The organism is Clostridium sp. TJA020, assembly GCF_058310295.1.
The window spans coordinates 115,343-172,132 of sequence record NZ_JBZEFC010000005.1 but is presented as its reverse complement, the minus strand read 5'-3'; the positions used below and the strand labels follow the sequence as shown (position 1 = coordinate 172,132).

48 protein-coding genes, 6 tRNA genes, 2 rRNA genes and 1 other annotated feature (1 of these 57 running past the window's edge) are annotated in these 56,790 nt (G+C 26.3%); of the genes, 44 read left to right on the top strand and 12 right to left on the bottom strand.

What is annotated here, in order from left to right; all coding sequences use genetic code 11:
* From AC4FQ1_RS09685 to serS, 9 genes are all read left to right on the top strand, one after another.
* Positions 1-119 (top strand): 23S ribosomal RNA (locus AC4FQ1_RS09685); the annotation flags it as partial.
* Between the two features lie 50 nt (positions 120-169).
* Positions 170-286: ribosomal RNA gene (gene rrf, locus AC4FQ1_RS09680) — 5S ribosomal RNA — on the top strand.
* Positions 287-289: 3 nt separating this feature from the next.
* Positions 290-366 (top strand) — tRNA-Ile (locus AC4FQ1_RS09675).
* 4 nt (positions 367-370) lie between these two features.
* Positions 371-446: transfer RNA gene (locus AC4FQ1_RS09670), tRNA-Ala, on the top strand.
* A gap of 121 nt (positions 447-567) precedes the next feature.
* Positions 568-1,071, top strand: a complete 504-nt coding sequence (locus AC4FQ1_RS09665) for an HDIG domain-containing metalloprotein (protein WP_303130670.1) — start codon at positions 568-570, stop codon at positions 1,069-1,071.
* 26 nt (positions 1,072-1,097) lie between these two features.
* Positions 1,098-1,610, top strand: coding sequence for a transcription repressor NadR (locus tag AC4FQ1_RS09660; protein WP_303130673.1), 513 nt, complete (start codon positions 1,098-1,100; stop codon positions 1,608-1,610).
* A 33-nt stretch (positions 1,611-1,643) separates the two neighbouring features.
* Positions 1,644-3,047 carry an NAD(P)/FAD-dependent oxidoreductase gene (locus tag AC4FQ1_RS09655; RefSeq protein ID WP_491169560.1) on the top strand — a complete coding sequence of 468 codons (1,404 nt, stop codon included), beginning with the start codon at positions 1,644-1,646 and terminating at the stop codon, positions 3,045-3,047.
* Between the two features lie 19 nt (positions 3,048-3,066).
* The gene (locus AC4FQ1_RS09650) at positions 3,067-3,294 is read left to right on the top strand and encodes a DUF1667 domain-containing protein (protein ID WP_303130676.1); all 228 of its coding nucleotides are present in this window, start codon (positions 3,067-3,069) and stop codon (positions 3,292-3,294) included.
* Between the two features lie 66 nt (positions 3,295-3,360).
* Positions 3,361-3,569, top strand: a binding site (T-box leader).
* Positions 3,570-3,640: 71 nt separating this feature from the next.
* The gene (serS, locus tag AC4FQ1_RS09645; protein ID WP_491169559.1) at positions 3,641-4,915 is read left to right on the top strand and encodes a serine--tRNA ligase; all 1,275 of its coding nucleotides are present in this window, start codon (positions 3,641-3,643) and stop codon (positions 4,913-4,915) included.
* A gap of 31 nt (positions 4,916-4,946) precedes the next feature.
* Here the strand turns inward: serS and AC4FQ1_RS09640 are convergent, their stop codons facing one another.
* Positions 4,947-5,762 carry a Cof-type HAD-IIB family hydrolase gene (locus tag AC4FQ1_RS09640; RefSeq protein WP_491169558.1) on the bottom strand — a complete coding sequence of 272 codons (816 nt, stop codon included), beginning with the start codon at positions 5,760-5,762 and terminating at the stop codon, positions 4,947-4,949.
* A 165-nt stretch (positions 5,763-5,927) separates the two neighbouring features.
* Between AC4FQ1_RS09640 and AC4FQ1_RS09635 the strand changes: the two genes are divergently transcribed.
* The 5 genes from AC4FQ1_RS09635 (at position 5,928) to addA (ending at position 13,996) form a co-directional block, all read left to right on the top strand.
* Positions 5,928-6,018 (top strand) — tRNA-Ser (locus tag AC4FQ1_RS09635).
* Between the two features lie 211 nt (positions 6,019-6,229).
* Positions 6,230-6,320: transfer RNA gene (locus tag AC4FQ1_RS09630), tRNA-Ser, on the top strand.
* A 27-nt stretch (positions 6,321-6,347) separates the two neighbouring features.
* Positions 6,348-6,438 (top strand) — tRNA-Ser (locus AC4FQ1_RS09625).
* 386 nt (positions 6,439-6,824) lie between these two features.
* Positions 6,825-10,283 carry a helicase-exonuclease AddAB subunit AddB gene (gene addB, locus AC4FQ1_RS09620; RefSeq protein ID WP_491169557.1) on the top strand — a complete coding sequence of 1,153 codons (3,459 nt, stop codon included), beginning with the start codon at positions 6,825-6,827 and terminating at the stop codon, positions 10,281-10,283.
* A complete protein-coding gene (gene addA, locus AC4FQ1_RS09615; RefSeq protein ID WP_491169556.1) occupies positions 10,283-13,996 on the top strand; it encodes a helicase-exonuclease AddAB subunit AddA in 3,714 nt (1,237 codons plus the stop codon). The genes addB and addA overlap by 1 nt, the downstream gene beginning before the upstream one ends.
* A 32-nt stretch (positions 13,997-14,028) precedes the next feature.
* Here the strand turns inward: addA and AC4FQ1_RS09610 are convergent, their stop codons facing one another.
* On the bottom strand, positions 14,029-15,366 hold the full coding sequence (locus tag AC4FQ1_RS09610) for a CCA tRNA nucleotidyltransferase (protein ID WP_491169555.1): 1,338 nt from the start codon (positions 15,364-15,366) through the stop codon (positions 14,029-14,031).
* An 85-nt stretch (positions 15,367-15,451) separates the two neighbouring features.
* Complete coding sequence (locus AC4FQ1_RS09605) at positions 15,452-16,663, bottom strand: L,D-transpeptidase (protein WP_491149316.1); 1,212 nt, start codon at positions 16,661-16,663, stop codon at positions 15,452-15,454.
* Between the two features lie 153 nt (positions 16,664-16,816).
* Here AC4FQ1_RS09605 and AC4FQ1_RS09600 point away from each other — a divergent pair, with 153 nt between their 5' ends.
* The 3 genes from AC4FQ1_RS09600 (at position 16,817) to AC4FQ1_RS09590 (ending at position 22,021) form a co-directional block, all read left to right on the top strand.
* Positions 16,817-17,602 (top strand): DUF1189 domain-containing protein, encoded by a 786-nt coding sequence (locus AC4FQ1_RS09600; protein WP_303127208.1) that lies wholly within the window; start codon positions 16,817-16,819, stop codon positions 17,600-17,602.
* Between the two features lie 87 nt (positions 17,603-17,689).
* Entirely contained in the window at positions 17,690-18,889 is a 1,200-nt protein-coding gene (locus AC4FQ1_RS09595) for an exonuclease SbcCD subunit D (protein WP_491169554.1), read from the top strand.
* Positions 18,890-18,892: 3 nt separating this feature from the next.
* Positions 18,893-22,021: an AAA family ATPase gene (locus tag AC4FQ1_RS09590; protein WP_491169553.1), complete on the top strand. Its 3,129-nt coding sequence runs from the start codon at positions 18,893-18,895 to the stop codon at positions 22,019-22,021.
* Positions 22,022-22,066: 45 nt separating this feature from the next.
* On the opposite strand, the gene rbr is transcribed toward AC4FQ1_RS09590, so the two are convergent.
* Both rbr and AC4FQ1_RS09580 read right to left on the bottom strand, forming a co-directional pair.
* A complete protein-coding gene (rbr, locus tag AC4FQ1_RS09585; RefSeq protein ID WP_491149293.1) occupies positions 22,067-22,681 on the bottom strand; it encodes a rubrerythrin in 615 nt (204 codons plus the stop codon).
* Positions 22,682-22,743: 62 nt separating this feature from the next.
* Entirely contained in the window at positions 22,744-23,619 is an 876-nt protein-coding gene (locus tag AC4FQ1_RS09580) for a DegV family protein (protein ID WP_491169561.1), read from the bottom strand.
* A gap of 210 nt (positions 23,620-23,829) precedes the next feature.
* On the opposite strand from AC4FQ1_RS09580, the gene AC4FQ1_RS09575 reads away from it, so the two are divergent.
* The 12 genes from AC4FQ1_RS09575 to AC4FQ1_RS09520 all read left to right on the top strand — a co-directional run bounded on the left by AC4FQ1_RS09575 (position 23,830) and on the right by AC4FQ1_RS09520 (position 35,673).
* A complete protein-coding gene (locus tag AC4FQ1_RS09575; protein WP_491169552.1) occupies positions 23,830-24,669 on the top strand; it encodes a sensor histidine kinase in 840 nt (279 codons plus the stop codon).
* Between the two features lie 115 nt (positions 24,670-24,784).
* A tRNA-Arg gene (locus tag AC4FQ1_RS09570) sits at positions 24,785-24,859 on the top strand.
* 160 nt (positions 24,860-25,019) lie between these two features.
* Positions 25,020-26,072 (top strand): glycosyltransferase family 2 protein, encoded by a 1,053-nt coding sequence (locus AC4FQ1_RS09565; RefSeq protein WP_491169551.1) that lies wholly within the window; start codon positions 25,020-25,022, stop codon positions 26,070-26,072.
* Between the two features lie 34 nt (positions 26,073-26,106).
* The gene (locus tag AC4FQ1_RS09560) at positions 26,107-28,392 is read left to right on the top strand and encodes a bifunctional glycosyltransferase/CDP-glycerol:glycerophosphate glycerophosphotransferase (RefSeq protein ID WP_491149288.1); all 2,286 of its coding nucleotides are present in this window, start codon (positions 26,107-26,109) and stop codon (positions 28,390-28,392) included.
* A gap of 20 nt (positions 28,393-28,412) precedes the next feature.
* Positions 28,413-29,207, top strand: coding sequence for an ABC transporter permease (locus AC4FQ1_RS09555; RefSeq protein WP_491149286.1), 795 nt, complete (start codon positions 28,413-28,415; stop codon positions 29,205-29,207).
* Between the two features lie 11 nt (positions 29,208-29,218).
* Positions 29,219-30,364 carry an ABC transporter ATP-binding protein gene (locus tag AC4FQ1_RS09550; protein WP_491149284.1) on the top strand — a complete coding sequence of 382 codons (1,146 nt, stop codon included), beginning with the start codon at positions 29,219-29,221 and terminating at the stop codon, positions 30,362-30,364.
* 136 nt (positions 30,365-30,500) lie between these two features.
* Complete coding sequence (locus tag AC4FQ1_RS09545) at positions 30,501-31,223, top strand: IspD/TarI family cytidylyltransferase (protein ID WP_303127224.1); 723 nt, start codon at positions 30,501-30,503, stop codon at positions 31,221-31,223.
* Entirely contained in the window at positions 31,213-32,232 is a 1,020-nt protein-coding gene (locus AC4FQ1_RS09540) for a ribitol-5-phosphate dehydrogenase (protein WP_491149281.1), read from the top strand. The genes AC4FQ1_RS09545 and AC4FQ1_RS09540 overlap by 11 nt, the downstream gene beginning before the upstream one ends.
* A gap of 57 nt (positions 32,233-32,289) precedes the next feature.
* Entirely contained in the window at positions 32,290-33,441 is a 1,152-nt protein-coding gene (locus AC4FQ1_RS09535) for a CDP-glycerol glycerophosphotransferase family protein (protein WP_491169550.1), read from the top strand.
* 9 nt (positions 33,442-33,450) lie between these two features.
* Positions 33,451-33,921, top strand: a complete 471-nt coding sequence (pssD, locus tag AC4FQ1_RS09530) for a PssD/Cps14F family polysaccharide biosynthesis glycosyltransferase (protein WP_303127231.1) — start codon at positions 33,451-33,453, stop codon at positions 33,919-33,921.
* Position 33,922: 1 nt separating this feature from the next.
* Positions 33,923-34,390, top strand: a complete 468-nt coding sequence (gene pssE / locus AC4FQ1_RS09525) for a PssE/Cps14G family polysaccharide biosynthesis glycosyltransferase (protein WP_491169549.1) — start codon at positions 33,923-33,925, stop codon at positions 34,388-34,390.
* A 161-nt stretch (positions 34,391-34,551) separates the two neighbouring features.
* Positions 34,552-35,673 (top strand): Card1-like endonuclease domain-containing protein, encoded by a 1,122-nt coding sequence (locus AC4FQ1_RS09520; RefSeq protein ID WP_303127235.1) that lies wholly within the window; start codon positions 34,552-34,554, stop codon positions 35,671-35,673.
* Positions 35,674-35,693: 20 nt separating this feature from the next.
* On the opposite strand, the gene AC4FQ1_RS09515 is transcribed toward AC4FQ1_RS09520, so the two are convergent.
* Positions 35,694-36,584 (bottom strand): phosphatidylserine decarboxylase, encoded by an 891-nt coding sequence (locus AC4FQ1_RS09515; protein ID WP_491149276.1) that lies wholly within the window; start codon positions 36,582-36,584, stop codon positions 35,694-35,696.
* Positions 36,585-36,860: 276 nt separating this feature from the next.
* On the opposite strand from AC4FQ1_RS09515, the gene AC4FQ1_RS09510 reads away from it, so the two are divergent.
* Positions 36,861-38,615 (top strand): ferredoxin hydrogenase, encoded by a 1,755-nt coding sequence (locus AC4FQ1_RS09510; RefSeq protein ID WP_491169548.1) that lies wholly within the window; start codon positions 36,861-36,863, stop codon positions 38,613-38,615.
* A gap of 71 nt (positions 38,616-38,686) precedes the next feature.
* Positions 38,687-39,472: an HAD-IIB family hydrolase gene (locus tag AC4FQ1_RS09505; RefSeq protein ID WP_303127241.1), complete on the top strand. Its 786-nt coding sequence runs from the start codon at positions 38,687-38,689 to the stop codon at positions 39,470-39,472.
* Between the two features lie 58 nt (positions 39,473-39,530).
* On the opposite strand, the gene AC4FQ1_RS09500 is transcribed toward AC4FQ1_RS09505, so the two are convergent.
* On the bottom strand, positions 39,531-41,120 hold the full coding sequence (locus AC4FQ1_RS09500; protein WP_303127243.1) for an ABC-F family ATP-binding cassette domain-containing protein: 1,590 nt from the start codon (positions 41,118-41,120) through the stop codon (positions 39,531-39,533).
* A 426-nt stretch (positions 41,121-41,546) separates the two neighbouring features.
* Here AC4FQ1_RS09500 and ybaK point away from each other — a divergent pair, with 426 nt between their 5' ends.
* Complete coding sequence (ybaK, locus tag AC4FQ1_RS09495; protein WP_368410140.1) at positions 41,547-42,026, top strand: Cys-tRNA(Pro) deacylase; 480 nt, start codon at positions 41,547-41,549, stop codon at positions 42,024-42,026.
* Positions 42,027-42,048: 22 nt separating this feature from the next.
* Here the strand turns inward: ybaK and trhA are convergent, their stop codons facing one another.
* The gene (gene trhA, locus AC4FQ1_RS09490; RefSeq protein ID WP_303127245.1) at positions 42,049-42,696 is read right to left on the bottom strand and encodes a PAQR family membrane homeostasis protein TrhA; all 648 of its coding nucleotides are present in this window, start codon (positions 42,694-42,696) and stop codon (positions 42,049-42,051) included.
* A 214-nt stretch (positions 42,697-42,910) separates the two neighbouring features.
* Between trhA and AC4FQ1_RS09485 the strand changes: the two genes are divergently transcribed.
* From AC4FQ1_RS09485 to AC4FQ1_RS09445, 9 genes are all read left to right on the top strand, one after another.
* Complete coding sequence (locus AC4FQ1_RS09485) at positions 42,911-43,492, top strand: DUF1836 domain-containing protein (RefSeq protein ID WP_303127247.1); 582 nt, start codon at positions 42,911-42,913, stop codon at positions 43,490-43,492.
* Complete coding sequence (locus tag AC4FQ1_RS09480) at positions 43,492-45,195, top strand: ABC-ATPase domain-containing protein (protein WP_491169547.1); 1,704 nt, start codon at positions 43,492-43,494, stop codon at positions 45,193-45,195. The genes AC4FQ1_RS09485 and AC4FQ1_RS09480 overlap by 1 nt, the downstream gene beginning before the upstream one ends.
* Before the next feature lie 73 nt (positions 45,196-45,268).
* Positions 45,269-45,436, top strand: a complete 168-nt coding sequence (locus tag AC4FQ1_RS09475) for a (2Fe-2S)-binding protein (RefSeq protein ID WP_303127251.1) — start codon at positions 45,269-45,271, stop codon at positions 45,434-45,436.
* A gap of 155 nt (positions 45,437-45,591) precedes the next feature.
* Entirely contained in the window at positions 45,592-46,551 is a 960-nt protein-coding gene (locus AC4FQ1_RS09470) for an alpha/beta hydrolase (protein WP_303127253.1), read from the top strand.
* Between the two features lie 38 nt (positions 46,552-46,589).
* Positions 46,590-46,799, top strand: coding sequence for a hypothetical protein (locus AC4FQ1_RS09465; RefSeq protein WP_491169546.1), 210 nt, complete (start codon positions 46,590-46,592; stop codon positions 46,797-46,799).
* Positions 46,800-46,828: 29 nt separating this feature from the next.
* Positions 46,829-48,826, top strand: a complete 1,998-nt coding sequence (locus AC4FQ1_RS09460) for a molybdopterin-dependent oxidoreductase (protein WP_491169545.1) — start codon at positions 46,829-46,831, stop codon at positions 48,824-48,826.
* Between the two features lie 89 nt (positions 48,827-48,915).
* On the top strand, positions 48,916-49,236 hold the full coding sequence (locus AC4FQ1_RS09455) for a DUF5661 family protein (protein ID WP_491149263.1): 321 nt from the start codon (positions 48,916-48,918) through the stop codon (positions 49,234-49,236).
* 142 nt (positions 49,237-49,378) lie between these two features.
* A complete protein-coding gene (locus AC4FQ1_RS09450; protein WP_303127261.1) occupies positions 49,379-49,564 on the top strand; it encodes a hypothetical protein in 186 nt (61 codons plus the stop codon).
* A 13-nt stretch (positions 49,565-49,577) separates the two neighbouring features.
* Positions 49,578-49,826 carry a spore coat protein gene (locus tag AC4FQ1_RS09445; RefSeq protein WP_303127263.1) on the top strand — a complete coding sequence of 83 codons (249 nt, stop codon included), beginning with the start codon at positions 49,578-49,580 and terminating at the stop codon, positions 49,824-49,826.
* 194 nt (positions 49,827-50,020) lie between these two features.
* On the opposite strand, the gene AC4FQ1_RS09440 is transcribed toward AC4FQ1_RS09445, so the two are convergent.
* A complete protein-coding gene (locus AC4FQ1_RS09440) occupies positions 50,021-50,290 on the bottom strand; it encodes an ATP cone domain-containing protein (protein WP_303127267.1) in 270 nt (89 codons plus the stop codon).
* 40 nt (positions 50,291-50,330) lie between these two features.
* Positions 50,331-51,686 carry a YjiH family protein gene (locus AC4FQ1_RS09435; protein ID WP_491169544.1) on the bottom strand — a complete coding sequence of 452 codons (1,356 nt, stop codon included), beginning with the start codon at positions 51,684-51,686 and terminating at the stop codon, positions 50,331-50,333.
* A gap of 217 nt (positions 51,687-51,903) precedes the next feature.
* Between AC4FQ1_RS09435 and AC4FQ1_RS09430 the strand changes: the two genes are divergently transcribed.
* Positions 51,904-52,092, top strand: a complete 189-nt coding sequence (locus tag AC4FQ1_RS09430) for a hypothetical protein (RefSeq protein ID WP_303127271.1) — start codon at positions 51,904-51,906, stop codon at positions 52,090-52,092.
* An 80-nt stretch (positions 52,093-52,172) separates the two neighbouring features.
* On the opposite strand, the gene glpK is transcribed toward AC4FQ1_RS09430, so the two are convergent.
* Both glpK and AC4FQ1_RS09420 read right to left on the bottom strand, forming a co-directional pair.
* Positions 52,173-53,672: a glycerol kinase GlpK gene (gene glpK / locus AC4FQ1_RS09425; RefSeq protein ID WP_491169543.1), complete on the bottom strand. Its 1,500-nt coding sequence runs from the start codon at positions 53,670-53,672 to the stop codon at positions 52,173-52,175.
* 33 nt (positions 53,673-53,705) lie between these two features.
* Positions 53,706-54,413 carry an MIP/aquaporin family protein gene (locus tag AC4FQ1_RS09420; RefSeq protein WP_303127274.1) on the bottom strand — a complete coding sequence of 236 codons (708 nt, stop codon included), beginning with the start codon at positions 54,411-54,413 and terminating at the stop codon, positions 53,706-53,708.
* Positions 54,414-54,788: 375 nt separating this feature from the next.
* Here AC4FQ1_RS09420 and proB point away from each other — a divergent pair, with 375 nt between their 5' ends.
* Positions 54,789-55,607 (top strand): glutamate 5-kinase, encoded by an 819-nt coding sequence (proB, locus tag AC4FQ1_RS09415; protein WP_491169542.1) that lies wholly within the window; start codon positions 54,789-54,791, stop codon positions 55,605-55,607.
* Positions 55,608-56,790: the 5' portion of a glutamate-5-semialdehyde dehydrogenase gene (locus AC4FQ1_RS09410; protein WP_491169541.1), read on the top strand. The gene runs 62 nt beyond the window's last position; only the first 1,183 of its 1,245 coding nucleotides appear in the window; the start codon lies at positions 55,608-55,610; its stop codon lies beyond the right edge, outside the window.

Below are 56,790 nucleotides of genomic sequence, written 5' to 3'. Positions count from 1 at the left end.
AGATTTCCCATAGCGTAAGCTAGTAAGACCCCTTGAAGAACACAAGGTTGATAGGTCAGGGGTGTAAGCATGGTAACATGTTCAGCTGACTGATACTAATAGGTCGAGGGCTTGACCAATAAAAATGATCAACAAAAGTCATGTGCAATTTTCAGAGAACATCTGAATATCTGGTGATGATGGCATAGAGGAAACACTCCTTCCCATTCCGAACAGGAAAGTTAAGCTCTATAGCGCCAATGGTACTGCATGGGTGACCGTGTGGGAGAGTAGGACGTTGCCAGGTAATGGATCTTTAGCTCAGTTGGTTAGAGCAACCGGCTCATAACCGGTAGGTCCGGGGTTCGAGTCCCTGAAGGTCCACCATTTTGGGGGTATAGCTCAGCTGGGAGAGCACCTGCCTTGCACGCAGGGGGTCAGGAGTTCGAATCTCCTTACCTCCACCAAATAGGTGGAAAGCCATGAACATTAGTTCATGGCTTTTTTGTTATATAAATAAAATTGATAAGCTATTTTGTAAGTGTTATGATAATATAAGAAATAAAACTTTTGAGGAAGTAATTTAATATGTATAGAGTTAAACAATTTTATTGGCATATCATATCTAGATGGAAAAAAATAGACTATAAATTAATAAATATGTATTTAAATAAAAATGAAAAGGAATTATTTAATAAACTAAATAATTCTGAAAAACAACATTGTATACGTGTTTGTTATGATGCTATAGATAAAATAGAGTCTGAGAATATAAATATTAATAAAGAAAAGCTAGCAAGAGTAGCTTTATTGCATGATGTAGGAAAGATAAAAAAATCGTTAAATGTTATTGATAAGTCTATATTAGTACTATTGGATAAAGCAACAAAGGGAAAAATAAAAAAGTACAATAATATAGAGAAAATAGATATTTATTATAATCATCCATTAAAAGGTGTGAAAATTTTACAAGAAATAAATAATTATGATAGTGAATTTTTAGATGTTATAATGAAGCATCATGAAGATTCTAAGAAAAAAGTTAATAACATTTATCTTGAAATAATAAAAGAATGCGATAATAAAAATTAAAATAAAATTGAGAGGAATATTAAGTTATGAATTCTAAAGATAGAAGAAATAATATTTTATCGAGATTGTTAGAGAACAATACTCCTATAAAAGGAGCAGATTTGGCAAGCATATATAATGTAACTAGACAAATAATAGTAAAAGATATAGCTATACTTAGAGCGCGAGGAAATAATATTATAGCTACACCAGAAGGTTATACAATATATGGTAGTGAGACAAATAAGGTTAAGTTTATTATTGCTGTTGAGCATGATGAATTAAATTTGAAGAATGAACTAGAAATTATAATAAAGTATGGCGGAACTATAGAGGATGTTATTGTTGAGCATCCTATATATGGTGAAATTAAAGCTAATCTTATGATAAGAAATTTAAATGATATGAATAAGTTTATAGATAAATATAATAATAACAATGCTAAACCTCTATCTATTCTTACTAATGGAGTTCATTTACATACAATTTCCGTTGATGATAAAGATAGTGAAGTATTGATAAAAGAAGATTTAAGAAAAAATAATTTTATTGTTTGTTAAATGATTTTGATTTAGGAGGCATATTGAGAATATATGGATTATGATGTATTAATATTAGGTGGTGGAATTGTTGGATGTGCCGTTGCATATGAACTTTCCAAATATAATTTAAATATAGCGCTTATAGAAAAAGGATATGATATAGCAGATGATATAGCTGTAGTTAATACTGCTATAGTATATGATGGATCTGAAACATCAAACATAGTTATGGCTGAACTTGAAAACATAGGTAGTAAGCTTATAAAAGCTGATTGCGAAAAGTTTAATATACCATATAAAAAGATTGGTTCTCTTAAAATTGCTAGAAATGATGAGCAAAATATAAGAATTGAAAACATGTATATAAATGCTAAGAAAAGAGGTATATCTGATATATATTTATTAGATACTAATGAAGTTAAAGATATAGAACCTAATATATACGGTGATATTAAGCGAGCATTATATTCAGAAAATACATCTATAATAGCTCCCTATGAGCTTGCTATTGCATATGCAGAAGTAGCTGTTGATAATGGAGCTAATTTTAGATTAGAAGAAGAAGTTATAAGTATAAAAAAAATAACCAAGGGATTTGATGTAATAACAAATAAAAATAAGTTTAAATGTAAGATGGTAGTAAATACTATACCAGATGAGATATACATAGATAATATTAAAACTAAAAGTTTAATTGTAGAAGAAAATAAAAAAAAGAAAATGAATTATTTTTTAACTGATGATAAAGTTGAAAAAAATCTTAGTAAAATAATAGTTGATGTAATAGATGAACAAACATTTGTCATGAATTCACCAATGATTAATGGTGGAACTATGTTTGGTGTTAAAAATACAGATATTCTTGATGTTAATAAAGGGTTGGAATTTATAAAGTCTATAGTTCCGAGTGTAGATAAAGAAAATATAAGTGAAATGATACGAGAAGTTTATATGAGAGATGAAATGGATATTGATGATAGTGAAATGAATGATGGATATATAAGAGTAACAGGAAAGCATTATGGAAAAATAACTATAGCACCAGCGATAGCACAAAGTATAAAAGATGCAATAGTAAATAATATGAATGCATCAGTTAATAAAAACTTTATAGATAAGAGAAGAGAGTTTTATAGATTTAGAGATTTAAATAGAGATGAGATAAATGAAATTATAAAACTTGATAAGAGATATGGAAATATTATATGTGCTTGTAATAGAGTTAGTGAAGGGGAAATTGTAGATTGTATTAGGAGACCTTTAGGTGCTAGAACTATTGAAGGAGTTAAAAAAAGGACAGGGGCAGGATATGGAAATTGTCATGGTTCATATTGTATTAGAAAAATAATAAATATTCTTGCAAGAGAGATGGATAAAAGTCCAGTTGATATAGTTAGAAATTCAAAAGATTCCAAGATAGTATCAGGTAGAATAAAAGAGTTTGATGAAGTTTAAGTAGAGGTGAATATTTTTTATGAAAGAGGATATATTTACAAGTATAGTAAGAGTAAGAGGAAATATAAAACATAAGGTTGTACCAGTTAAAAGTAGTGACATAGTTAATGTAAAACTTTGGAGAGAATTTTCTAAAGTTATAGGTAGAATTTATGTTAGTACTCCAATAAATACAGGAGATATAATATGTAAAAATATATTGAATACTGGTATAGATATAGTTTGCACTAAAAGAATTGATAATTAATAAATTTAATGGGCAAATTATTGACAAGAAGCCTTAAAATATAATATATTAAGATTAATTAATAATATTAAACCTGTGAAGAGGCCAAGTAGTTTTAATAAAGCTTTAAGAGAGTCGGTGTTTGGTGTGAACTGATAGCTTTTATTAATATGAATCCACCTTGGAGGGACTGTGATTTAAGCAGTACGGTGAAGAGTCGTTATATCTGTAAAGAGGGTAAAGAATTAAGGTCTTTATCAATTAGGGTGGCAACGCGGAGTCTATTCGTCCCTTTTTAGGGATATAGGCTCTTTTTTTATTATTATAAGAAATTTATTAAAATTAATATATATTGGGAGGAATAATAATGTTAGATTTAAAGAGAATAAGAAATAATCCAGAAGAAATCAAAAAAGCTTTAACTAATAGAGGAGAAGATTTTGACTTATCAGTTATTGATGAAGTTATTAAACTAGATGAAAAAAGAAGAACAATACTTAGTGAAGTTGAAGTTTTAAAGAGTAAAAGGAACCAAGTTTCAGCTGAAATTCCTAAGTTAAAGAAAGCTGGCGAGGATATTGCGCCAATAATGGCTGAAATGAAAGAGCTTGGAAATGAAATTAAAGAACATGATACAAATCTTTCAGAAGTAAATGAAAAATTAGAATATTTAATGCTTAGAATACCAAATATACCAAATCCTCAAGTTCCAGATGGAGATTCAGATGAAGATAATGTAGAAATAAAAAGATGGGGAGAGCCAAGAAAATTTGATGGTGAGCCAAAGGCACATTGGGATTTAGGAGCAGATCTTAATATATTAGATGCTGAAAGAGGAGGAAAGGTTGCAGGATCAAGATTTACATTTTATAAGGGATTAGGAGCAAGACTTGAAAGAGCTGTACTTAACTATTTTATGGATAAACACTCAGATGAGCATGGATATACTGAAGTATTGCCACCATATATGGTTAATAGAAATAGTATGACAGGAACAGGTCAGTTACCTAAATTTGAGGAAGATGCATTTAAGGTAGAAAATAATGGATTTTTCTTAATACCTACAGCAGAAGTTCCAGTAACTAATATGTATAGAGATGAAGTCCTAAATGGGAAAGAATTACCAATAAAGCATGTTGCTTATTCAGCTTGTTTTAGAGCAGAAGCGGGATCAGCTGGTAGAGATACTAGAGGTTTAATTAGACAACATCAATTTAATAAAGTAGAGTTAGTTAAGTTTACAAGACCTGAAAATTCATATGATGAGTTAGAAAAATTAGTTAGAGATGCTGAAGAAGTATTAGAAGAATTAGGATTACCATATAGAAAAGTTAGAATATGTAAAGGTGATTTAGGATTTACTGCAGCATTAAAATTTGATTTAGAAGTTTGGATGCCAAGTTATAATAGATATGTTGAAATTTCAAGTTGTTCAAACTTTGAAGAATTCCAAGCAAGAAGAGCAAATATTAAGTTTAGAGATGGAAAAGGTAAACCTCAATTTGTTCACACATTAAATGGATCAGGATTAGCAGTTGGAAGAACAGTTGCTGCTATACTTGAGAATTATCAAAACGAAGATGGTACTGTAACAGTTCCTGATGCGTTAAAGAGATATATGGGTGTAGATATAATTAAATAATAAAGTTTATTTTAAATTAAAAAGCTGAAATCTAAAAAGATTTCAGCTTTTCTAAATATTTTACAACTCCATCATTATTATTGGAATTTATAATATTAGTAGAAATAGATTTTAGTTGAGTATTTGCATTATTAACAGCGTAACATTCATCTGAAATTTTGAACATAGGTAAATCATTTAAATTATCTCCGAAAGAAATTAATCTATCAAAATTATATTGAGCCATTATTTCTTTAATTGCATTTGCTTTTGATGATTTATCGCTATAAATCTCTAGATTATAAAAGTCTTTATTATAAACATCCTCATATGCAACTGAATATATTCCAGATATATTTTGAATTTTATCATATATATTCATAACTAAGTCTTTTTTTTCTAATAATAAAAAATAAAGAACATTTGAGTTATTTGGTAATTTTGATTTTATAAATGTTTTATAAGGGCTACCAATTCTATCATTCATAAAATTTTTTTGAACATCATTATTTAAATTATTATAGTAAGCATTTATATGATTATTAGATATAGTGTAAGCAAATACAGAAGCATAATTATCTTCCAAAATTTTATTTATTTGACTAACAGAATCTTCGTTAATAGGATTGTAAGTAATATATGTTTCTTTTTTTAAGTCATATATTGCAGCTCCATTCATAACAATTACTGGTAGGTGTAAATTTAATTTAGAAAGAAGAGGAACAACAGTAGCTGGTGTTCTAGCTGTAGCTGCTGAAAAATTTAATCCTTTGCTTATTAGTTTATTTAGTGATGATATTGTATAAGGTGAAAGTTTGGCATTATTATCTAATAAAGTTCCATCCAAGTCTGAAATGTATAAGTTCATTATGTCCTCCTTAAAATAAAAAATAAATTTCCAATAATTATAATATAAAAAAATATATAATGCTACCTAAATGATATTATTATATAATATAAAGAAATTTATAAAAAATTTTATGAAAATAGTTGACATAAAAAATATATGTTGATATAATTCTATTTGTCGCATGGAGAGATGGTCGAGTTGGTTTAAGGCACCGGTCTTGAAAACCGGCGTACCTTCACGGGTACCCAGGGTTCGAATCCCTGTCTCTCCGCCATACAAACCTGTTCATATGAACAGGTTTTTTGTTATTTTTTAAATTTATTTTCATATTTTTACTATATTTGAATATTACATAATATAGGTTATTAATATAATATATTTAGAGTTGATGTTAATAATATAAAAATATATAAATTAAGTAAAATAAAAATAAAAAAGGTGTTGACATAAAAATATATCATTGCTATAATAATAAATGTCTTTACGGAGAGATGGTCGAGTTGGTTTAAGGCACCGGTCTTGAAAACCGGCGTACCTTCACGGGTACCCAGGGTTCGAATCCCTGTCTCTCCGCCATTATATATTTTAATATAGAGGGCACATGGAGAATTACTCAAGTGGCTGAAGAGGCGCCCCTGCTAAGGGCGTAGGTCGGGCAACCGGCGCCCGGGTTCAAATCCCGGATTCTCCGCCAAAAACATCTAACATTAGTTAGATGTTTTTTTTATATAGTTTATTTCTATAAATTTTTAACTTATGAGTTATATATATTAAAAAAATAATATTTATATATTTTTTATGTACTATAATAAAGATTTTTTAATACTTTCTTTTAAAAATTCTTTATTATAGTACATTTTTATTTCTTTAAATATAAAACTTTAAGTTTAAATTATTAAAATTAAAAATTGCTATATAGACTTAGTATTAATATTATAAAAGCAAGTATTTATATTAAATATAAATATTATAATAATTAAATCAAATTGTTTATTAAATTTTTTAGAAATATAGTAAATAGGATATAATTAATATAAGAAATAAACTTAATATAAAATGAATATTTAGGAGTAATTATATATGGGAATAAGATTTATTTATGGGAGAGCTGGTAGTGGAAAGAGTAGATTTTGCTTAACACAAATTAAAAAGAAATTAGAAGATAAAAAAAACAATAAATTAATATTAATAGTTCCAGAGCAATATACATTTCAAACTGAGAAAAAGCTTTTAGATATAATTGGAGAAAAAGCTCTTTTAAAAACACAGGTTTTAAGTTTTAAGAGAATGGCAGAGATTGTTTTTGAAGAATGTGGTGGAAGAGTTCATAAAATAATGGATGATGAAGGGAAGAATATGCTTATTTATAAGTTGCTTCAAGAAAAAGGAGATGAACTAAAATATTTTAATAAAATATCAAGACAACAAGGTTTTATTGATATAATTTCTAAAACATTTACCGAGTTTAAAAAATATAATATTTCCAAGGAAATGTTATTAGAGGGTGAAAAAAATACTGATGATGAAGAATTAAAGGAAAAGTTAAATGACTTAATAAATCTTTATAGTGATTACAATGAAAGAATAGAATCAAATGTAATTGACAGTGATGATGAACTTACTATATTAGCAAAAAAATTAAAATGCTGTCATATATATGATGATTCAGAAATTTGGATTGATGAATTTACAACTTTTACTCCACAACAACTTGAAGTTATTAAGGAATTAGCATTTAAAGCTAATAAAATAAATATAACCCTTTGTATAGATGAAAGCGGAAGTAATAAGAATTCAGATGTAACTGATATATTTAATTCCCTAAAAAATACTGAAAAAAGAATTCTTAATATTATGGAGGAAAATAACATTTCTTATTTAAATCCGATAGATTTAAATAAAGAATATCCATATAGGTTTAAAGATAGTGAAGAACTTAAACACATAGAAAGACATTTCTTTACTTATCCATTTAGAATATATAGCGGTAAAAATAAGGATGTAAGATTATATAAAGCAAATAACACTTATGATGAAGTTGATATTATAGCAAAAGATATAGTAAGACTTGTTAGAGATAAAGGATATAGATATAAAGATATAGCTGTTGTTTGTAGAAATATAGATTCTTATGAAAAGATAACATCTGTTGTTTTTAATCAATATAATATACCATATTTTTTAGATAAAAAAATTGAAGTTCTTAGCAACCCATTAGTGATACTTATACTTTCAGCTTTTGAAATATTAATTCAAAATTGGTCTTATGAAAGTGTATTTAAATATTTGAAAAGTGGCCTTATAAATATAGAAAGAGAATATATAGATATTTTAGAAAATTATATTTTAGCTCATGGGATAAAAGGTTTTAGATGGACTACAGAAGAAGTTAATGATGGATATTTTGAAAGTGAAGATATATATGAAAATAAAGATGAACTGCTTATAAAGGAAATAATGGAGGAAGTTCGTGAGCCTATAATCAAATTTCATAATAAAATAAAAGGAAAGAATAATAAAACGGTTAGAGAAATTTGCATTGCTATATATGAATTGTTAATTGAGCTTGATGTATTTAATAAAATTGATGATTGGATTGAAGTTTTTAGTCAAGAAGGATTAGAAGGAAAGATAAGAGAGTATGAGCAAATACCTTCTATGGTAATAGAAATATTAGATCAAGCTGTTGATGTAATTGGAGAAGAAGAAATATCTCCTAAAGATTTTTATAAGGTTTTAAATGCAGGATTTCAAAGTAAAGAAATTGGAGTTATACCAGTTGCTTTAGATCAGGTGAATATTGGTGATATAGCTAGAGTTAAAGGAAGAGATGTAAAAGCACTATATATAATTGGTGTTAACGATGGGGTACTTCCATCAACTAATAAAGAAGAAGGAATATTATCAGATAGAGATAGAGAGATATTAAAAGAAATTGGAATAGAACTTGCAGCAACAACTAAGGCTAGGGCTTTTGAGGAACAATTTATGGTTTATACAGCACTTACTATTGCTAGTAACTATATGATGATTACTTATCCAATGGCAGATTTTGAAGGGAAATCATTAAGACCTTCAATAATTATACCAAGGTTAAAGAGAATACTTTTGAATTTAAAAGAAGAGAGTGATATCTTTAATTATAATGATAAATATGATGAGTTTAATAAAGTAACAACACCTATTTCTACTTTTAATGAACTTATATTAGCACTTAGAATGCAAGCTGATAAAGAAGAAATAGATGAGTATTGGAAAGAAGTATTTAGCTGGTACATGAACAATGAAAGTTTTAAGAAGAAAACAGAGATAATATTTAAGGGAATTGATTATTCAAATATGGGTGAAACAATTCAAAGAGAGAAAATAAGAAGGCTTTATGAAAATGATAATGGTAATTTAAGATTTAATGTATCAAGGCTTGAAAAGTATGCAGAATGTCCTTTTTCTTATTTTATTCAATATGGGCTTAAGGCTAAGGATAGAAAAATATATGAGTTTTCAGCACCAGATATTGGGTCATTCATGCATGAAATATTAGATAAATTTACTAACAAAGTTAAAAATGAAAATCTTTCATGGTCTGAGTTAAGTAAAGATAAGTGTAGAAATATAGTAAATGAGCTTATTGATATAAAGCTTAAAGAAGATAAAAATTCTATTTTAAATAGTACAAAAAGATATAAATATTTTACTGATAGATTTAAGAGAATAGTTGCAAAGTCAGTTTCTATCATTTCAGAACAAATGAAAAGAGGAAAATTTGAAGTTTTTAAAAATGAATTTGAATTTGGTTCTTCAGAAGGTGGTGAGCCTATAAAGCTTGATTTACCTACTGGTGAGAGAGTTTATTTAACTGGAAGAATTGATAGAATTGATACTTTAGATATGGATGGAAATACATATCTTAGAGTAATAGATTATAAATCAGGATCTAAAAAGTTTGATTTAACAGAACTTTATTATGGACTTCAAATTCAACTGTTAGTTTATTTAGATGCACTTATTAAAAATGCTGATTATATTTTAAATAAAGGTGTAATACCTGGAGCGATTCTTTATTTTAAAATTGATGATCCAATAATAAAAGGAAATAAAAATCTTGAAGAAGAAGAAATTCAAAAACAAGTTTTAGATAAGCTTAAAATGAATGGATTACTTTTAAAAGATGCTAAACTTATAAGGGCAATGGATAGTACTATGGACACTTATTCATTAATAATACCAGCTGGATTTAAAAAAGATGGAGAGTTTTCAGCAAGAAGTTCTGTTGCAACAGAAGAACAGTTTAATATATTGAGAGAATATGTTAATAACAAGATGGTTGAGCTTTGTACAGATATGTTAAGTGGAAAAATAAAAATAGAACCTACTAAAATTAATAAAAGGGGTTATTGTGAGTTTTGTGATTATTCATCTATATGTCAATTTGATACGAGTATAAAAGATAATAAATATAGAATTGTATTAAAGAAGAAAAATGATGAAATATGGAAAAAGATAGAGGAAAAGGTTAAGGGAAAGGAGGTTATAGAATAATGGGAGAAACTAAATGGACTGATGAACAACTTCAAGCTATTAATACTAGGGGATGTAACCTTTTAGTTGCAGCAGCAGCAGGGTCAGGTAAAACAGCTGTCTTAGTAGAAAGGATAATAAAGATTGTTACAGATAAAAATAATCCAGTAGATATAGATAGACTTTTAGTAGTTACATTTACAAATGCAGCAGCTGCTGAGATGAGAGAAAGAATAGCAGCTGCAATAACAAAAGAGCTTGAGAGAAACCCAAGTTCTACTAATCTTCAAAAACAATTAACATTATTAAGTAGAGCAAATATAACTACAATGCATTCATTTTGTTTAGATATTATAAAAAATAATTTTCATACAATAGATTTAGATCCTTCGTTTAGAATTGGAGATGAGACTGAAGGAACTTTGTTGAAAAGTGAAATAATAGATGATATGTTTGAAGACTTATATGATAAAGAAGATAAAGAATTTTTAAATTTAGTTGAGGCTTATGGCGGTAGTAAGGATGATAGAAAGCTTAAAGATATTATTTTAGATTTGTATAGATTCTCTATGAGTGGACCTTGGCCTGAAAAGTGGCTTAAGGATAAGGCTGAAGATTTTAATATAAATACTATTTCTGATTTGGATAATACAGAATGGGTTCAAGTATTAAAAGGTGATATAAATATGGAAATTGATAGTTTTATTAACATGTATCATAATGCAATAGACATAATATCAAGCACAGAAGGAATAGAATCATATTTAGATGTATTTAATGATGAATTGTCTTTACTTATAAATTTAAAAGATTCTTTAAGTAATGGACTTACTGAAATATATAATTCAGTTTCTAAAATATCATTTGGAAGACTTAAATCTATAAGAAAAAATAATGTTAGCAATCCAGAAGCACAAGATTTTGTTAAGGGAATAAGAGATCAAGTTAAGAAAAAAATAAATGGATTAAAAGAAGATATTTTTTCAATGAGTCCAGAAGAAATGTTATATGGAATAAAATCATCATATCCTTTTATAAAGAAGTTGTCAGATATAACATTAGAGTTTACTAAAAGATTTAGTGATAAAAAAAGGGATAAGAATATGTTAGATTTTAATGATTTAGAACATTTAGCTCTTAAAATTCTTATTAATTATGAAATTGATAATATAGAGCCTTCAAAAGTAGCATTAAAATTTAGAGAATTTTTTGATGAAGTATTAGTTGATGAATATCAAGATTCAAACAATGTTCAAGAATCTATAATAAATTTAGTATCAAGAAAAAATACAGATAATCCAAACGTATTTATGGTTGGTGATGTAAAACAAAGCATATATAGATTCAGACAGGCAAAACCAGAATTATTTTTAGAAAAATATAATACTTATTCAAAACAAAAAGGTTCAGTAAATAGAGTAATACAATTATATAAGAACTTTAGAAGTAGAAGAGAAATTATAAATGGAGTTAATTTTATATTTAAACAAGTTATGTCAAATGCTGTTGGCGAACTTGAATATACTGATGATGAAGCTTTAAATCTAGGCACTGATTTTAAAGAAGTAAAAGAGTTAGATTCATATACAGGTGGTCCTATAGAACTTCATATATTAGATAAAAATGAAAAATTAGAAGATATAGATTTAGTGGATGAAGAGGATATAGATTCAATAAATCTTGAAGCAAGAATTGTTTCTAAAAGAATAAATGAACTTATGTCTGATTCTAATAAAGATAAATTTAAAGTATTAGATAAAGAAACTGGCGAATATAGACAACTTAAGTATAAAGATATAGTTATATTATTAAGGGCAACTAAAAATTGGGCAGAAATATTTTTAGATGAACTTGGGCTTGAAGGTATACCAGTTTATGCTGATACTGGATCTGGATATTTTGAATCAATTGAAATAAGAACTATAATGTCACTTTTAAAGGTCATAGATAATCCACTTCAGGACGTTCCTATGATAGCTGTTTTAAAATCTCCTTTTATGGGATTTACTGCAGAAGAACTTGGAGATATTAGAATGGTTAATAAAGAAAAATATTTTTATGAAAATATAATTCAAATTATCAATGAAGAAAATAATATTTCTTTAGAACTTAAAGAAAAGTGTGATAGGGTAGTAGATTTAATAAATAAGTGGAGAGATAAATCTTTATATATGCCAATTGATGAATTCATTTGGTATTTATATATGGATACATCCTATTATGGATATGTGGGAGCAATGCCAAATGGAGTATTAAGACAAGCAAATTTAAAGATATTATTTCAACGAGCTAAGCAATATGAACAAACTAGCTTTAAAGGTCTTTTTAATTTTATAAATTTTATAAATAAACTTAGAAAATCTTCAGGAGACATGGGAAGTGCTAAAATCCTTGGAGAAAATGAAGATGTTGTTAGAATTATGAGTATTCATAAAAGTAAGGGATTAGAGTTTCCAGTTGTATTTTTAGCTGGAAGCGGAAAACAATTTAATTTAATGGATTTAAATAATAGTATATTGCATCATGATGATTTGGGTTTTGGTCCTGAATATGTAGATTTAGAAAAACGAATAAGTTATAGTACGTTACCTAAAGATGCTATAAAGAAAAAAATAAGACTTGAAACCTTATCTGAGGAAATGAGAATATTATATGTTGCATTTACTAGAGCTAAAGAAAAACTTATTATAACTGGAACGGTAAATAATATAGATAAGACTGTGGAAAAGTGGGTAAATTCAGCTAGTATAGAAAAAGAAAATATAGCAGCTTCAGAAGTTTTAAAAGGAAAGTCTTATTTAGATTGGGTTGGAATGGCACTTTGTCAACATAAAGATGGTGAAGTATTAAGAGAAAAGTTTTCAGAATTTAATGATATAGTAAAAGACGATTTATCCACATGGAATATAAAAATATGGAGTAAATATGATTTTACTGTGGATAAAAAAATAGAGGTTGTGGATGAATTTCCTGTGGATAAAAATTTATTTATAGATTTTAAGGTAGAAACTGTGGATAAAGAAATAGAAAGAAGACTTAGCTATAAGTATAAGTTTAATGAATTGACAACCTTAAAAAGTAATTTTTCTGTTTCAGATTTAAAAAAGAACAATTATGAAGATATAGAACAAAATAATAGTGAAAACTTATTTTCTGAAAAGCTTGTAATAAAGCCAAGGTTTCTTCAAGAAGAAAGAGGACTATCAGGTGCTGAAAGAGGAACTGCTATGCATTTTGTTATGCAAAAAATAGATTATGATAGGGTTGATTCAATAAAACAAATAAAAAATCAATTAGAAGAAATGTTTGATGATGAATTATTAACAGAAGCGGAATTTAAATCAATAAATCCATTTAAAATATTGAATTTCTTTAAAAGTGATATAGGTGTTAGACTTTTAAATGTTTATAGAAAAGGTGGAGTTATTCATAGGGAATTACCTTTTTATATAAATGTAAAGGTAACTGAAGTTAAGGATAGTATACCAAAAGAATTAGAAAATGAAGAAGTTAGACTTCAAGGAATAATAGATCTTTTCTTTGAGGAAAACGATGAAATAATTTTAATTGATTATAAGACGGATTATATAGAAAAAAATGCTGAGGAAGAGATGAATAGAAAATATAAGGTACAATTAGATTATTATACTGATGCATTAGAGAGAATAACTGGTAAGAAAGTTGTAAGTAGGTATTTATATTTATTTTACTTAGAAAGAGAAATAGAAATATAAAAAAATAAAAAGGTTAAATATATTTAACCTTTTTATTTTTTTATATAAATTTTAGCTTTTTCTAATAGAAATTCTTTTTTATTTAATGATGGGTTCTTTAACACTAATTGGAGCAAATAATTAAGAAGTTCACCAATTATTTTTCCAGGTTTTAAATTTAATTCATCAATTAAAGTTTTACCATCTATATTTAAATCTTTAGTTGATAAAGGTTCCTTTGAATTTATAATAAGATTTGCTTTTTCTATCATAATATTTAGATTTTTTAGAGGTTCTTCATATAATTTAAGAGATTTTATATCAGCTTCTTGTAATTTAAATAATAGATTTATATTTTTAATAGAAACTCTATTTATAAACCTTTTAACAGCAACATCAGTTGGATTTTCTAAAATATTCATATGTTCTCTAATTAATATACAAACAGAATCAATTGTTTTATTATCAAACTTAAAACGTCTAAGTATTTTTTTAGTTATATATTCACTTTTTATATTATGACCAAAAAATCTTCCATTACCAGTTTCATCTACAAAGAAACATTCGGGCTTTCCTATGTCATGAAAAAGTGCCGCTAAACGAATTACTATATTTTTAGGAGATTTTTCTATTACTGAAATAGTATGATTAAAAATATCTTCGAAGTGATATTTATTTTTTTGTTCAAAATTTATACAAGGTAACAATTCAGGTAATATTATATTTAATATACAAGAGTCTTTTAAGTAATTAAGGCCTTTTCTTGGATTATCAGAAAGTAATAATTTACATAATTCATCTCGTATTCTTTCTATACTAACATTTTTAATTAGGTCTTTATTTGATTTAATTGATTCGAAAGTTTTCTTTTCTATTTTAAAATTAAGCTGAGCAGAAAATCTTATTCCTCTAAGCATACGAAGAGCATCTTCTTTAAATCTAGTATCACTATTTCCAACAGTTTTTATTATTTTATTATTTAAATCATTTATGCCGTTAAAATAATCTTTAAGTCCTTCTATATTATTATATGCAAATGCATTTATAGTAAAATCTCTTCTTGAAAGGTCTTCTTTTATATTAGTTACAAAAGAAACTTTTTCAGGTCTTCTGTTATCTTTATAAGTACCTTCAGTTCTATATGTTGTAACTTCAAAAGATTCATTATTTATAATTACAGTAACAGTACCATGTTTAATTCCAGTTGGTATAGTTTTAGAAAATAATATTTCTGTAGTTGTTGGAATTGCTGATGTTGCTATGTCAAAATCTTTAGGTTCTTTTTTTAGCAACATGTCTCTTATACATCCTCCAACCAAAAAGGCTTCATAATTATTTTTATAAAATGTATCTATTATATATTGTGCATTTTTAGGAATTTTAAATTTCATTATTTACCTCCTATATTAAAATACCTTACATATATTATAAATTAATATGTAAGGTATTAATATAAAAGCTTAGATAAATAAAGCTTTATTTTATTATAACTTTAGTTCCAGCGTTAATTGTTTCATAAAGCCACTTTGAATCTTCTAATGATAATCTTATACATCCATGAGAAGCAGCTGTACCTAGAGTTGTATCAAGTATTGTTTTTTTATCTTTTGCATAAGGGACTGAATGGAAAAGATAGTCTCCTTGAAATTGAACCCAATACTTTCCGCCCTGCTGATATCTTTCAGAGAAAAACCATTCGTCTTTTTCTCTTACATCAAATACACCAGTTGGAGTTTCACTACCTTTTTTGCCTGTTGAACAACTCATAGATTTTATTAAAGACCAATTGTTTAAGTTTCCTTTATAAACATTAGTAACTTGGGCATTAGTATCAACGTAAACTAAATAATCAGTTAAACTTTCTATATTTAATGAATTTATATTTGATGTATTTATTACATTTACAATTTGACTAGAACTAACAGTAGTAGATTGTTTTTGGTTAGTTAAATATTGATTTTTAGCCGTTTTAAGTTCATCTATCTTTTTTAATAATTCTTCGTCATCTTTAAATAAGTCTAGTTTATTTTGTATTAGATTTATAGCAGCAGTAAAATATTCCTTTTTCTTATATTCTTCTACTTGATTTAGTAAGGTTTTTTTTAGTTCAGCCTTACTTTTTTTTATATATTCTTTAGAGACAGAATATGATGAATCACTTTCGTTTATAGAATTAAATATATTTAATGCATTTTCAAAATTTCCATTATTAAATTCTCGTATTCCTTTAGATAAATCACTATTATTATTTATGTTATTTGAAAGTACAGATTGAGTTTTATCAGAAGATAAAATATTATAATGGTCTATTTCATTTAAGATAATATTTGCATCACCTGAAGTTATTTTATTTGAAGTTAAATTACTTTCTACAGTAGATAGTTTGTCTTCAAAATATTCTTTTAAATCATTTTTTAATAAAATAGATTTAAATATATTAAAATTTGATTTTGTTAAAATGTAGTTATTTGCATCATTATAATTAGATGAGTCAAATTTATTTTTAAAGTTAGATAATAAATTTTTATAACTAAATCCTTGATACGTTAGAAGTGTACTAATTATTAAAATAACTGCTATAGTAAAGGGTAAGAGTTTCTTTAAGTTTGATTTAAGTTTACTTAAATTAGAATTTTTATTATTGTTTTCTGGTATATTAATATCTTTAATGTTATCAAAATTATCCATATTAGACAAAAGCAATCTCCTCCTAAAATTTTCTTATTAGGAATTATTACCATTATATAGGATATTAAACATGCATTGTTTAATATTATAAATTAGTATGTTACTATATTTAAATAGAGGTTTATTAAATAAGAGTAAAAAGGAGTATTTATAGTGAAGAGCAATTTTTTTGTTAAGTTAAAGAATAACGTATATAATATAAAAACTTTTTCAGATTATATAAAAGAAGGATTAGGAAGAGCAATATTATATGCAATAATATTAAGTTTGATACTTGGAGGTATTCAAGGAATATATACAGGAGTTAAAACTAAAAATGCAATAAAGAGTAGTATAGAGGAATTAAATAATCCAAATTATGAGTTTTCTATAAAAGATGGAATACTTCATACTAAAAAGAATCCTATTAAAGTTGAAGATGGAAATACAGTAATATATTTAGATAGTAATAAAAAATTAAATGAAGCTGATAGTTTTAAAGATGAGTATATTCAATCAGATATGTATGTATTATTATTAAAAGATGGAATAGAAGTTGGATCAGGAAGCTTAAGTCAAACTATTTCATATAAAGATTCTGCTTTTAATGAATTAAATAATGAAATACTTAAAGAACAGTTACAAATTGTAGGTAAATTTATATTACCAGTAATAGTTATTGTTATGATAGTACAATATTTTATAAACTATATGCTTAACTGTTTAATTGTATCTGCATTTTCTATGATAATAGGAATGTTTATGGGGCTAAGAATGAGAGGAAGTGCAATGTATTCATTAGCTATATATGCTGGAACTCTTCCAAATTTATTATTATTACCATTTAGTTTAATAAGACCTGATATATATTTTGATGTTGCATTTTCTGTAGGAACAATTATATTTTCAGTTTTTGTATTAAGGAATATAAAGTATGAACTTTTAAACAATAAAAGATAGCATTATAAAAGTAATTTCTAAGGATTAGAAATTACTTTTTTTGTTATAATTAAGTTATTAGATTAAATGAAGTGGGGATGATTACTTATGAAAATAATTCATACTAGTGATTGGCATATTGGAAAGATTGTAAATGAATTTTCTATGATAGAAGATCAAAAATATATATTACAAAATTTAATTAAACTTATTGATGAAGAAAAACCGGAAGTTCTTATAATAGCTGGAGATATATATGATAGATCAATACCTCCAGTTGAAGCAGTTGAACTTTTAAATAATATATTAAATGAAATTGTAATCAACAAAGGAGTTAAAGTAGTTGCTATTTCAGGAAATCATGATAGTGGAGAAAGGGTAAGCTTTGGATCTGAAATATTAGAAAGGCAAGGGTTATATATAGCTGGAAAGGATAATGAATTATTTAAGAAAGTAACCATAGAAGAAAACAATGAAAAAGTTAATTTTTATTTAATTCCATATAAGGATCCAGCAGTTATAAGAAAACTTACAGAAAATAAAAATATAAAAAGCCATAATGATGCTATGATTGAGATTTTAAATAAAATAAAATTAGGTATAAATTTTAATGAAATAAATTTTATAGTAGCTCATGGATATGTAACTATGTATAGAGATAAGGCAAAAAATTTAAGTGATGAAGAAATGTATAAAGTAGCGAATCTTGAAGTTTCGGAATCTGAAAGACCTTTGTCTATTGGAGGGGCAGAGCTTATAGATTGTAATATATTTAATGAATTTGATTATGTAGCGCTTGGACATCTTCATGGAAGACAGAAAATTTCAAGAGATGAAGTTAGATATTCAGGTTCGCTTCTTAAGTATTCTTTTTCTGAAGTTAATCAAAAAAAGGGAGTTACTTTAGTGAATATAAATAAAAATAAAGAAATTACTATAGATTTAAAAGAGCTTAAATCAATTAGAGATTTAAGAATAATAAAAGGAGATATAGAAGAACTTATAGAGCTTGGAAGAAGTGATGAAAGAAAAGAAGATTATATACAAGCTATTCTTACAGATGAAGGTGAAATTATAAATCCAATAGAAAAATTAAGATCTATATACCCAAATATTATGTTAATAACTAGAGAAAAGAAAAGAAGCTATGATGCAAATAGTACATCTGCAAAGAAGGGATATAAAAATAAGTCTGAAAAAGAGCTTTTTAAAGAGTTTTATGAATCCTTAGGGAATGGAGAATTTACATTAGAAAAAGAAAAATTAATAGATGAAACTATAAATAGAGTTTTAAAAAAGGAGGTGTAGAGTATGCGACCTATAAATTTAGTAATATCAGCATTTGGACCTTATGCTAAGGAACAAAATTTAGATTTTGAAAAGTTAAACGGAAGGAATATCTTTGTTATAACAGGAGCTACTGGTGCAGGAAAGACAACTATATTTGATGCAATAAGTTATGCTTTATATGGTGAAGCAAGTGGAGAAAGTAGAGAAAATGACTCTTTAAGAAGTCATTTTGCAGATGAAAATACAGAAACTTTTGTTGAATTAGAATTTGAACTAAAAGGAGACATATACAAAATTAGAAGAAGTCCTAAACAACCTAAAAAGAAAATTAGGGGAAATGGATTTACAGAGAAAGATTCAGAAGCAATACTCGATTTACCAAATGGTAAAACAATAACTGGAATAAATAATGTAGATAAAAAAATAATAGAAATTCTTGGTATAAATAAAGCGCAATTTAAGCAGATAGTTATGTTACCACAAGGTGAGTTTAAGAAGTTACTTCTTGCAAATTCTGTTGAACGTGAAGATATATTTAGAAAAATATTTAATACTTATAATTTTGAAAGTATACAAGCTGATTTGAAAGAAAAAGCTATAAAAATAAGCAAAGAAAGAAATTTTTGCAAACAAAAAATGGAGGTTCATTTAGGAAATATTATAGGAGAAAATAATATAGAAGTTGGGGAATATATTGACTTTCCAAGGGTTATAGAGGAACTTACAGAACTTATAAAGAGTGAGCAAAATATATATAAGGATAAAGAAAAAAAGATTGAAGAACTAAATTTAGAAATAAATAAAAAAAGAGTTGAAAAATCCTTATTAGAACAGAATAATAATTTGATAATGGAGAAGCAAAATACTAAAAATAAGTTAAATGAATTAATTTTAATGGAAGATGAGTTTAAAAATAAAAAAGTTATAAGTGAAAAAGCTAAAAAAGCTAAAGAGGTAAGGTATATAGAAAAAAGTTATTTAGAAAAAAATGAAGAACTATTAAAAAAAGAAGAAGCTAAGGAAAAATCATTATCAAAAATAAAGTTGTTAGAAGATAAATTAATATTACTTGAAGAAGCTGTAAAAAAACAAGAGCTTAAAGAAGATTTTAGAAATAATCTTACAGAAGAAATTGGAAGATTAAGAAGCTTAGAGCCTAAAATTAGATTATATGAAGAAAATAAAATAAAAACTATAACTTTTTACAAAGATATAGAGTTAATAAAAGATAAAATAAAATTAAAAGAAGAAAGTATAAAAAATTATAAAGAACAAAAAGAGGTTAATGAGAAAAATATAAAAGAAATAAATCAAATAGAAATAAAAGCGGTTAATTTAAAAAATAAAATTGATAATAAAGAAAAAATTATAAAGGAATTAAGGGAGATATTTAAGGTTATAGAAGCGTATGAAAGTGAAGTAGAAAAACATAATCAATTAAAGAATAAGTATTTAAAGGTTGAGGGTATATATAATAATATTAAGTTGCAGTATGAATATATGATTGATATATATAGAAAAGAACAAGCTGGTATACTTGCAGATAGTTTAAAAAATGGAGAACCTTGTCCTGTGTGTGGTTCGAAAGAGCATCCAATGAAAGCAATAAAAAATAGTGAAAATGTACCTACTGATGAAGAATTAAAGAAAAAGAAATTAGAATACGAGAAGATTGAAAAAGAAAATAGTTCTGTTCTTTTAGAGTTAACATCTATTAATGCTAGAGTTAAAAGTCTTTTAGATAACGTAAATAATTCATTAAATAAGATTTCAGGAAAAGATAATTGCCTAAATAATGAATATAATAAAAAAGAATCTAAAAATGAAGTTACTAAATTTGGGAAAGAATTAAAATCAGAGATTTTATTATATAAGGAAGAACTTAAAGTATATAATGAAAAAATAAAATTTAAAGAAACTATAGAAAAAAAATTAATAGATATAAGTAAATATTTATCTGATTCGGAATCAGAATTAAACTCATTAAAAGAAAAAGATAAAAATATTTATGCAAGCATTCAAAGTTTAAATGCTACTTTAAATGAATTAAGGAATGATATACCAGAAAATATAGAATCTATTGAAAAGCTTAATGAACTTATAAAATGTAAATTACTTAAATTAGAGGAGAGCAAAAAATCATTGTTATTAGCTATAAAAAATAGAGATGAAAATATAATGCTACTTGAAGGTGAAAAAGCAAAGTTAAATGAAATAAAAAGCAATATAAAAATATTAAAAAAGGATACAATAGAAATAAAAAATAATTTTGAAAAATCTTTAAAAGAAAATAATTTTAATAGTTGCGAAGAATATATTATAGCAAAAAGTAATATTCCAATATATATTGAATTGGATAAAGAAATTGAAAAGTTTGATAAAGAATTAATTATAGTAAAAAGTGAATATAAAAAATTAGATAAGCAATGTGAAAAAATAGTATTTATAGATTTGAAAAATATAAATGAAAAGCTTGATGAATTAGAAGATATAAGAAAAATAAATGAAAAAGAAATTAAGGATTTATATACTATTATAGAAAATAATAAAAATGTATTATATAAAGTAAAAGATTTAAATAAAGAATTAGGCAAAAAGGAAGAAGAATATAAAATAATTGGTGAACTTTCAGATCTTGCTAATGGAAAAAGAAGTCCATATATATCTTTTGAAAGATATGTATTAGCATCATATTTTCAAGATATAATAGATGCAGCTAATTTAAGACTTGAAAAAATGACTGGAGATAGATTTTCACTTAAAAGAAAAACTACATTAAGTAAAGGAGCAGGTCAAAAGGGGCTAGAACTAGAAATATATGATAATTATACAGCAACCTCAAGAGATGTTAGCTCTTTATCAGGTGGTGAAAGTTTTAAAGCTTCATTATCTTTAGCGCTTGGTTTATCGGATGTTGTACAATCAAGTGCTGGAGGAGTATCATTAGAAACGATGTTTTTAGATGAAGGTTTTGGGACATTAGACCCTCAATCATTAGATAGTGCAATAGACAGTCTTTTAGAGTTACAAAAAGGTGGAAGATTAGTTGGAATAATATCTCATGTTCAAGAACTTAAGGATAGGGTAGATGCAAAAATAGAAGTAATATCAACTAAAAGAGGTAGCATGGCAGAATTTAATATTTTATAAAAAGTTAAAGGCGAGATAATACTCGCCTTTTTTATTTAAAATTTATTATTTAGCATATTCTTTACTAGGACCATTTGCCTTATGATCATATGCGATTTCGAAGAACCCTTGAGGATGTTTACAAGCGGGACAAACTTTAGGTGCCTCTAAGCCTTCATAAATAAATCCGCAATTTCTACATTTCCAATATTCTTTTTCATTACGTTTATATAAAAGATTATCTTTTAAATTAGCATATAAGTCTAAGTAGCGTTGTTCATGATGTTTTTCTACTTCTAAAATATGTGAAAATGCAGCTGCGACCTCTGGATAACCTTCTTCTTCTGCAATTTTTTTAAATTCAGGATATGCAGTACCCCATTCTTCTTTTTCTCCTTCAGCAGCATATTGTAAATTATCAAGAGTATTTCCAAATCCAACAGGATAATCAGTATCAACGTGAATTTGATATTTACCAAGTCCTTCAACTAATAAATCAAAAAAAACTTTAGCGTGTGCTCTTTCATTATCAGCAGTTTCAAGAAAAATAGACTCTATATGTTTATGTCCTTCTTTAGATGCAACACTAGCATAAAATGTATATCTATTTCTTGCTTGAGATTCACCTGCAAAGGCTTTTGCTAAATTATCAGCAGTTTTACTTCCTTTTAAACTTTTCATGAAAAAATCCCCTTTCGAATAGTATTCGTTTATAGTATTTACCATTTAAAAGAGGATTATGATTAATTAATATTTCTGTTTTTACCTTTAAAGAAAAGGGCTAGTGTATTAGGGCCTGAATGACTACCTATAGCCAAACCAATATAATTTATAATTACTTCGATATTATATTTTTCTGTAATCATACTTTTAAGTTTTTCTGCATCTTCAATGCAATCACCATGAGATATAAATATAACTTTATTTGAGTTTATATCTATTTTTTCTTCAAGTTTGTTAAATAAAGATTTTATTGATTTTTTTCTTCCCTTAACTTTTCCAAAATTACATAAAGTTCCATTATCAGGAACGTACAAAAGAGGTTTAACTTGTAATAGAGTTCCTATAGTTGCTGCAGTTGATGAGATTCTACCTCCTCTTTTAAGATGATTTAAATCATCAACAGTAAAAATATGATTTACCTTAAGCTTCATATTTTCAATATAGTTTACCACTTCTTCTTTAGACTTTCCTTCTTCTTTTAATCTACAGGCTTCATATACAATAAGTCCAACTCCTAATGAAGCTGATTTACTATCAATTATAGAAATATCAGCATTTGGATATTTTTCAATAATTTCAGATTTTGCAATTAAAGAACTATTATAAGTTCCACTTAATGCAGAAGAAAATGATATGTATATTATTGAATAGTTTTCTTTTATATATTTTTCAAATATTTCATAAAATCTATAACTGTTAACTTGAGATGTAGTTGGCATCTCTCTATTTCTTAAGCCATTATAAAAATTAGTATACCCAAGAGATTTACCACCATCTTCAATATATTCTTTATTCTTAAAACTACAAATAAGACCTATGTTTATAATAGAATATTTATCTATTATATATTGTGGTAAGTCACAACTGGAATCTGTTAAAATTATATAATTATTAATAATAAAACCTCCTTAATTAAAATAAAATTATAACTATAGTTATATTATAGACATTATACAATAAAAAATAGCAATTAAAAAATATTACATACCTTAAAATAGAATAATATACAAAAAATGGTTGATAATAGTGTTGGTAAATGTTAAAATTTATATTGGTATTAATATTATATGCAATAGGGCTTAGGATAAAATGAAGTAGGGGTAAAAATGGGAGAAGAGAAATATAATTTTAAAAATTTATCAAAAGAAGATATGATATTGATTATAGATGAACTAGAACACAAAAGAGAGATGCAAGAAAAATTTATACTTAATATATCTCATGACTTAAGATCTCCACTAAATGTAATTATGAGTGCTAATCAAATGTTAGAAAATATTAGCGGTTTGATAGATAAAGAAAAAGAATATTTAAAAATGTTAAAGAGAAACAGTTATAAAATGTTAAAACTTATAGAAAATTTAATTGATATAACTAGACTAGAAAAAAACTACTTTAATATAAATAAAAAAAATATAGAAATAGTTAGTTTTATTGAAAGTACAATAGAGTCTATTGATAGGTTCGCAAAACAAAAAGATTTAACATTAGTTTTTGATACAAACAAGGAAGAATGCATTGTAGCGGTTGATCCTCAGGCGCTAGATAGAATTTGTATAAATCTAATATCAAATGCAATAAAATTTTCAGATTGTGGATCTGATATATTTATATACTTAGTTATTGATAATAATTATATAAATATAAAAGTATCTGATAATGGAATTGGAATAATGGATGAAGAAAAATCTAAAATATTTAATAGATTCGTTCAAGCAAGTAGTAATAAAGAACAAAAAGGTAGTGGTATAGGACTGGATTTAGTTAAATCGTTAGTTGAGTTACATGATGGTAGTATTATTGTGGAAAGTAAAATTGGTGAAGGGTCTACTTTTACTGTTACTATACCAAATATTAAAATTGATAATGAAGAAGTTAAAGTAAGTAAAAATGCAGATAAAGTTCAATTGCTTGAAATTGAGTTTTCTGATATATACCTAAAATAAGCTATTATAATTAGAAAGATTAATTTAAATTTTAATCTTTCTAATTAATTTGCTTATTTTAAATTTGCACTACATAAATTTTTGTGTTAATATATTTTTGATAATAAAAAAATATGGGGCGTTAGTTAAATGGATATAACATACCGCTACGGACGGTACATTATGGGTTCGATTCCTATACGCCCTACCATATGTTATTAGAACTTCAAAAGTTTTAACTTTTGAAGTTTTTTTTGTTGCTAAATTTAGTAAACTGTACATACATAAAAGAATATATTATAATTAAAATTATTGGTTTAATTTAGTTTAGAAGATATTCCTAGATGTTTATAAGGCTTGGGAGGTATATTTTGATAAAAGGTTATAAAATTAGTGTTATAATACCTGTGTATAATGTAGAAGATTACATTAGTGAAACACTAGATTCATTAATGAATCAAACTATTAAGGATTTTGAAATAATAATAATTAATGATGGGTCTACAGATAAAAGTTTAGAGATTATTGAAGGTTATATGAATAAACATAAAAATATAGTTTTAATTAATCAAGAGAATGGTGGACCTAGCAAAGCTAGAAATAGAGGAATTGAAGAGGCAAATGGTGAATTTATAGTTTTTATGGATTCAGATGATTTGATGCCAGAAGATTCATTAGAAGTTAGATATAATTTAGCAAAAAAAAATGAAGCTGATATTGTTGTTTGTGGTACATATAAATATGATGGAAAAAAAAAGTGGCCAATGAAAAAGCACTTTTTAAAAGAAGGTATTAAAGATATAAAAAAAGATTATGATTTACTTTGGACTCTTGGTCCTTGTAATAAAATTTTTAAGTCAAGTCTTATCAAAGAAATACGATTTCCTGAAGATATAAGGTATTCCGAGGATCAGGTTTTTGTTATGACTGCATATATTAAAGCTTTAAGAATTTATGCAACAAAGTATGTTTGCTATTATTACAGAATGAGGAACAATCCTAAAGAATCATTAACTCAACAAATCCAAACAAATTCAGCTAATGTAATAAATCAAGTCCTTAAGTCTTGGCGTTTAACAGAACAAGAGATTAATTTTAATATAAAAGATAAAACAGTAGCTACTAATCTTAAAAACAAATATTTTTATAGATTAACTAATATTGATATATGGCCACCTTTTAGATTAGCTATGTTAAGTAGTGAAAGAAATATATCGATGACTGCATTAAAAAATTTAAATGAATTATTAAGTAATGTAGATATAGAACAAATTAATAGTATAGGGAAAATAAAAAGATTTGTTTTTAAGAATATTATAGGAAATAATAAAATTTTAGATGAAACTAATAAAATTAAGGTTATTAAATTTATTATAAAGGTTCATAATTTTATTATAAAGATTAAGAAAATAATAAACTATTAAATTTATTTAGGTGCATTGGGTTAGGAGTGATATCTTGGTAAATAAATATAAGATAAGTATAGTAATGCCTGTATATAATGTTGAAGAATATCTTAGAGAAACGCTAGATTCTGTTGTTAGTCAAACTATAAAAGATGTGGAAATATTATTGATAGATGATGGTTCTACAGATAATAGTAAATCAATAATTGAAGAATATTCATCAAAATATGAAAATATAAAGGGTGTTTTTCAAGATAATGGTGGTCCAAGTAAGGCAAGAAATAGAGGGATTGAACTAGCGAGTGGTGAATTTATTGCATTTATGGATTCGGACGATTTAATACCAAAGGATTCACTAGAGGTTAGATATAATTTGGCTAAAGATAATGATGCAGATATAGTTATATGTGGTACATATAAATATGATGGAGTTAAATATTGGCCTATGGTTAAGCATTTTTTAGGGGAAGGATTTAAGGATATAAGAAAAGATTATGAGTTACTGTGGACATTAGGTCCTTGTAATAAACTTTTCAAAACATCTCTTATAAAAGATTTAAGATTTCCTGAAAATATAAAATATGCAGAAGATCAATGTTTTGTAATGAGTGCATATTTAAGAGCAAAAAAAATATATTCATCAAAATATATTGCTTACTATTATAGAATGAGAAATAACCCTACAGAGTCATTAACTCAACAAATACATACAGCTTCAGCTAATGTTATAAAGCAAGTATGTGCTTCATGGAATAGAACTAAGGGTGAAATAGATAAATATATTGATAATAAGTTTATAGCTTATGGGTTAAAGAAAGAGTACTTTTCAAGACTTGTAAGCATTGATATATGGCCACCTTTTAAAAGAGCGATTATAAGCAAAGACGAAATATTACAAATTGAAGCTATCAATAATATGATTGATATTTTAAATTCATTAGATAATAAAATATTTAATAATTTAAGTATAATTAAGTGGGTAGTAATAAAAGGAGTAATAGAAAAGTTCTTATTTTTATCATCAAATTCACAAAGAAAGTATATTGAGTTGTTATCAGTTGCATATAAAAAATTAAATAGTAATAGTAAATATATATTAGCAAGAGATAATAAATATTTAATGAAATATGTTGAAAAAGCAGTAAACAAAAATAGTAAATTTTACATAATAAAATTCTTGATAAGAAGAAGAATGGACAATTTACCAAAGAATTTTGATAAGTTAGCTAAAAAATATGTAAGAGTAATTTTTAGAGTAAGTAAATTATTACCTGTTAATAATAATAAAGTAATATTAGCTAGCAATAAATCAAGTACATTATCTGGGAATTTGAAGTTTATAGAAAATAAACTTAAAGAAAAAAAACAATATAAAATAAAGTTATATTTATATAAAAAAAGTAGGACATTAGGCGAATTAATAAAAATGTATTATAATTTTGCAACAGCAAAGTATATAATTTTAGATGATTACTATATGCAACTATATGGACTTACATTTAAAAAGAATGTAGAAGTAGTTCAAGTATGGCATGCATGTGGTGCATTTAAGAAATTTGGATTTAGTTCAATAGGAAAGGCTGATGGGAATACGGAAGAATTTGAGAGAAGAGCCCATTCTCACTATACAAAGGTAATAACTAGTTCGAAAAATATAAATAAATATTATGCTGAAGCATTTAATATTGATGAGAGTAAGGTAATAGCTCTTGGTGTTCCAAGAACTGATATATTACTTGATAAGGATTATAAAGATTATATAAGACATAAGCTTGAAAATGATAACCCAAGTATTAAAGGTAAAAAAATAATAACTTATGCACCAACTTTTAGGGGTGGACCAAAAGAAAGACAAAATTTTAAGTTAGAATTAGATCCGGTTAAGATATTAGAGAATATAGGGGAAGATTACATAATAATACTTAAGCTTCATCCAAGTGTTAAAAATGGTATTGAAGATGTAATAAGTATTCCTAGTAATTTAAAAAATAAGATAATTAATTTAAATAGTGAAACTGATATAAATGATTTAATAATGGTTAGTGATATACTAATATCAGATTATTCATCAGTAATATTTGAAGGTGCTTTTTTAAATAAAAAAATGATTTTATTTGCATATGATAAAGATGAATATTTAAAGGAAAGAGATTTTTACTATGAATATGATAGTTTTGTGCCTGGACCAATTGCTTACACAAATGATGATATAATAAAATTGATAAATGAAAATAAGTTTGATTTAGAAAAAGTTAATAAGTTTAAGGAAGAATTTTTTGATTATACTGATGGTAAATCAAGTGAGAGGTTTGTTGAATATATATTCAATGAAAACTAATATTAAATAGGTGATAGAATATGTTAAAAAATATAATAATTGAAAATGTGAAAAATATTAAACAAACTATACTTATATCTAAAGCTGATTTAGTTAAATTTTATAAAGGTGCTGCTCTTGGTTATGCTTGGGCAGTTATAAGGCCTCTTGTAACTATTTTAGTTTATTTATTTGCGTTTCAAATGGGAATAAGAAAAAGTGGATATGTTGACGGTTTTCCATTTTTGTTATGGCTTATAGCTGGACTTGGACCTTGGTTCTTTATTAGTGATGCTATAGTTGGAGGCGCAATGTCTATAAGACAATATAGACATTTTGTTACTAAAATGAAGTTTCCTGTATCTACAATACCAACATTTGTATTATTATCAAAACTATATGTTCAAATAATGTTATTAGCTTGTATAGTAGTAATATTTATATTTTATGGATATTATCCTGATATATATTACTTACAATTCCTATATTATATACCAACAATGTATATATTCTTTTTAACATTATCATGGACATTATCATCATTATCAGTAATAAGTAGGGACTTTGAAAATTTAGTTAAGGCTGCAATTCAAGCGGTTTTATGGTTAACTCCAATACTTTGGAATATAAGAGGAATGTCTCCTACCATGCAATTCTTAATGAGATTAAATCCTGTAAATTATTTTATAGAAGGATTTAGAAATATATTATTATACAAGCAATGGTTCTTTATGGGGAAATATTCAATATATATTTGGATTGTAATTTTAATAACTGCACTTATTGGTAGCCATGTTTATAAGAAATTATATAAAGACTTTACTGATGTGTTATAAGGAGAAAAGTTATGGAATATGCAGTTGAATTTAAAAATGTAGTTAAAGAATATAAATTATATAAAAATGATAAGGACCGTTTTAAAGATTTATTTTGGGGTAAAAGATATACTCCGTTTAGAGCAATAGATAACCTTAGTATAGGATTACCAAAGGGAGAAGTTATAGGTATATTTGGTAAGAATGGTTCTGGTAAATCAACTATATTAAAGATGGTAACTGGTGTTGTATACCCAACTAGTGGTGAAATAATAGTTAATGGGACTGTTTCAGCTCTATTAGAGCTTACAGCAGGATTCGATGGAGAACTTACAGGAAGAGAGAATATTTTTTTAAAAGGATACTCAATGGGTCTTATAAGAAGTGAAATATCAAAGAAATTAGACGAGATAATAGATTTTTCAGAGCTTGGAGATTATATTGATCAACCGGTTAGAATGTATTCTAGTGGTATGAAAGCACGTTTAGGATTTGCTATTGCAGTAAATATTGATCCAGAAATATTAGTTGTAGACGAAGCTTTAGCTGTTGGTGATGAAATATTTAGACAAAAATGCATGAGAAGAATGGATAAGTTTAGAGATGAGGGAAAAACTATATTATTTGTATCTCACTCATTACCACAAATGAGAGCTTTTTGTACTAAGGGTATGTGGCTTAATAAAGGAAAGCTTTTAGCATATGGAGATATTGATGAAGTAGCTAATCTTTATAAGCATTATCTAAATGGTGTATCCGTTGAAGAAATTTTAGATCATATGGAAAAGTATAAAGATTTTGTTGAAATTAAACAAAGTTTAATAGATATAGATATGGCAGATGACAAGGTAGAATTTAAAGGCTATGTAGAAGTTAAGCCAGAAAATAAGAAATTTAAAATAAAAAGTATAACATTAAAACAAGATAATGAAGAATATGATTTTTCAGAAATTTCTTCTAAATATAATGAAAAAGACAATAGAGTTGAATATAATTGTTCAATTAAATTTAAAGAAATACCAAAGGGATATTTTACAACAGACTTACATTTAGATATTGATGGAGAAAAGTTTATAAGACAAATCTGGTGTATGAATAAATTTGGTCAATTTGTAGCTAAGGAAGATAATATATCTTTAATAATAAAGAATAACAGATTGAAAATAAAAAAAGATTAATATTAATAAGGATAACGTATTTTAGTGCGTTATCCTTATTATTTTAAATGATAAGGAATTATGATACAATTATAATAATTAAAAAGAAAAATATAAAGGAATTAATAATAGATTTAAATTTTATGGGAGTGATAAAATGATATATGCAGAGATATTAGCTGGTGGTAAGGGTACTCGTATGGGTAATACTGAAATGCCAAAACAATTTTTAAAGATAGGTAATAAGCCAATAATAATTCATACAATTGAAGCTTTCTTGTTAAATGAAAGATTTGACAAAATAATTATTACGACACCAAAACAATGGATACAACATACTAATGATTTATTAAATAAATTTGTTCCAGCGCAATTAAAAGAAAAAATTGCTGTATGTGCAGGTGGAACAGATAGAAATGAATCAATAATGAGTGGAATAAGATATATAAAAGAAAACTTTGGTATAAATGATGAAGACGTAATCGTTACTCACGATGCTGTAAGACCATTTTTAACTCATAGAATAATAAATGATAATATTGATTCTGCTTTAGAATTTGGTGCTTGTGACACAGTTGTTCCAGCATTTGATACTATTGTTGAATCAGTAGATGGTGACATAATAAGTGACATTCCAAGACGTGATTTTATGTATCAAGGGCAAACACCTCAAAGTTTTAGAATTAAAGAATTAGTTGAGTTATATGATTCTTTATCAGATGATGAAAAGAAAATCTTAACTGATGCTGCAAAGATATTTGTTGTAAAAGGTAAAAATGTTAAGTTAGTACAAGGAGAAGTTTTTAATATGAAAATAACAACTCCTTATGATTTAAAATTAGCTAATGCTTTAGTGAGGGATGATATAAATGATAAATAAGGTATATAGATTAATTGCTCCTAAGCAAATTACAGTTGAATTTGAAGAAAGAAGCTTAGATGGCGAAGGAATTATTGTAAGACCAACTAGATTATCAATATGTGCAGCAGATCAAAGATATTATACAGGAACTAGAGGGAAGGAAGCTATGAGAAAAAAACTTCCTATGGCTCTTATTCATGAAGGTGTTGGAGAAGTTATATATGATCCAAAGGGAGAATTTAAAGCAGGTGATACTGTTGTTATGATTCCAAATACCCCAACTCAAGTTGATAATGTAATAGCTGAAAATTACTTAAGAACAAGTAAGTTTAGAGCTAGTGGATATGATGGATTTATGCAACAATATGTATTTATGGGAAGAGATCGTATAATAAAATATGATAAGATAAACCATGATGTTGCTTCATTCTTAGAGCTTATAAGTGTATCAGCTCATTCCATAGATAGATTTGATAAAAAAGCTCATAAGAGAAGAAATAAAATTGGTATTTGGGGAGATGGAAATGTAGGATTTATAACTGCATTAATACTTAAAAAGAAGTTCCCAGAATCAGAAATAATAGTTTTTGGAAAAAATGAAGAAAAGCTAAACTTCTTCTCATTTGTAGATGAAACTTATCAAATAGATAATATACCAGATGACCTAAGAGTAGATCACGCATTTGAAGCTGTAGGTGGAAAAGGTAGTGAATATGCGATAGATCAAATAATTGATTACATAAATCCAGAGGGAGTAATTGCAATACTTGGAGTTTCAGAAAATCCAGTACCAATAAATACTAGAATGGTTTTAGAAAAGGGATTAACTATAGTTGGAAGTAGTAGAAGTGGAAGAGTTGATTTTCAAGAAGCTGTTAACTTTTTAGAGGCTCATGAAGATGCTCAAAATCAATTACAAAAGCTTATATCAGCAGTTATTGATGTAAGAGGAATTGAAGATATTGTAAAAGGATTTGAACATGACTTAACAACACCGTTTAAGACTGTTTTAAACTGGAGAGTTTAATATAAAAAGACCCTTTAAAAGGGTCTTTAAATATATATTAAAGTGAGGATTTTATAAATGAAAACATTAGAAAGAATTATACTAAAGTATCTTTTAAGAGTAGTATATTATATTTCTTATATAGTTCCTGTAAAAAAAAGAGTAATATTTGCAACGTATAGAAATGATACTATGAATGGTAATTTCAAATATATATATGATGAAATAAAAAGTAGAGATACAGATTATAAATGTGTATTTCTTTATGAAAAATTTAATAAAGGAATAAAAGGAATAATAACATATTTTTTTCATATGATGAAAGCAACATATTATATGGCAACTTCAGAATATTTTTTGATAGATGATTTTTATTTTCCAGTATATACAGTTAAAAAACTTAGGAAAAATACTGAAGTTATTCAAGTTTGGCATGCATGTGGTGCATTTAAGAAGTTTGGATTTAGTATATTAGATAAAAACTTTGGTGCAGATAATAATTATGTGAAATACATTCCTATTCATAGTAATTATTCACATGTATTAGTTAGTTCAAAGGAAGTAGCTAAATATTATGCAGAGGCATTTAATATGAGTGAAAATAACATAGATCCATTAGGAATACCAAGAACTGATATATTCTTTAATGAAGAGATGAAAAAGGATGCTAAAGAAAGAGTTTATAGCAAGTATCCTAACCTTAAGGGAAAAAATATAGTTTTGTATGCACCAACATTTAGGGGAAATAGTCAATCTGATGCTAAGATGGATATAAATTTTGATGTTGAAAGAGTAGTAAATGATTTGCCTGAAGGATATGTATTAGCATTAAAAATGCATCCATTTGTAAAAGATTCAATTAATATAGATAATGACAGAATAATTGATTTATCAGATTATGGAGCAATAAATGATATACTTATAATTACAGATTTACTTATAACTGATTATTCATCAATAGTTTTTGAATATTCATTATTAGAAAGACCTATGATATTTTTTGCAGATGATTTAGACTCATATGAACATGAAAGAGATTTTTATTATCCATATGAAAGTTTTGTGCCGGGTCCTATAGTTAAAAATACTGATGAATTAATAGAAGTATTAAATAATGATACTTGTGATTACGAAAAAATTAGAGCTTTTAAAAATAAGTTTTTTGATTATGTTGATGGGTTATCATCAAAAAGGTTCGTTGATAAGATAATTTTGAAAAAGGAAAATTAGGTGATTAAAGTGAAAAAAGTATTGTTTATATCATCAACTGGTGGACATTTATCGGAACTTATGCAATTAAAAAAAATATTTAATAGATATGATTATCACATAATTACAGAAAAGAATGATACTACATTAAAGTTAAAAAATGAATATGGAGATAGAATAGATTATTTAGTTTATGGAGCTAGAAACTATATGTTAAGTTATATGTTTAAGTTTCCATACAATATATTAAAATCATTATTTTTGTATTTTAAAATAAAACCAGATGTAGTAGTTACAACAGGTGCACATACAGCAGTTCCTATGTGCTACATTGCAAAGCTATTTAAAAAGAAAATAATATTTATTGAAACATTTGCTAGGGTAGAATCAAAAAGTATGTCAGGAAATATGATAAATAAAATTGCTGATGTATTTTTAGTTCAGCATGAAGAAATGACTAAAGTTTATGATAATTCTATATATAGAGGAGATTTGTATTAATATGATATTTGTTATTTTAGGAACTCATGAATTAGAGTTTAAAAGATTACTTCAATATTTAGAAGATATGGATATAAAAGAAGAAGTAATAATACAATCAGGAAATACTAATTTTACATCTAACAAATACAAGGTAATTCCTTTTCTAGATCAAAATGATTTTAATAAATATATTAAGGAAAGTACATTAGTAATAACTCATGGCGGGGTTGGATCTATACTTACTGCATTAAGGCATAAAAAGAAGGTTATAACAATGCCAAGACTTTCTAAATATAATGAGCATAATGATGATCATCAATTAGAAATATGCAATAAGCTTTCAAAAGAAGGTTATACAATGAATTGTACAGATTATGATTCTTTAAAAGAATTTATAGAAAACTATAATAAAATTGAATTAAGACCATATATATTTGATAATAGTAGACTTATAAATTTTTTAACAGAAACAATAGATAATATTTAATATAAAAGATACACGTAACAATTTTAAAGTTACGTGTATTTTTCATTTCGTATAAAATTTTTTATATAAGTAAAACTAATATATAAATGAATTATTTATTTGTATTAAATAATTTGATAATTATAAGTTGAGGAACTATTAATTATATAAGGAGAAACACTATGGCAAAAAACACTTTAATCACTATATTTGGTGAACATAATGAAAGTAGTTTAATATTGTTTAAAAAATATAAATTTAATAATATAAAAATAATAATAGATTCTAACTATGAAAATGAAAAGATAGATAAATTAATAAACATTTATAAACAATATAATAAAGATATGCATATAGAAATAATAAATAAAAAGGATATCAACTTAATAGATAATACAGGTAAGGAAGTTTTAAATTTAACTATAGATAATACTCTCGATGCTCTAAAATATTTAATTAAATGTATTGAATACAATATAGAATCTGTATATGTTGATATATCAAATAAAAGAGAGTATTGGTTTAAGAATGGAGTAGAGTTAATAGAGGAAGAATTAGCAGATTTAGATGTAGATGATATAATTGAGGCTAATGGAAATAATATAATATCTTATGAGTGTAAAATAAATAAAGATAATAATATAATAGATTTTACAAAAATAATACATAAAAATATTGATTTGTGGCATAAGTATAAGCAAAAATTATATGATACATCTTTATTTGAACATGATTATAATAATCCTCAATTAGTAAAAGTTAATTTATATAAATTAGATAGTAACGAAAAAAAGCTTTTATTAAATATAATTGATAAATTTAAAAAATTAAATTTAATAAAAGTAAGAGAAAATAATGATAATAGTATAGATGTAATTTTTTTAAATGATAAATTAAAAGCATTTATATTTAAAAGTGGCACTTGGCTTGAAATATTAACAGAAAGTGTAGTAAAAGAAATAAGTACAATTGATGATGTAAAAAGTGGCGTAGTTTTTTTGTGGAATGAGCCAAAAGGAAATATAAAAAATGAATTAGATGTCGTTGCGGTAAAAGACTCTATAATGGTTGTAATATCATGTAAGGATAGTTCAAAATACGATGAAAATACACTAAATGAATTAAAAGTATATAGCGATAAATTAGGTGGAGAAAACACCAAGAAAATACTTGTTGCAACAAAAAGACCAATAAAAACATCTATATTTGATAGAGCTAAAGAAATGGATATAAATATTGTAATACTAGACAAAGATTTAAATAAATTTAAAAAAGATTTAGAATTTATAATAAATAAAAAATAAAGTAACTAGATATTATCTAGTTACTTTATTTTTTTACCGATTGACTCACCCATATAAACTTTAGTTTCATAACCTAATTGTGTTTGTTTTAGTATATCACTATCAATTTTAACTGTATCTTTTTTTAGAAATAAAATTACTGTTGAACCACCAAATTTAAAGTAGCCTTTTTCATCACCTTTATTTACTTTTTTGTTTTCTTTATAAGATTGAATTATGCTACCAACACATGTTGCACCTACTTCTACATAAAGTATATTATCAAAATGATCAGATTTAAAAATTGACCATTCACGTTTATTTTGGCAGAAAAGTTTAGGTATTTTATCAACTGCTATAGGATTTACAGAATAGTAATTCCCTTTTATCTTATGATTTTTAAGTGGTATGCCTGAATCAACAAAATGATATCTATGATAATCGGTAGGACATAACCTAAAAATTAAACAAATTCCATTATCATAATTTTTTGCTATTTCAGAATCTCCTATTAGTTCTTTAAGGCTATAAGTTATTCCTTTTACTTGAACTAATTTATTCATGTTTATATTATCATAAGCAAGTAATCTTCCATCAACAGGAGACATTAACAAATTATCATTTGATGGGATAGGTCTTGCAGTAGGGATAACTTCCCTAGCAAAAAAGTCATTAAAGTTTTTAAATTCTTTAGGTGCTTTAGAATACATGCTCATATTTATATTAAAATTATCTATAAATTGAGGTATTTTCTTTTTACTTAATTTTGAATCGCAAAAAAAACCATATAATTTTGAACAAATTTTCTTTTTGACAATAAGTTCTGTAATACGTCTTCCAGAAGGGGATTGATAGCACCATTCTAAATATTTTATTCCGGCAACTTTTTCTTCTTCGTATGATTTTGTAGTTCTATTGTATACAAGTATCATATTTTACTCCTCTGTGAAATTTTATAAAAATTTTCTTAACAAATATAATAAAAGTATAGAGTAAAGTAATACTTAATGCAAGTTGAAGTAGTTTGAAAATTATAACATATTAACAAGCAATTGATATTATGTATAGAATAGGTTAAAATCAAATAGTGATTAAATTTTAAAGATTATTTTAATAATTTTAAATATATATAATTCGATTAGTTAAAATTATAACTTTTTAGTTTTGAGAGGGTTTAAATTTAAGTTAATGGAGGTACGTTTTTAAGGATGAAAAGATTAATTATTAATGACAAGGAAATCCAAGTTGCAGAAGGTACTACTATAATAGATGCTGCAAGACAAAATGGCATAAATGATATAGCGACACTTTGTTACTTAAAAGAATGTTCAAATATAGGTAAGTGTGGAGTATGTGCTGTTGAAATAGAAGGAAAACCAAATCTTGCTTTAGCTTGTATTACAAAAGTTGAAGATGGAATGGTTGTAAGAACAAATACTGAAAAAGTTCAAGAAAGAGTTAAGTCAAGAGTTTCTACTTTATTAAATAAACACGAATTTAAGTGTGGACAATGTTCAAGAAGAGAAACTTGTGAACTTTTAAAATTAGTTATAAAGAGCAAAGGAAGAGCTACAACACCTTTTTTACCAAAAGATAAGAGTGAATATATTGATGAAAGAAGTAAATCAATAACTATAGATAGAACAAAATGTGTACTTTGTGGAAGATGTCAAGCTGCTTGTAAATCAAAATCAGGTACAGAAGCTATAAAAATAACAAACATAGATGGAACAAGAATGGTAGCTCCAACAGATAATAAGTGTTTTGATGAAACAAATTGTTTATTATGCGGACAATGTGTTGCTGCATGTCCGGTAGCTGCATTAGAAGAAAAGTCACATATTGAAAGAGTTGAAGAAGCTTTAGCTGATCCAGAAAAACACGTAATAGTTGCTATGGCTCCAGCTGTAAGAACAGCAATGGGTGAATTATTCAATATGGGTTACGGAGTAGATGTAACAGGAAAATTATACACTGCATTAAGAGAATTAGGATTTGATAAAGTATTTGATATAAACTTTGGTGCAGATATGACTATAATGGAAGAAGCTACAGAACTTATTCAAAGAATACAAGCTGGTGGTCCATTCCCAATGCTTACATCATGTTGTCCTGCTTGGGTTAGACAAGTAGAAAATAGTTATCCAGAGCTTATAGATAATTTATCATCAGCTAAGTCACCACAACAAATATTTGGTGCTGCAACAAAAACATATTATCCAGAAATAGCAGATATTGATCCTAAAAATGTATTTACAGTTACTGTAATGCCATGTACAGCTAAAAAGTATGAAGCTGATAGACCAGAGATGGAAAATAACGGATTAAGAAATATTGATGCTGTTATAACTACAAGAGAATTAGCTAGAATGATAAAGGCAAGAAAGATAAACTTTGCTAAGTTAGAAGATGGAGTTCAAGATCCTGCAATGGGAGAATACACTGGTGCAGGAGCTATATTTGGAGCAACTGGTGGAGTTATGGAAGCTGCAATAAGAACAGCTAAAGACTTCGTTGAAAAGAAAAGTTTAGAAGAAATAGAATACCATGCAGTAAGAGGTTTAGATGGAATAAAAGAAGCTACAGTAAATATAGGTGGAAAAGATTATAATGTAGCAGTAGTTAATGGTTCAGCAAACCTTTATGAATTCATGGAAAGTGGAAGAATGAATAATAAAGACTATCACTTTATAGAAGTTATGGCATGTCCAGGAGGATGTGTAGATGGTGGTGGTCAACCACACGTAAGTGCTGAAAATAGAGAAAAGATAAATGTAAAAGCCGTAAGAGCTTCAGTTTTATATAATCAAGATAAAAACTTCAAGAAGAGAAAGTCACATGAAAATGAAGCTTTATTAAAGATGTATGAAACGTATATGGGAGAACCTGGACATGGAAGAGCTCATGAGTTATTACACTTAAAATATAAGAGAAAAGATAAATCTTCAGAAGAAATTGTATAATACTATATAATAAAAATGTATCTCATGCTATATTAAGTATGAGATACATTTTTTTATTTAGGGAGGAATTTATGAAGTTATTAGCAAGTGATTTTGATGGGACATTATTGGTTGATAAGGAAATACACAAGAGAGATCTTGAAGGAATAAAAACTTTACGTAAAAAGGGTCATAAATTTATTGTATCTACAGGTAGAACACTTTTAGGTATGGAAGAAGTATTTGATAAATATGATTTAGAATTTGATTATTTAGTTTTATGTAATGGAGCTTTAATACTAGATAAGGATAAAAATATAATAAAAAATAGTATGATTAATTTTGATAATGTTAAAAAGATTATAGAAGAATTTTCAGATGAAGAACAAACAGTAATTTATTTTGACAATGGAAATGGAATGAACTTAATAGATAATAAAAATACTGATTTAGAAAATATTGAAATGTTTGAAGAATTTAAAGTTGAAGTAGCTAAAAAGGAAGATATATTAAATTTAAAAAGTGGAGCATTAATTTTGAGTGTATTTGCAGCAGATGGATCTATAGAAAGAGCTGAAAAAATAAAGTCTAGATTAGTAGATATGTTTGGTGATGAACTTGGCATATTTAGAAATCAATTTTTTATTGATATAGTTTCTAAAGGATCATCTAAGGGAAATGGATTAAAAGAAGTTTTAAAATTAGAAAATAAAAACTTTGATGATATATATACTGTAGGAGATTCGTTTAATGATGTATCTATGTTTGAAATAACAAATAATAGTTATACATTTAATAGAGCAGAAGATGGTGTTAAGGCGTATGCAAAAAATCATATAGATTATGTTCATGAAATAGTAGATTACATAATAAAATAATAATAATAAAGTTAGTGCATAAATTAATGCACTAACTTTTTAATGTTGTTAAATTTAATTAATTCATAGTATCTAAGTATTCGTCATAAGACATTACTCTATCAACTATAGAACCATCTTCTTTAATATCTATTATTCTATTTGCAATAGTTTGTATAAACTCATGGTCATGAGATGCAAATAATAATACACTCTTATAATCTTTAAGACCATTATTTACAGCTGTTATTGATTCAAGGTCTAAGTGGTTTGTAGGTTGATCTAGCATTAATACATTAGCATTTGAAAGCATCATTCTAGATAACATACATCTAACCTTTTCTCCTCCAGATAAAACAGAAGCTTCTTTAAGAGCTTCTTCACCTGAGAATAACATTCTTCCAAGGAATCCTCTTATGTAGCTTTCGGATTTCTCTTCAGAGAACTGTCTAAGCCAATCTACTAATGAAAGATGGCAATCGTTGAAGAATTCTGAGTTATCTTTAGGGAAGTATGCTGTTGAAATAGTTATTCCCCATTTGTATGAACCACTATCTGGCTCCATTTCACCATTTATTATTTTAAATAATGTTGTAATAGCTATTTCGTTGCTTCCAACTAAAGCAATTTTATCATCTTTATTAACTCTAAAGCTTACGTTATCTAAAACTTTAACTCCATCTATAGTTTTTGATAAGTTTTCAACTATTAATATATCATTACCCACTTCTCTTTCAGGTTTAAATCCAACAAATGGATATCTTCTAGTTGATGGTTGAATATCATCTAAAGTAATTTTATCTAATAATTTTTTTCTTGAAGTTGCTTGTTTTGATTTTGATGCATTAGCACTAAATCTAGCAATAAAGTCTTGAAGTTCTTTAATTTTATCTTCTTTTTTCTTATTTTGTTCTTTAGCCATTTGAAGAGCTAATTGACTTGATTGATACCAGAAATCATAGTTACCAGTAAATATTTTAATTTTACCAAAGTCAACATCAGCTATATTAGTACAAACTTTATTTAAGAAGTGTCTATCATGGGATACAACAATGACAGTTCCTTCAAAGTTTATTAAGAATTCTTCAAGCCAATTGATTGATTTAATATCTAAGTGGTTTGTAGGCTCGTCAAGTATAAGTATTCCAGGATTACCGAATAAAGCTTGCGCTAAAAGAACCTTAACTTTTTCTCCACCAGTTAATTCAGAAACTTTTTTATAGTGCATATCAGTTCCTATTCCAAGTCCTTGAAGTAATGATGACGCTTCAGCTTCAGCTTCCCATCCATTAAGTTCAGCAAATTCCCCTTCAAGTTCTGATGCTTTGATTCCATCTTCATCAGTAAAATCAGGTTTAGCATATAGAGCATCTTTTTCCTTCATTATTTGGTAAAGTCTTTCATTACCCATTATAACTGTTTCTAAAACTTCAAATTCATCATATTGATAGTGATCTTGTTTTAAAACAGACATTCTTGTATTAGGAGCAATTGATACATCTCCCGTATTTGGTTCAACTTCTCCAGCAAGGATTTTTAAAAATGTACTTTTACCGGCACCATTAGCTCCAATTACACCATAACAATTTCCAGCAGTGAACTTTAAATTAACGTCTTCAAAAAGTTTACGTCCACCATATCTTAAACTAACATTTGATACAGTTATCAATCTTATTCTACCTCATTTCATAAATATATTTATTTGCCTATTATAACATATAAATTCAAATAAATACTATAATAAAATATTACTTATGTAAAATGCTTCAAAGCAAGTAAAAATAAAGCGTTAAAGCAAATGGAAGAAATGGATAAATATTATTGACAATGTTTTTATAGAAATGATAAAATTATCTTATAATTAAAGTTGTAGGTTGGAGAATGGTCATGAGATTCATTAACTTTATAAAAGGTTAATATAGCGTATGACTTGTTCGGATTTTATATATTTAGCCACATAGTTTTATACTATGTGGTTCTTTGTTTATTTAAAAATTTATAGAGTATTATCACATGAAAAGTATTTATTAATAACTAAAAATACAGTGTTATAATATAAAATATAAATTTAGATTAAAGAAGGAGAGTAAATAAAATGCAAAAAATGCAAAAAACTAACGCGATGAGAATTTTAGATAAAAATAAAATAGAGTATAATGCATTAACGTATGATGCATCAGATGGACATATAGATGGAGCTGCTGTCGCAGAGAAAACAGGTCAAGACCCTAAAACAGTTTATAAAACATTAGTTACTGTTGGAAATTCAAAAGAATTGTATGTTTTTGTTATTCCTGTATTAGAAGAGTTAGATTTAAAAAAATGTGCAAAGGCATGTGGAGAAAAGAAAGTTGAAATGATACATGTAAAAGATATAAATAAGCTTACAGGATACATAAGAGGAGGTTGTTCTCCTATAGGAATGAAAAAACAATATAAGACTTTTTTTCAACAAGAAGCATTAGAACTTGAAAAAATTGTTTTTAGTGGAGGAAAAATTGGGCTTCAAATAGAAATGAATCCTAATGATATAGAAAAAGCTATAAAAGTTGAATTTAAAGATTTAATAAAATAAGGACTACAAGTTTGTAGTCCTTTTAAATTACATATAAAAATACTGCAAGAAAATGACATAAAGTTCCTAGCATAATAAATATATGGAATATTTCATGAGTTCCAAATTGACCTATTTGAAATTTATTATCTTTAAAAGCATAGATTATACCACCTATTGTATACATAATTCCACCTAGAACTAATAAAAATAAAGCTTTTGGAATTAATACTTGTGATAATGGATAAATCGCAAAGATAGCAAACCAACCTATTGCTATATACATAACGCTTGATACCCATTTAGGACAAGTGACCCAAAACATTTTAAATATAATTCCAAGTATTGCTGAAATTAAAACAGCTCCAAAAAGAATAAATCCGACTTTATTATTAAGTGCGATTAAGCAAAATGGAGCATAAGACCCAGTAATAAGAACAAAAATCATTGAGTGATCTAATTTTTTTAATGTATATATAACCTTTTCAGTTGAAATTACAGAGTGATATGTTGCAGAGGCAGAATAAAGTAAAATCATACTAACACCAAATAAAATTACAGAAACTATGGTCATTAGGCTGCTATTTGTAATAATAGCTTTTATTATTAATGCTATTAGTCCAATTAATGAAAGACCAGCACCAATAATATGTGTTAAACCATTTAATGGTTCTCTTAAATATTTATACATAAATACCTCCTTTAATAAAGTAGTTTTTAAAACTACATGTTATAATATTATTATATGTTTTTATTTTGTGTTTGGTCAAAGTTATTATTTGCTTAAATTTTAAAATTAACACTTAATTTCCTTTAATAATATTGAATTATCTTATAAATACTATTATTATAAAAATATAGACATTTTAATATATAGTTTTTAAAACTACATTAGGAGAAACAAGATGGAATTTAAAGAATTAAATAAATTAATAGATGAATTACACTTAGAGAATAATATAAAATTAAATGATATACCTGAAATAGATTTATATATGGATCAAGTAATACAACTTTTTGAAGGAAAGTATAACGAAACAAAAAGAAATGAAGATGATAAAGTACTTACGAAAACAATGATAAATAATTATGCTAAGGGTAAACTTCTTATGCCTATAAAAAATAAGAAATATTCAAAAGAGCACTTAATACTTATGAGCTTTATATATAACTTAAAAGGCGCATTATCATTAACTGATATAAAAACATCTATAACTAATATAGTAGAAAATTTTAATGATGAAGAAAGATTAAATTTAAGAAATATATATGAAAATTATTTAAATCAGTACAATAGCGATATAGATAGTTTTAGAGAAGATGTTATAAAGAAAGAAACAATGGTTAAAAAAAAGGTAAAAGGAAATAACGATTTTGAAGAAAAGTTTTTGTTATTATGTTCTATGGTAAATATGAGTAATATGTATAGAAGATTAAGTGAAAAACTTATTGATGAGTTTTTTGTTAAAGAGGAGAATGATAAGTAATGAAAGGTGCAAGTGATTTAAAAAATCTTATAAATAGTATAGATGGTAGAGGATATAAAGCATATAAAACTTTAGAAGGAAATTATGATTTTGATGATTATATTTTATTTATAGATCATGTTCAGGGAGACCCTTTTGCTTCACCATCAAGAATTAGAGTGAGTATGAATAAAAATATTAATAAAATACCATATGAGTTATTTAATGAATATCATAAAAAAATAGCTGTTCAGGATTTTGTTGCTAGAGTTTTTAATCAATGCATAAATAAATTTGGAGAAAGGGTTATGGGTTCTGGTAAGAGTGGAATTATAAGTATTAGCAAATGTCCACAAGAAATTTTAGATAGAACAGCAGTTATTATAGATAAAGAAAAAATAGAAGTAAGATTTGAAATTGGTTTTCCTGCTAGAGGAAGAACTGTACTTGGTAAGGAACTTTATAAGATAATTTATGATTTTTTACCAAATATAGTTGAAAATAGTTTAAAGTATGAAAGATTAAATAAAGAAAAACTTACAAAAAGAGTTGAGCTTGTATGTGATCAACAATTTATAAGAAAAGAATTAAAAAGATTAAATTTAGTAGCTTTTGTTGGTAATGGGTCTATACTTCCAAGGGAAAGTGGAATATCAACTAAACCTTTAAAGTCAGCAAAAAGCTTTATATCACCTAAGGAATTAGAAGTAGAAATTAATTTGCCTAACAAAGGGTTAATAAAGGGTATGGGAATAAAAAAAGGTATATCTTTAATAGTTGGTGGTGGTTATCATGGTAAATCGACACTTTTAAATGCTTTAGAGCTTGGAGTATATAATCATATTGAGGGTGATGGAAGAGAATATGTAATAACTGACAATAGCGCTATGAAAGTTAGAGCAGAAGATGGAAGGTCTATAGTAAAAGATGATATATCATTATTTATAAATAATCTTCCAAATGGAAAAAATACTACAAAATTTATTAGTGAGAATGCTAGTGGTAGTACATCACAAGCTGCTAATATCGTTGAAGCAATAGAAAGTGATAGTAAGTTATTACTTATAGATGAGGATACATCAGCTACTAATTTTATGATTAGGGATGATATAATGCAAAAATTAGTTTCTAATGAAGAAGAACCTATAACACCATTTATAGAATTAGTTAAAGGGATATATGAGCAAAAGCAAATATCAACAATAATAGTTGTGGGTAGTTCAGGAGATTATTTTGATATAGCAGATTCAGTAATTCAAATGGATTGTTATGAACCAAAGGATGTAACTTTAAGAGCCAAGGAACTTGCAAAAGGATTAATACTTAAAAGGATTGAAAATAATGATTTAAGTATTAAAATAGATTTTGATAGAAAAATTTTAAAGGGAATAATACAAAATGGACCTAAAGGAGTTAAAATTAAAACTTTAGGAACTGATGGAATTAGCATAAATAAAGAAGATATAAATTTAAGGGCAGTTGAACAAATAGTTGATAAAGAGCAAGTAACCTCAATAGGATATATAATGAAATGGGCAGAGGATAATGCTATTGATAATAATTCAACTTTAAAAGAGGTTACAGATAAGATATTAAATAGAATAAAAGAAAAAGGATTAATATCAATTAATAATTCAAAAGGTGGAGCTTGCAATTTGGCTATGCCAAGAAGACAGGAAATAATGGCAGCTTTTAATAGATATAGAAAGCTTAAAATTAAATAATAAAGTATTTAGTTATATTTAACATAAATTTTGTAAATAATATTTATGATATGTAAGAAAAGGAGAGATTATAATGAGTGATGTTATATGTACATGTCTTGGAATAACAGATGACACTATAATTGAAGCAATAAAAAATGGTGCACATACTGTTGAAGAAGTTGGTGAAGCAACAGGAGCTGGCACTATATGTGGTAGTTGCCAAGATGAAATTCAAAGATTAATAGATGAAAATAAGTAGTTTAATAAAGTATCTAGCATTAATGCTAGATACTTTATTTTTATAAATAAAACATTTAGTAAAATTTATTATATTTCACACTTTTAAATTTAGTTTCTAATTTTATTATCATATAATATCAATATAGAACTAAAAGGTATAAGGAGGAAAGAATTATGAAAAGTTTAATTATCATATGCTTTATAGTAATTTTTTTAATAATTATTGGATTAATTTTTATAGGCAATAAATTTTATAATTTAGCTATAAATCCTAAAGTATCAAAAGATATTATTTTTAATTCTAAAGATGAAAAAAATGAAGAAAAATTAACAAAAGATAAAACAAGTGGTGAAAATGCAAAAGAAGATTTAAAGTGGTTTTTAAATGACTCAAATTATGAAGATATTTATATTAATTCATATGATGGGTTAAAGCTTCATGGATATAAGATTAAAAATAAAAATGATACAAATAAGTGGGTTATAACAGTTCATGGATATACGAGTGAAGGAAAACTTATGTCTAATTTTGCAAAACATTTTTATGAAATGGGATACAATTTATTAGTTCCAGATTTAAGAGGTCATGGAATGAGTCAAGGTGATTATATAGGAATGGGTTGGGATGATAGATTAGATATAATTAGTTGGATTAATTTTTTAAATGAAAATGAAAGAGATAATATAACAATATTACATGGAATATCAATGGGTGGAGCAACAGTTATGATGACATCTGGAGAAGAACTTCCAAGCAACTTAAAATTGATAATAGAAGATTGTGGTTATACTTCAGTTTGGGATCAATTTGCATATGAATTAAAAGTTTTATTTAAGTTACCACCAATTCCTTTTATGAACGTGGCAAGTTTAGTGTGTAAAATTAGAGCAGGGTACTTTCTAGGAGCTGCATCATCAGTTAAACAATTGGCAAAAGCAAAGGTTCCTATTTTATTTATTCATGGAGATAAGGATGATTTTGTTCCTTTTTATATGTTAGATAAAGTTTATAGTGCTGCTAATTGTAAAAAAGAAAAGTTAGTAATAAAAGGAGCTGGACATGCTAAAGCAGCTACAGTTAATCCTAAAAAATACTGGGAAACAGTAAGGGAGTTTATTGATAAAAATATTTAATAAGTTAAATAAAATATAAAGAATGGGGAGTAATGAACTTGAAATTAAAAAATAAAGAGTTAATAGCTAAAATAACGTTAATAGTAGCAATTATAGGAGAAGTTTTATGTGGAGGAATTATATTCTTTGATATTTATTCAGGAAAAAGTACATTTTCAGATCAAATCAAAAATATAATAGCTTTAATTGCAGTTATGATATATGGAATATATATTTATAGGAAATCAGTAAATAAAAGAAAAAAATAATTTTTTCTAAATTTAAATGGAGGTATTAAATGAAAAAGTTAAGTCATGGTTGTACCTTAGATTGTTTTGATTGTTGTAAGTTTAATATTTATGTAAATGATAGTAAAGAAATTAAAATAGAAGGTGACAAAAATCACCCATATACTAAAGGAATTATATGTAAAAAGGGATTAGCTCATCTAGATAGATTAAATCATAAAGATAGAATATACAAACCTATGATTAAAAGAGAGAATAAATGGATTGAAATATCTTTTGATGATGCATTGGATATTATTGCTAAAAAGCTAAAATATTATAAAGAAGAATTTTCTTCTAATTCAATATTGTATTATGAGCAATATGGTAATGGGTCTATTTTAAAAAGTATTGGGGATATATTTTTTAACTTTTATGGGGGAGTAAGTAAACAAAAAGGTGGACCATGTTGGAGTGCTGGAATTGCTGCACAAAAATTAGATTTTGGCGACTCAAGAAGTCATTCCTTAGAAGATATGCTAAACAGTAAAAATATATTTGTGTGGGGAAAAAATCCTGCAAATACAACAATTCATACTATGCAAATGATAAAAAAGGCAAAGGATAAAGGTGCTAAAATAATAGTTATTGATCCAATATATACAAATACAGCAAAGTTATCTGATGTTTATATACAAATTAAACCTGGTGGAGATGGTGCATTAGCATTAGCTATGGGAAAATTAATAATAGAAGAAAGACTTCATGATGATAATTATATAAAATCATATGTTTTAGGATTTGATAAGTATAAGAAATATTTAGAATCATTAGATTTCAATATATTATTAAATAAATGTGGAGTTAATTTAGATGATTTACATAAGCTTGTAAAATTATATACAGAAAGGTATTCAACTATACTTTTAGGATATGGAATACAAAAATATAAAAATGGTGGAAATACAATAAGAGCGATAGATACATTAGGAGCTATAACAGGGCAAATAGGAGTAAGTGGCGGTGGAGTTAATTATGCTAATAAAGTTTATCCATCAGTTTTAAATACAGATCCTTTTAATAGTGAAAACTTTTGTATCAATAGAAAATTTTATACTAGTGATATAGTTAGCTTTATAAATGAATCTATTAATGCTAATACATATTATAAAGATAATATTTATATTAAAAAACCTAAGATTAAAGATGACTTGACTAAAAGCAATGTTCTTATAAAGATGGCTGTAATAGTAAAGAGTAATTTATTAAATCAATTACAAAATTTAAACGGATTAAATAGTGCTATTGATAAAATAGATTTTAAAGTTTGCTTTGATATGTTTATGACTGATACTGCAAAAAGGTGTGATTTATTTATTCCAACAACAAGTACTTTAGAAAGCGAAGATTTACTTTATAGTTCAATGACTAATCCATATATAATATATAATGAAAAAGTTGTAGAGCCATTAGACAAAAGAATGGATGAATATGAATTTTTTAAGGAGTTAGCTAAAAAATTAAATATAAAAAATTATCCTTTTGTATCTAAAAGAGAATATATCGAAAAAATAATACAACCTCTTAATAAATATATAGATGATATATCTATAGAAAAAATAAAAAATAATTATATAACAATACATGATTCAGTTGCATGGAGAGATAAAAGGTTTTTAACTAAGTCGGGAAAATTTGAAATTAATTTATATAAAGAGGATTTTATTGAAGATAATAATAATAAATTTAGGTTGTTAACTAATCACAGCAGAGATACTTTATTTAGTCAACATATGATGGATAAAGAAGGAATATCAAAAGCATATATAAATGAATCTATGGCTAGTAATTTAAAAATAAAAAGTTATGAAGAAGTAACATTAAAATCTAAAAATGGAAGTATAAATGTAGAAATTATAATAGATAATTCTATTGCTGATTATGTTGTAATGATGTATGTAGGTTGGTGGACAAAACATGGAAATCCTAATTACATAACTGTTTCAGATATATCTGATATTGGTGGACAAATAACCTATAATGAGACTTTTGTTAGTATAGAAAAATAAATTTACTTAAAAATATATTTAAATTAGAACATTTATGTTTATGTATAAATATAATAAATTTAAAAATAATTTATTATAAGAGGTTTAAAATGAAAAATAGTAAGTGGATGTTAGTTAAGTTTAGAGGTGAATTAGGAAAAGTTTCTTTTTCAGATGAGGAAGTAAAAGATATAGCTAAAAAATTAAAAATAGATTTTTCAAAAGAAAAATTTGATTTTAAACAATTTAAAATGGGATTAGAAGTTGAACTTGAACATGGAACTAAATTTCCAAATACTAATGTTACAAATAATGATCCAATTCTTACAGGACAAATCGCTTTAGCTCATTTATTAGAGTTTCCTGATTATTATACAAGATTGAAAAAGTTAGAAGATGAGGCAAAAGATTATTGGAGTAAGAAAAAATAAAGAAAACCTTTGAGTAATATTTAAATTTTACTCAAAGGTTTTTTATTTTACAGTTATTACAAAGTTAATCATATTACAGAAATGAATATTTTTTTATAACTAATAGATACTAATATTGTAGAAAATTAAAGGAGATGATTATATGGCTAATTTAAATGAAGTAGAGTTACAAAACTTAAGACATTTAATTGGTGGTCATAGTACTGTTGAAAAGAAACTAGAAGCTTATGCACAACAATGCACAGATCCTCAATTAAAAGAAATGCTTAAAAAAGATTCTCAAGATGCAAAGGCAAGCAAAGAAAAACTAATGTCATTCTTAGGTTAGGGAGGTATATAAAATGCAAGAAAAAGAAATGATAAGCGATTATTTAGCTTCAATTAATGCTAGTTTATCAAAATATGGTGATATAATATCACAAACAGAAAATGAACAATTAAGACAGACAATTCAAGTAATGAGAAATCAAGATGAAGCTCGTCAATATGCATTATTCCAAAAAGCAAAAGAAAAGGGATATTATATTCCAGCTCAACAAGCAACTCCAGAAGAAATTAATACTGTAAAATCTCAATTATCTCAAGGATAATAAAAAATAAAGGAATAGAAATTTCTATTCCTTTATTAGTTAAAATATAATTAAGATAATCCTTATAAGATTACAAGTTATATTTTAAGTTATTTAATATTTAAATTTATTATTTATTAGAATAAGTTGTTAATGAGTTAGATAGAATACTATATTTAAATAGCTATACCAAATATTTTGGTATAGCTATAAATTTAAAATAAAACATATTTTTTTGATATGTCATTGAATCCACATTCTTTTAATGATTCAAATAAAAATATTTTAATTTCTAAACTTGAAATTATTCTATCAGGATTCTTTTTTATAAAGTTAGTAAGCTTAGAGTCAAAAGTTTTTCTTATATAGTTTATATCAGATTCATTTAATATTTTGCCACAATCGCTAAAAGCACTTTTAATGCTTGTAATTAGTTTATTAATATCAAAATTTTCTAAACGACCATCTTTTTTTATTATTACCATAGCTAAACCTCCCTAAATACTAATATTAGTATTTTATCAATTAAAAGAAAATATTCGCCATAAGAACTATAACAGGTAATGTTACTATAGTTCTTTCAATAAATAATATTATTAGATCTTTTATTCCAACAGGGATTTTTGATCCAAGTAAAAGACCTCCTACTTCTGACATGTATATAAGTTGAGTTACAGATATACAAGCTACTATAAATCTAGTCATTTCATTAGTTATTGTAGTTGCAAGAACTGAAGGTATAAACATATCTGCAAATCCAACAATTAAAGTTTGAGATGCGGCAGCAGCTTCAGGTACTCCAAGTAACTTTAAGAATGGAATAAATGGTATACCCATAACTTGGAATATAGAAGTATATTCTGCAATCATAAGTGCTATTCCACCCATAGCCATAACTATTGCAAGTACACCAATCCACATATCTAAAACATTTTTTATTCCTGATATAAAGAAATCTTTTGCATTAGTATTACTTTCAGCTTTTTCAACAGCTTTTTCAAGTCCCCAAGAAAATGGAGTATATCCACTAGGAATAACTTCTAGATTTTTTGAATCTTGTCCTCCAAAATAAGAATCTTCTTTTTTTGAAAGAGGAGGTATTCTTGGAATTATTATTGCTGCAACTATTCCTGAAAGTGTAACTGTTAAATAGAAAGGTAAAAACATATGAGCAAGACCAACTTGTGATATTATAACTAAACAAAATGTTATTGATACAGCTGAAAAAGTAGTTCCGATAACAGCAGCTTCTCTTTTAGTATAAAAGCCTTGTTCATATTGCTTTGAAGTTAAAAGTATTCCTATACTTCCATCACCAAGCCATGAAGCTATACAGTCTATTGATGATCTACCAGGAAGATTAAAAATAGGTCTCATAATCTTAGTAAGAAGAGAACCTACAAATTCTAAAAGACCAAAGTCTAAAAGCAAAGGTAGTAAAAATCCAGCAAATAAAAATACTGCAATTAATATTGGTAATAAATCATTTAAAACAAGTCCTCCTGTATTTTCAGACCATATAAATTCAGGTCCTATTTGAAAATAAGAACATATAATAAAAATCATTCCTAATATTCTAGCTACAAACCATAATGGTGATACATTAAATAAATTATTTAGATATTCATTTTTTACTAAAAATTTTGGTTTAAAAATTTTTATGATTATACTTCCAATAACAGATATCGATATTAAAATTAAAGCCATTAGTTTTAATAAATCAGTAAAATTTCCTTCTATAAAATTAGCAAGAAAAGCTATAGGAATTGTTACTTGACCATCAATTTTACAAGGTATCATAAATAAAGATATTCCTATTATAGATGGAATTAAAAATTTTAATAATGAATTTAACTTATATTTATTCATACAATTACTCATAAATTACACTCCTTTTATAATTTTATGCATTAAAAATTAATATTTATACACTATGTATATTAATAATACATCAAAAATATGAAAAAAGATAGTGGTTTTGTTAAAAATATTTATAAATATACATAAGAATATTATAAATGCATCCTTAAATATACAGGTTTAATATTAAAAAAATAATACATACTATTAGTATAAGAATGAAAGGAGTGCATTATAAATGAAAAGAAACGCTATTCAAAATGTAAGATGTTCTTTAGATGAATTAAAACAAGCAGAATCAATGTTAAATCATGCTGCAATTACTGTTGAAAAATCAGAAAACAAAAAAATGATAGAAGATTCATTATGTTCAGTACATGATACTATTAAAAAAATAGAAAATACAATTTCTAATTATCAAGAATAATTAGAAATAGGATTTTTTAATAAAAAATAAATAGGAATAAAGAAAGAACTATCATATTTATGATAGCTCTTTTTTTTATTTTATTCAGAATCTTCCCATTCCATTGATCTCTTAACGGCTTTTTTCCAACCTGAATAAAGTTTGTCAACATCTTTAGAGTCCATTTTTGGTTCAAATGTTTCTCCAATACATTTCATTTGTTTAATTTCACCTTTATTTTGCCAGAATCCAACAGCAAGACCAGCTAAGTAAGCAGCACCTAAAGCTGTTGTTTCTATGATTATTGGTTTTTCAACTTTTTTACCTATTAAGTCTGATTGGAATTGCATTAAGAATTTATTTCTACTTGCACCACCATCAACACTTAAAATATTTATTTCGCAACCCATATCTGAAACCATAGCATCTAAAACATCTTTAGTTTGATAAGCTATTGATTCTAAAGCTGCTCTTATTAAGTGATTTCTATTAGAACCTCTAGTTAATCCTAATATAGCACCTCTTGCATACATATCCCAGTAAGGAGCACCAAGACCAACAAATGCTGGAACAACATAAACTCCACCATTATTTTTTACTTTATTTGCAAAATATTCTGAATCGGATGCATCTGTTATAAGTTTTAATTCATCTCTAAGCCATTGAATTACAGCTCCACCAACAAATATAGAACCTTCTAATGCATACTGTACATTGTCTTTAGTGCTAGCAGCAATAGTTGTAATTAAGCCTTTTTTACTTTTAACTAGCTCATTTCCTGTATTCATCAATAAGAAACAACCTGTTCCATAAGTATTTTTAGCATCACCTTTTTCAAAGGCAGTTTGTCCAAATAATGCAGCTTGTTGGTCACCGGCCATACCTGCTACAGGAACTCTAATTCCACCTTCTCCACCAAGATTTGTGTATCCATAAATTTCAGATGAGCTTTTAACCTCTGGTAACATATTTTTAGGAATATTTAATTCCTTTAATAATTTATCATCCCATTTTAAATCTTTTATATTGAAAAGCATAGTTCTTGAAGCATTAGTATAATCAGTTACATGAGATTTACCATTTGTAAGCTTCCAAACAAGCCAAGTATCTACAGTACCAAAAAGTAAATCACCTTTTTCAGCTTTTTCTCTAGCACCTTCAACATTATCAAGTATCCATTTAATTTTTGTACCTGAGAAATAAGCATCAAGAACTAAGCCAGTAGTATCTTTAATATATTCTTCTAATCCTTTTTGTCTAAGTTCATCACATATAGAAGCTGTTCTTCTACATTGCCAAACAATTGCATTATATATTGGTGTACCAGTGTTTTTATCCCAAACGATTGTAGTTTCTCTCTGATTTGTTATTCCGATAGCTGCAATTTCATTTGGAGAAATATTACTTTTTGCTATAGCTTCTTGTAAAACACCGAATTGAGAAGACCAAATTTCCATTGGATTGTGTTCAACCCAACCTTCTTTTGGATAAATTTGAGTAAATTCCTTTTGACTAACTGCAATTATATTTTGGTATTTATCAAAAATAATTGCTCTTGAACTTGTAGTTCCTTGATCTAAAGCGATTACATATTTCTTCATTTCACTCACCTCATATAAATTCTCATAAATTAACTATCTAAATAAGATTACGAATGCAAATGCACCTAGAAGTCCTCCAACAATTGGAGCAATTACAGGAATCCAAGCATATTTCCAATCTGAATCCCTTTTTCCTGGGACAGGTAAAATAGCATGTGCTATTCTTGGACCTAAATCTCTTGCTGGATTTATTGCGTATCCAGTAGTACCACCAGAACTTAAACCAATTACCCAAATTAGTAAACCTACAGCAAGTGTATTAAGACCATTAGCCATTGGAACTGCATTAATTCCTAAAATAGCAAATACTAATAAGAAAGTTCCAAAGAATTCACTTATAAAGTTGAATTTACCATTTCTTATTGCAGGGCCTGTACAGAATACACCAAGTTTTCCGTCTTTATCATCAGTAACTTCAAAGTGATTATAATATTGTATAAATACCAAAGTAGCTCCTAAGAATGCTCCAATCATTTGAGCAGTTATATACATAGGAACTTGGCTCCAAGGAAAATCACCTATGGCAGCTAAGGATAAAGTTAAAGCTGGATTAAAGTGTGCTCCACTTGTTGCACCAAAGATAAAGGCAGGAACAGCAACAGCAAATGCCCAACCAGTTGTGATTACCATCCAACCACTGTTTGTGCCTTTTGTTTTCTTTAAAACAACATTTGCAACAACTCCATCTCCAAGATAAATTAAAAACATTGTGCCTATCATTTCTGCTAGAAAGTTAACCATAAAAATACCCCCATTAGATTAGTTTTATAATACAAACATTAACTATAATTGTTAATGAAATATATTCGTTAATTAAACCTATATCTAAAAAACAAAAAAGTTAAGCATAGGAAAATAAGCTATCCTAATTTATGCTTAACTCTAAATCTCTACCACATAAACACCTAATATATTCAATTTGAATGTAAACACTTTAATGAAAACATTTACAAGAATAGTATATCATATTTAAACATAATTGTAAAAATCTTTTTTTATTAAATATATATTAAATTAAAAATATATTATGCTAAAATTAAGAACATAATAGAAAATAAAAAAATAAGGTTATATAATAAAAGAAGTTAAAAAATAATACAAGGGGTTGTAAAGAAAATGAACATTAGAAAAGAAATAAAAGATTCCAAGAGAATAGTTGTAAAAGTAGGAACATCAACATTGACTTATGAAAATGGAAATATTAATTTAACAAGAATTGAAAAACTTGCAAGAGTTATTTCAGACTTAATGAATTCAGGAAAAGAAGTTGTTCTTGTAACATCAGGAGCTATAGGTGTTGGAAGTAGCAAATTAAAGCTTAAAGAAAAGCCCCAAAGTATTAGAGAAAAACAAGCAGTAGCAGCAATTGGACAATGTGAATTAATGCATATATATAGTAAATTTTTTGGAGAATACAGTCATACTGTAGGCCAAGTGTTACTTACAAGAGATGTAGTTGAGGATGATCATATAAGAAATAATGTATGTAATACATTTAATACATTATTAGAAATGGGAATAGTGCCTATAGTAAATGAAAATGATACAGTAGCAATAGATGAGATAGAAAATATAGTTAAATTTGGAGATAATGATAACCTTTCTGCAATAGTTGCAGGTCTTGTTAATGCAGATCTTTTAATAATACTTTCAGATATAGATGGATTTTATGATAAAGATCCAAGAAGTAACGAAGATGCAAAGCTTTTAAGTAAAGTATCTAAAATAACAGAAGAATTAGAGGCGGCAGCAGGTGGAGCAGGAACAAGCTTTGGAACAGGCGGAATGATTACAAAACTTTCAGCGGCCAAAACTGCAAATAATGAAGGCGTAAATATGGTTCTTGCTAATGGTAAGGAGCCTTCAATATTATTTAATATAGTAAATGGTGAAGAAATTGGTACTTTATTTTTAAAGAATGGAAAGGAGAATTAGATGAGTGAATTAATATTAAAGGGACAAAAAGCTAAAGAAGCAGCATATATATTAGCTAATCTTACAACTACAGATAAAGATAAAGCTTTAGAAAAAATGGCAAATAATCTATTAGAAAAAAGCAATGAAATAATAGAAGCAAATAAAAAAGATTTAGAAAAGGCAATTCAAAATGGTACCAATAAGGCTATGCTTGATAGATTATCATTAGATAAATCAAGAATAGAATCAATGGCTGATGGGCTTAAGCAAATTGTTAATTTGCAAGATCCAGTAGGAGAAGTTATTTCTATGTGGAATAGACCAAATGGACTTCAAATAGGTCAAAAAAGAGTTCCTATGGGAGTTATAGGAATAATATATGAAGCAAGACCAAATGTTACGTGTGATGCAGCTGGACTTTGTTTAAAAGCTGGAAATGCAGTTATATTAAGAGGTGGAAAAGAGGCAATAAATTCAAATATAGCAATAACAAAAGTTTTAAGAGAAGGACTTAAAGAAGCAGGTCTTCCAGAGGATTCAGTTCAACTTATTGAAGATACAAGTAGGGAAGTTGCAACGGAAATGATGAAGCTAAATGACTATATAGATGTCTTAATTCCAAGAGGTGGAGCAGGTCTTATAAATGCTGTTGTTAAAAATGCAACTGTTCCCGTTATAGAAACTGGAACAGGAAATTGTCATATTTATATTGATAAAGATTGTGATTTTGAAATGGCAAAAAATATAGTTGTTAATGCAAAAACATCAAGACCTGCTGTATGTAATGCTGCAGAAAGCTTGGTTATACATCAAGATGTGGCAGAAGAAATACTTCCTATTTTAGTGAAGTCTTTAAGAGAAAAAGATGTTATTTTAAGAGGGGACGAAGCTTCAAGAAAAATAATTAGTGATATTGAAGCGGCAACAGAAGAAGATTTTTATAAAGAATATTTAGATTATATTATGAGTGTTAAAATAGTAAAAGATATAGACGAGGCTATAAATCATATAAATAAACATAATACTGGACACTCAGAAGCAATAGTTACAAATAGTTATGAGAGTTCACAAAAATTTCTTCAAAGAATAGATGCAGCAGCTGTATATGTTAATGCATCAACTAGATTTACTGATGGGTCAGAATTTGGTTTTGGAGCTGAAATTGGAATAAGTACGCAAAAACTACATGCTAGAGGGCCTA

What these genes read in the sequence shown, in the direction of transcription:
- AC4FQ1_RS09665 (WP_303130670.1), top strand. Translation starts at nt 568, where the DNA reads ATGTATAGAGTTAAACAATTTTATTGGCATATCATATCTAGATGGAAA.
- AC4FQ1_RS09660 (WP_303130673.1), top strand. Translation starts at nt 1,098, where the DNA reads ATGAATTCTAAAGATAGAAGAAATAATATTTTATCGAGATTGTTAGAG.
- AC4FQ1_RS09655 (WP_491169560.1), top strand. Translation starts at nt 1,644, where the DNA reads ATGGATTATGATGTATTAATATTAGGTGGTGGAATTGTTGGATGTGCC.
- AC4FQ1_RS09650 (WP_303130676.1), top strand. Translation starts at nt 3,067, where the DNA reads ATGAAAGAGGATATATTTACAAGTATAGTAAGAGTAAGAGGAAATATA.
- serS (WP_491169559.1), top strand. Translation starts at nt 3,641, where the DNA reads ATGTTAGATTTAAAGAGAATAAGAAATAATCCAGAAGAAATCAAAAAA.
- AC4FQ1_RS09640 (WP_491169558.1), bottom strand. Translation starts at nt 5,762, where the DNA reads ATGAACTTATACATTTCAGACTTGGATGGAACTTTATTAGATAATAAT.
- addB (WP_491169557.1), top strand. Translation starts at nt 6,825, where the DNA reads ATGGGAATAAGATTTATTTATGGGAGAGCTGGTAGTGGAAAGAGTAGA.
- addA (WP_491169556.1), top strand. Translation starts at nt 10,283, where the DNA reads ATGGGAGAAACTAAATGGACTGATGAACAACTTCAAGCTATTAATACT.
- AC4FQ1_RS09610 (WP_491169555.1), bottom strand. Translation starts at nt 15,366, where the DNA reads ATGAAATTTAAAATTCCTAAAAATGCACAATATATAATAGATACATTT.
- AC4FQ1_RS09605 (WP_491149316.1), bottom strand. Translation starts at nt 16,663, where the DNA reads ATGGATAATTTTGATAACATTAAAGATATTAATATACCAGAAAACAAT.
- AC4FQ1_RS09595 (WP_491169554.1), top strand. Translation starts at nt 17,690, where the DNA reads ATGAAAATAATTCATACTAGTGATTGGCATATTGGAAAGATTGTAAAT.
- AC4FQ1_RS09590 (WP_491169553.1), top strand. Translation starts at nt 18,893, where the DNA reads ATGCGACCTATAAATTTAGTAATATCAGCATTTGGACCTTATGCTAAG.
- rbr (WP_491149293.1), bottom strand. Translation starts at nt 22,681, where the DNA reads ATGAAAAGTTTAAAAGGAAGTAAAACTGCTGATAATTTAGCAAAAGCC.
- AC4FQ1_RS09575 (WP_491169552.1), top strand. Translation starts at nt 23,830, where the DNA reads ATGGGAGAAGAGAAATATAATTTTAAAAATTTATCAAAAGAAGATATG.
- AC4FQ1_RS09555 (WP_491149286.1), top strand. Translation starts at nt 28,413, where the DNA reads ATGTTAAAAAATATAATAATTGAAAATGTGAAAAATATTAAACAAACT.
- AC4FQ1_RS09550 (WP_491149284.1), top strand. Translation starts at nt 29,219, where the DNA reads ATGGAATATGCAGTTGAATTTAAAAATGTAGTTAAAGAATATAAATTA.
- AC4FQ1_RS09545 (WP_303127224.1), top strand. Translation starts at nt 30,501, where the DNA reads ATGATATATGCAGAGATATTAGCTGGTGGTAAGGGTACTCGTATGGGT.
- AC4FQ1_RS09540 (WP_491149281.1), top strand. Translation starts at nt 31,213, where the DNA reads ATGATAAATAAGGTATATAGATTAATTGCTCCTAAGCAAATTACAGTT.
- AC4FQ1_RS09535 (WP_491169550.1), top strand. Translation starts at nt 32,290, where the DNA reads ATGAAAACATTAGAAAGAATTATACTAAAGTATCTTTTAAGAGTAGTA.
- pssE (WP_491169549.1), top strand. Translation starts at nt 33,923, where the DNA reads ATGATATTTGTTATTTTAGGAACTCATGAATTAGAGTTTAAAAGATTA.
- AC4FQ1_RS09520 (WP_303127235.1), top strand. Translation starts at nt 34,552, where the DNA reads ATGGCAAAAAACACTTTAATCACTATATTTGGTGAACATAATGAAAGT.
- AC4FQ1_RS09515 (WP_491149276.1), bottom strand. Translation starts at nt 36,584, where the DNA reads ATGATACTTGTATACAATAGAACTACAAAATCATACGAAGAAGAAAAA.
- AC4FQ1_RS09510 (WP_491169548.1), top strand. Translation starts at nt 36,861, where the DNA reads ATGAAAAGATTAATTATTAATGACAAGGAAATCCAAGTTGCAGAAGGT.
- AC4FQ1_RS09505 (WP_303127241.1), top strand. Translation starts at nt 38,687, where the DNA reads ATGAAGTTATTAGCAAGTGATTTTGATGGGACATTATTGGTTGATAAG.
- ybaK (WP_368410140.1), top strand. Translation starts at nt 41,547, where the DNA reads ATGCAAAAAATGCAAAAAACTAACGCGATGAGAATTTTAGATAAAAAT.
- trhA (WP_303127245.1), bottom strand. Translation starts at nt 42,696, where the DNA reads ATGTATAAATATTTAAGAGAACCATTAAATGGTTTAACACATATTATT.
- AC4FQ1_RS09485 (WP_303127247.1), top strand. Translation starts at nt 42,911, where the DNA reads ATGGAATTTAAAGAATTAAATAAATTAATAGATGAATTACACTTAGAG.
- AC4FQ1_RS09480 (WP_491169547.1), top strand. Translation starts at nt 43,492, where the DNA reads ATGAAAGGTGCAAGTGATTTAAAAAATCTTATAAATAGTATAGATGGT.
- AC4FQ1_RS09475 (WP_303127251.1), top strand. Translation starts at nt 45,269, where the DNA reads ATGAGTGATGTTATATGTACATGTCTTGGAATAACAGATGACACTATA.
- AC4FQ1_RS09470 (WP_303127253.1), top strand. Translation starts at nt 45,592, where the DNA reads ATGAAAAGTTTAATTATCATATGCTTTATAGTAATTTTTTTAATAATT.
- AC4FQ1_RS09460 (WP_491169545.1), top strand. Translation starts at nt 46,829, where the DNA reads ATGAAAAAGTTAAGTCATGGTTGTACCTTAGATTGTTTTGATTGTTGT.
- AC4FQ1_RS09455 (WP_491149263.1), top strand. Translation starts at nt 48,916, where the DNA reads ATGAAAAATAGTAAGTGGATGTTAGTTAAGTTTAGAGGTGAATTAGGA.
- AC4FQ1_RS09450 (WP_303127261.1), top strand. Translation starts at nt 49,379, where the DNA reads ATGGCTAATTTAAATGAAGTAGAGTTACAAAACTTAAGACATTTAATT.
- AC4FQ1_RS09445 (WP_303127263.1), top strand. Translation starts at nt 49,578, where the DNA reads ATGCAAGAAAAAGAAATGATAAGCGATTATTTAGCTTCAATTAATGCT.
- AC4FQ1_RS09440 (WP_303127267.1), bottom strand. Translation starts at nt 50,290, where the DNA reads ATGGTAATAATAAAAAAAGATGGTCGTTTAGAAAATTTTGATATTAAT.
- AC4FQ1_RS09435 (WP_491169544.1), bottom strand. Translation starts at nt 51,686, where the DNA reads ATGAGTAATTGTATGAATAAATATAAGTTAAATTCATTATTAAAATTT.
- AC4FQ1_RS09430 (WP_303127271.1), top strand. Translation starts at nt 51,904, where the DNA reads ATGAAAAGAAACGCTATTCAAAATGTAAGATGTTCTTTAGATGAATTA.
- glpK (WP_491169543.1), bottom strand. Translation starts at nt 53,672, where the DNA reads ATGAAGAAATATGTAATCGCTTTAGATCAAGGAACTACAAGTTCAAGA.
- AC4FQ1_RS09420 (WP_303127274.1), bottom strand. Translation starts at nt 54,413, where the DNA reads ATGGTTAACTTTCTAGCAGAAATGATAGGCACAATGTTTTTAATTTAT.
- proB (WP_491169542.1), top strand. Translation starts at nt 54,789, where the DNA reads ATGAACATTAGAAAAGAAATAAAAGATTCCAAGAGAATAGTTGTAAAA.